Consider the following 41,920-nt stretch of genomic DNA (forward strand, 5'->3'; position numbering starts at 1 on the left):
GGCGCCAGGAACAGGCGCGCGCGCAGGCGATGGCGTGCGTCCTGGGACAGGGCCCAGGGATCCTGGCCCAGCACGTCGAGCGAGCCCTCGGCCGGCCGGTGGGCGCAGGCGAGGGTGGACAGCAGGGTGGTCTTGCCAGCCCCGGACGGTCCGATCAGCGCCACCTGCTCGCCCTGGCCGATGACCAGGTCGAGCGCGTGCAGCGCGGGCGCCTTGCTGCCCGTCAGGTGGCGCACCGTCAGTTGCCGGAGCCGGAAGCTCGTCATCGCCTGCCCGCCGTCTGCTTACTTCAGCAGGCCGGCGTTGCGCGCGGCCGCCTCGATGGCGCCGTAGTTCGCGGTCCTGGTCGGCACGAAGCGGGTGGCGCGCTGCAGGTCGAGGATTTCCTTGCCCTGCGGGGTCGAGGCGTCCAGCGCCAGGAAGGCGTCGGTGATCTTCTTCTTCAGCGCCGGGTCCATGTCGCTGCGCACGGTCCAGTTGTAGTCGAAGTAGCCCGGGGTGGTGTAGAACACGCGCACTTCCTTCGGGTCGACCTTCTTCGCTTCGACCAGCTTTTCCCAGACCGAGATGTTGAGCGCGCCGGCGTCGACCTTGCCGCCCGCCACCGCCGCCACGGTCGCGTCATGCGCGCCCGAGAAGGCCACGCGCTTGAGGTCGGTGTCCGGATCGACCTTCGCGCCCAGCAGGAAGGAACGCGGCATCAGGTGGCCCGAGGTCGACGATTCCGAGCCGAAGGCCAGGGTCTTGCCGCGCAGGTCTTCCAGCTTGTTGATGCCCGGCTGGGTGGTGATGAAGACCGAACGGAACTTCTCGTCCTCGGCGCGCTGCACCAGCGGCGTGACCTGGCCCTTGCTGCGCACGTTGGCCTGCACGAAGGTGAAGCCGCCGAACCAGACCATGTCGATCTTGCGGTTGATCAGGCCCTCGACCGAGGCCGCGTAGTCGGTGACCGGGGTGAACTCGACCTTCAGGCCGGTGGCCCTGGCCAGGTACTCACCCAGCGGCTTGAACTTGCGCTGCAGTTCGGTCGGCGCTTCGTCGGGGATCGCCGAGACGCGCAGCACGCCGGCGCTGCCCTGGGCGGCGACGGCGCCGGCCAGCAGCAGGCTGCCGGAGGCGGCGAGGATCAGGTTGGTCAGGAAGCGACGGCGGATGAACGAGGTCATGGTGGCTGTTTTTATTCAGGTTGAGGATGGGAAACCCGGGGTGCACGCTTGGACGCCAAGCGGATGCGGCGCGATCGAGGAATCCGCTATGATAGCAAGAACTGCAATGCTTACAGGCCATCTCGCATGGTGCGGTATGGCGGCACGAATGATAAACCTTATGCTGACATCCTGCACGACCGACGATCTTTCCCATCGAGCCGGCATGCCGGTGGCAAATGCCCACGAAGCCGAGGAATTGCACGCCGGATTGCTGGCGCGCCACGCCTGGATCTCGCCCAAGTTCCTGTACGACGCGCTCGGGTCCCGGCTGTTCGAGGCCATCTGCGAGCTGCCCGAGTATTACCCGACCCGCACCGAGGCGTCCATCTTCGAGCACCACGGCGCCGAGATCGCGCGCGCGGCCGGCTCGGACGCCACGCTGGTCGACCTGGGCGCGGGCAACTGCGCCAAGGCCGCCTCGCTGTTCCCGCTCCTGCAGCCGGCCCAGTACGTGGCGGTCGACATCTCGGCCGAGTTCCTGTGCGTGGCGCTGGCCAGCCTGCGCCAGCGCTTTCCCGACATCGCGATGGAAGGGCTGGGCATGGATTTCTCCACCCGCTTCGAGCTGCCGCCGCTGGTGCGGGCCGAGCGCCGCCTGTTCTTCTACCCCGGCTCGTCGATCGGCAACTTCACGCCCGACGAGGCGCACGGCTTCCTGCGCCGCCTGCGCGCGCAGTGCGGACGCGACGGCGGGCTCCTGATCGGCATCGACCTGGCCAAGGACAAGGCGGTGCTGGACGCGGCCTACGACGACGCGCTCGGGGTCACCGCCGCCTTCGACCTGAACATCCTGCGCCACGTGAACGAGCTGCTCGACGCCGACTTCGACATCCGCCAGTGGCGCCACCACGGCTTCTACAATCCGGAGCTGGGCCGGGTCGAGATGCACCTGGAGGCGCGCAGCGCCCAGCACGTGCGCTGGCGCGGCGGCGAGCGCCGCTTCGAGGCGGGCGAGCATATCCACACCGAGAACAGCTACAAGTACCAGCAGGCCGACGCCATCGACCTGCTGGAGCGCTCGGGCTTCGAGGCGACCCACCTGTGGACCGATCCGCAGCGCTGGTTCGCCGTCATCCACGCACAGGCGGTCTAGCCATGAGCGAAGCGCAACCCGATACCCTGGTCCAGGCCTTCCAGTCGGTGCGCCAGCGCTCCCTGCACCTCGCCGAGCCGTTGAGCGCCGAGGACTGCTGCGCCCAGTCGATGCCCGACGCCAGTCCCGTCAAGTGGCACCTGGCGCACACCACCTGGTTCTTCGAGACCTTCATCCTGAAGCCGCGCGAGGAAGGGTTCACGCCTTTCCATCCGGCCTTCCGGGTGCTGTTCAATTCCTACTACAACGGCGTCGGCGCCAAGCATCCGCGCCCGCAGCGCGGCCTGCTGACCCGGCCCTCGCTGGACGAGGTGCGCGCCTACCGCGCCCAGGTCGACGGCCGCATCCGGCGCCTGCTCGAGTGCGGGGCCGACCCGGCGCTGGCGGCGCTGGTCGAACTCGGCCTGCAGCACGAGCAGCAGCACCAGGAGCTGATGCTCACCGACGTCAAGCACCTGCTGGCGCAGAATCCGCTGTATCCCGCGTATGAGGCCGACCCGCTCGGACATGCCGCCCCGGCGCCGGCGTCCGACTGGATCCCGTTCGAGGGCGGGCTGGCCGAAATCGGCTTTGGCGGACGCGGCTTCTGTTTCGACAATGAGCTGCCGCGCCACCGCACCTATGTGGCGCCGTTCGCGCTGGCATCGCGCCTGGTGACCAACGCCGAATACCTGGCCTTCATCGAGGCCGGCGGCTACCGCGACCCGGCGCTCTGGCTGTCCGAGGGCTGGGACCGGGTCTGCGCCGGCGAATTGCAGCATCCGCTGTACTGGCTCGGGCAGGAGGGCGGATGGGGCGAATTCACCCTGCACGGGGTGCAGGCGCTCGACCCGCAGCGCCCGGTCACCCACGTCTCGCTGTACGAAGCCGACGCCTATGCGCGCTGGCGCGGCGCGCGCCTGCCGACCGAGGCCGAATGGGAATTCGCCGCGCGCCAGGCCTGCCTGGCCGGCGGCGCCCTGCATCCGGCGGGCGCCAGCGGCGAAGGCTTGATCCAGATGTTCGGCGCCTGCTGGCAGTGGACGTCCAGCAGCTACGCGCCTTACCCCGGCTATGCGCCGGCGCCGGGCGCGATCGGCGAATACAACGGCAAGTTCATGGTCAACCAGTACGTCCTGCGCGGCTCGTCCTGCGCCACCCCGGACGGCCATGCCCGTCCCAGCTACCGCAACTTCTTCCCGGCCGGAGCGCGCTGGCAGTTCACCGGGATCAGGCTGGCGCGATGACCCGCTTGCGGGACTGGCGCGCGCGCCTGATGGATTACCGCGCCAACGCCTACATCGTTTCGCACCCGCTGGCCTTCGGCCTGCAGGTCCTGAAGGCTTTCCGCGCCAACCAGGGCCTGCTGCTGGCCGGCGCGGTCGCCTATTACGCGCTGCTCTCGATCATCCCCTTCCTGATGCTGGTGGTGGTGGTGCTGTCGCACTTCATCGACCAGGTCGAGCTGCTCGACACCCTGCGCCGCTACCTCGAGCTGCTGGTGCCGGGCCAGTCGGGCTCGATCGTCGCCGAGGTCGACAACTTCCTCGACAACCGCCCGGCCATCACCTGGGTGCTGGCGGTGACGATGCTGTTCTTCAGTTCCTTCGCCTTCACGGTGCTGGAGAACGCGATGAGCGTGATCTTCGTGCACCGCTTCGCGATCCGCAAGCGCCGCTTCTGGGTCTCGGCGGTGCTGCCCTACTGTTATATGCTGGCGCTGGGCATCGGCATCATGATCGTCAGCCTGGTCGCCGGCACCCTGCAGGTGATGGGCGAGGAGAGCGTCTGGCTGTTCGGCTACCAGTGGTCGCTGAACGGGGTGTCCGGGGTGCTGCTCTACCTGCTCGGCCTGGCGGGCGAGATCCTGGTGCTGAGCTCGATCTACCTGGTGATGCCGGTCGGGCGGCTGTCGGTCTGGCACGCCCTGATCGGCGGCTTCACCGCCGCGCTGCTGTGGGAGGCGGCGCGCCATGTGCTGGTCTGGTATTTCTCCACCCTGTCGCAGGTGAACATCGTGTACGGCTCGATGGCCACCGCCATCGTGGTCATGTTCAGTATCGAAATCGCCGCCACCCTGCTGCTGCTCGGCGCCCAGGTCATCGCCGAGTACGAGCGCGTGGGTCAGGCCGGCGGCAAGGCAGCGCCGGTGGCGATCGATCCGGTGTTGCCCGGCCACTCTTGAATATTGCGCTTAATCAATTCCTTTCAGGCAGATAAGGGCACAGTAGGGCTTGCGCCGGGACCGACCGTGCGCGGGCCACCTGAAGGGAGATGCCATGAGCCAAGCTGCCGCTGTCCATTTCCCCTTGCCGGCCGCGCTGGCCCTGGCGGCCGTCGTGCTGGTCCTGCTGGCGCTGGGCGCGCTCGTGCTCAGGCTGCGCCGGCCGGCGCCGGTGCGCGTGCCGGCATGGGTGCATGGGCGCGAAGGCCTGCGGCCCGGGGAGTGCGAGGAGCTGCCGTCGGAACGGCGCCAGCATCGCTAGCACGCACCGCCGGCTAGCGCGCCGGCGTGCACGGCGCGGGCCTGTGCGCCGAGGCGCCTCAGGCGCCGACGCTGACCTTCGGCGCGCCCGCTTCCATGCGGCCGATCACGGCGGCGTGCCCGAAGCCTTCGCGCGCGAACAGCGCCAGCACCTCGTCCACCGACGCCGGATCGCAGGACACCAGCAGCCCGCCCGACGTCTGCGGATCGGTCAGCAGCGCGCGCTGGGCCGGCGTGATCGCCGCATCCAGCTCGACATCCTTGCCGTAGGCATCCCAGTTGCGGCCTGACGCGCCGGTGAAGAAACCGTCCTGCGCCAGTTGCAGCACGCCCGGCAGCAGCGGCACCGCGTCCATGTCGAGGCGGGCCGACAACTGGGCGCCGCGCGCCAGTTCGAGCAGGTGGCCGAGCAGGCCGAAGCCGGTGACGTCGGTCAGCGCGTGCACGCCCGCCATCTCGGCCAGCGCCTTGCCCGGCTTGTTCAGCTTGGTGGTGTTGGCGATCATGGCGGCGTAGCCTGCCGCGTCCAGCGCATCCTTCTTCAGCGCGGCCGACAGCACGCCCACGCCGAGCGGCTTGCCGAGGACGAGCAGGTCGCCGGCGCGGGCGTCGGCATTGCGCTTGACCTTGGACGGATGCACCAGGCCCAGCACCACCAGGCCGTAGATCGGCTCGACCGAGTCGATCGTGTGGCCGCCGGCGATCGGGATGCCCGCTTCCGCGCAGATCGATTCGCCGCCGCGGATGATCTGGCCGATGGTATCGAGCGGCAGCTTGTTGACCGGCATGCCGACCAGGGCCAGGGCCATGATCGGGGTGCCGCCCATCGCGTACACGTCCGAGATCGCGTTGGTGGCGGCGATGCGGCCGAAGTCGAAGGGATCGTCGACGATCGGCATGAAGAAGTCGGTGGTGGCGATCAGGGCCTGCTCGTCGTTCAGCTTGTAGACCGCGGCGTCGTCGGCGGTCTCGATGCCGACCATCAGCTCCTTCGGCACCGGGAAGCCGCCCGACTTCTTCAGGATCTCGGCCAGCACGCCCGGGGCGATCTTGCAGCCGCAGCCGCCGCCGTGGGAGAAGGAAGTGAGTTTGATGGCTTGTTCGGTCGTGTTGCTCATGTCGGTTCCGGAAGATAGGGATGATTGGTGACCTCGAAACCTACTGCGCGTTGCACTGTCGGCTTGCGATGCTCGCTGTACTCCCGTACAGCTGCGTTTCTCAGCCAACATTGCTGCCGCTCGCTACGGTTTCTTAAGGTCTCCGTTGGTGTGCAGCAGATTATCCACCAAGTCACGCACCGCCGCTTGCTCCGCCTTTGGCGCGAACAGCGGCGCGCGCGCCGCGCACTGGCGGCGCAGCAGTTCCAGAAAGGCGCGGTCCCCGATGCTGCGCTCGATGAGCCGCGCCAGCGCACCGGCGTCGCCGACCGGAAAATAGCCGGCATAGTCGCGGCCCAGCATGCCGCGGTTGCCGTCGATATCGGACGCCAGCACCGGCACGCCGCAGGTGACGGCTTCGATGATGACGTTGGCCCCGCCTTCCATGGTCGAGGCGATGACCATCGCGTGGCAGCGCTTCAGGCGCTGGCGCGCCTGCGCATGGGGCAGGGGACCGAGCCAGCGGTAGCGCGGATTGTCCGCCATCGCCGCCCGCGCCGCGTCGCCCAGCGCCGGGTCGAGCGCGCCGCCGATGTGCAGCAGGCGCGCGTCGGGGCGGGTGAGCAGTGCGGCGGCGCGGATGAAGGTCAGCGGATCCTTTTCCTCGCGCAGGTGGCCGATCATGCACAGGTCGTGGCGGCGCCGCTTGTCCGGCCGGTGCGGCGCCAGCGCGGGCGCGGACTGGTAGATCACGCGGGTTTTCGCGCGCAGGGCTGCGGGCAGCAGGGCGAGGCCGGCTTCCTGCAGCACCACCAGCGCATGCGCCGCCGCCAGCGAGGCCTGGGCCTCCGGCGAGGAAGCGATGTCGCGGTACAGGTCGGTGCCGGTCAGGACCAGCACCGTGGGGCGGTCCGGGCAGGCGCGGCGAAAGGCGGCCAGCGACGCCGCCGAGCGGCGCGCATGCAGCGCCACCAGCAGGTCGGGCGCCGGATCGCCCGCATGCCAGGCATCGGTGATGGCGACGTCGTGCACACCGCGCAGGAAACGCGCCCAGCGGCTGGCAGTCTGCCAGTTGCCGTTGTTCTGGCGGGCGGTGGCGGGGCTGACGATGAGGACGCGCTTGCGCACGGCGGAACTCCGGAAAACGAAACGGGCGGGCGCAGATTATATAGTGCGGACGAAAAAAACGGCTGCCGAAGCAGCCGGAACGAGCGTGGCATTCAGGGTCAGGTCTGTCATTCGGACACGGACGCACAACCCTTGCGAAATCTCAGAACGGTTTTAAGTAAGCTGAGACTTTTTCCTCTTTTCGACATTGTCCGTTGCGCGCGGGTTTCGGTGACAACGGTGAGCCGAGCATTGGCGAGTTTGGGATAAACAAACCAGCATTTTGAGATGTCGCAAAGGTGCTCGCTCGGTGTCCGAATGACAGATCTGACCCTGAATGCCGTTGACAGCGATGCATGGATAAAAAAACGGCTGCCGAAGCAGCCGTTTCTCATGCGCAGCCGAGGGCTGGCTTATTCGCCGAACGAGCGGCGGGCGCCGTCCATCGAGCGCGGGTGCGAACCCTTGTAGCCGCCTTCGCGGCGCTGGCCGTCGCGCGGAGCGCGTTCGCTCGTGGTGCGGGCAGCGTAGCCGCCTTCGCGCGGAGCACGCTCGCCCGGGGCGCGGGCGGCATGGCCGCCTTCACGCGGGCCGCGATCGGCGAACCGGCCTTCGTACTGCGGGCGCTCGCCCGTGCCAGCCGCACGCGGAGCGCGGTCGGCGTACTGCGGACGGTCGCCGGTGCCGCGACCGGCGTAGCCACCTTCGCGCGGACCCGACGGCTTCGAGAAGCTGCGCTGGCCCGGCTTGCCGTTGCGGCCATCGCCCGGCTTCCAGCCCGGACGCGCCGCTGCCGGCGCGCGCTTCGGCTCGAAGCCCTCGATGACGCCGACCGGGACCGGCTGCTTGGTGAAGCGCTCGATGCGGCGCATGTTCATGCCTTCCGAGTGGTTCACCAGCGAGATCGCGATGCCGTTGCGGCCCGCGCGGCCGGTACGGCCGATACGGTGCACGTAGTCTTCCGGGAACTTCGGCAGGTCGTAGTTCACCACGTGGGTGATGTTCGGCACGTCGATGCCGCGCGCGGCGACGTCGGTCGCCACCAGCACCTTGACACTGCCGCGGCGCAGGCTGTCCAGGGTGCGGTTGCGCGCGCCCTGGTGCATGTCGCCGTGCAGCGCGGCGGCCGCGAAGCCGGCGATGTTCAGGCGGTCGGCGATCATGTCGGCGTCGCGCTTGGTCGCGGTGAACACCACGGCCTGGTCCAGCGCCTCGTCACGCAGCAGGTGGTCGAGCAGGCGGTTCTTGTGCGACAGGTCGTCGACAAAGTGCACGCGCTGCGAGATGTTCTCGTGGCGATTGTTGGCGCTGGCGATCTGGATCACCATCGGGTTGGTCGTGATGCGGCGCGCCATGTTGCCGACCACGCCGTCCAGGGTGGCCGAGAACAGCATGGTCTGGCGGGTCGTCGGGGTCGCCTCGACGATCTTCTCGATGTCTTCGATAAAGCCCATGTCCAGCATGCGGTCGGCTTCGTCCAGGACCAGGATTTCCAGTTGCGAGAAATCGATCTTGCCCGAATCCATGTGGTCGATCAGGCGGCCCGGGGTCGCCACCAGGATTTCAGGATTCTTCGCCAGCAGTTGCATCTGCTTCGGGTAGGGCATGCCGCCCAGGATCGAGACGCAGCGGATGCGGCGCATCTGGGTGGTGTATTGTTCGGTCGCGCTGGTCACCTGCAGTGCCAGTTCGCGGGTCGGGGTCAGGACCAGCATTTTCGGCTGGGCCGGCTTGAAACGGACACGTTCGCCACGTGCGCGCGCCGACTGCGCTTCCTGCGCAGGGGTGCGGGGCTGCGGCGCCTGCTCGGCGTTGGCCAGCTGGTGCAGGGCCGGCAGCATGAACGCCGCGGTCTTGCCCGAACCGGTTTGCGACGACACCAACAGGTCGCGACCGGCGATGGCGGCGGGGATCGCCTGCTCCTGGACCGGGGTCGGATTGGTGTAGCCGGCATCTGCCACTGCCTTGACGAGGGACGCGTGTAAGCCTAGTGCTTCAAAACTCATTGTGTTCTTAACTTTCGGAATAGATCATGCGCGCTCACGCGGTTGTTGCGAGCGCAAAATAGCAACGCGAACCAACACTACGAAATGACTCGAAAACGAAAGAAATTTCGGCACAAAAGCTTTGCGCCGGGACGGTGTCATGACTTCGACACGCAGGGCGGGAGGGCTTTATAAGAGGCGCTTGATGAAGCCGCCTGAGGTTAGCGATGCTGCTTGGTTTGTACTACAGGCATTGCTCGGGCGGCTAGGGCCGCGCGGTATTTTGCAACGCACAAACGTCACTATACAGGAGTTTCTGAAAACGTGCACGAGCACGGCCGCAGCCGTGTGCACTTATTGCCGGCCAGAAACGGCCGGCCCGGATCAGCGCTGCTTGCGCTTCGACGTGGTGTGGCGGGCGACGCGCTTCTTGGCGGTCGATACGCCGGCCTTGGCCTTGAAGCGCTGGCTGCCGGCCAGCTTGCCGCGCTTGGCGCTGCGTTCCGCCTCGAACGCCACCACCGCGTTGTCGATGATGTTCTCGGCGATGTCGGCGTGGGCCATGGTCGAGGTCTTCGGCACCAGGATGGTGGAGCCGGCCTTCAGGCGGGTCTGCGCCGGGATGTTGTTGGCCTGGCGGATCACTTCCGGCGTGGTGCCGAATTTCGACGCCAGCGAACCGATGCTCTCGCGCGCGCCGGTGATCTTGTGGGTGGTCCAGGTCGACAGGGCATGGCCCCAGGAAGCCAGGTTCAGGTGGAACTTCTCCGCGTTCTCCTTCGGCAGCAGGATCTTGGTCTGCTCGCCGCCGGTGATGACCGGCTTCTTGAACTGCGGGTTGAGCGCCTTGAATTCGTCGACCGACATCTCGGCCAGCTGGGCCGCGATGGTGAGGTCGATGTCGGACGTCTTGTCGATCGTGGTGAAGTAGGGCTGGTTGTCGATCGCCGGCAGGGTGACCGCGAACTGGCCCGGGTTGGCGACGATGTTCTTGACCGCCTGCAGCTTCGGCACGTAGTTGCGGGTCTCGGCCGGCATCAGCTCGGCCAGGCTTTCGAAGTCGGTCGGCTTGCCCAGCGCCTGGTTCTTCTTGATCGCGCGCTGGACATTGCCTTCGCCCCAGTTATATGCCGCCAGGGCCAGGTGCCAGTCGCCGAACATGGTGTACAAACGCTGCAGGTAGGTCAGGGCCGCATCGGTCGAGGCCAGCACGCCGCGGCGCTCGTCCTTGAACATGTTCTGCTTCAGGTTGTAGTCCTTGCCGGTGCCCGGCACGAACTGCCAGATGCCGGCCGCGTTCGCGCTCGACAGGGCCTGCGGGTTGAAGGCCGATTCGATCACCGGCAGCAGCGCCAGTTCGGTCGGCATGCCGCGCTTTTCGAGTTCCTGCACCACGTGGTACAGGTAGAGCGAGGCGCGTCCCGAGATGCGTGCCAGGTAGTCCGGGCGGCTGCTGTACCACTGGGCGTGGCGGCTGACCAGGTTGTTGTTCACGTCGGGCACCGCGTAGCCGCTGCGGATGCGCGCCCACAGGTCGGTTTCGCGGTAGTCGTCCACCTTCATCGGTGTCAGGGCCTGGGGCAGGGCAGGGCGTGCACCCGCGCCGGTCGCCGCCTGGACGGCGGTGGCGGACGCGGTATCCATCGCGTGGCTGAGAGGAGCGGCGGCCAACAGGGCCAGCGCGGCCAGCGCTACGGTGTGTCGAGTCGTTTCTTGCATGGCTTTCCAGGTTGCATTCAGGAATGAATGGACGGAACAAGAGGGCAGTGTACGAATCAATTGTCGAGTCAGTCAAGAAGTATGTCACCTTCGTTACAAAAAACCTGTGGCCCTTTACTCAAGTAAATTGGCATCATGAAAACAGAAGATGCCGGAAGTACTCATCATGTTGCGCGCATTGCCGGGTTGACGCGACCGTGCCGGCCGGGCCCGGGCCGGCGCTCCCGGGGGCGGAAGCTTGTTCTGCGCGCCATGCCGGGCCAGGCTTGCGCTTGCCCGGTTGTCAATCTATGAGACGAGGCAAAGAGTGCGTACAATCCGGTTCCTGCCGTTTTCCGGCAACCGTTTATCCATTTGAAAGAACCACCATGAGCACTGCCAACCTGAACGCCGACGATGACGCGATCATCGCCGCGACCCGCCGCTGGCTGGAGCGGGCCGTCATCGGCCTGAACCTGTGCCCGTTCGCCAAATCGGTCTATGTCAAGGAGCAGGTGCGCTATGTCGTCTCGAATGCGACCACCCCCGAAGCGCTGCTCGAGACCCTGATGGACGAGCTGCAGCGCCTGTCGGATACCGATGCCGAACAGGTCGACACGACCTTGCTGATCCATCCCTTCGTGCTGAACGACTTCGAGGACTACAACGAATTCCTGGCCGTGGCCGACGCCGCCGTCGAGGACATGCAGCTCGAGGGCGAGCTGCAGGTGGCCAGCTTCCATCCGCAGTACCAGTTCGCGGACACCGACGCGAACGACATCACGAACTACACCAACCGGGCCCCGTATCCGATCCTGCACCTGCTGCGCGAGGACAGCATCGCGCGCGCGGTCGAGGCCTTCCCGGACGCCGCCGAGATCTTCGAGAAGAATATCGATACCATGGAACAGCTCGGCCACGAAGGCTGGGACAAGCTCGATGTCGGCCCCGCCCGCTAAGCCGTCCGGCGCGCCGCCGGAACGTCCCGACACGCCCTGCGTGGCGGTATGCTCGACCACCTTCGACGACGTGTGCCGCGGATGCGGGCGCACGGTCGCCGAGGTGGCCCACTGGGTCTCGATGAGCGCCGACCAGAAGGAAGCGGTGTGGCAGCGGATCCTGGCCCAGGGATATCCGCGCCGTAATACCTGAGACGCCTGAGCCGGCGCCGGCCGGCGCCGGCCTTTAGAAACTGCCGATGTAGTCCTTCTTGCCGATCGGTACGCCGTTGTGGCGCAGGATCGCGTACGCGGTCGTCAGGTGGAAATAAAAATTCGGCAGCGCGAAGCGGGTCAGGTAGCGCTCGCCATTCTCGAAGTGGCGCGCGCGTTCGCCCGCGCCATGGGTGATCGGGCGCTGCTGTCCGGCGTCGATGTCGGCCGGCGCCACGCTGTCGATGAAGCCCAGGGTCTTGGTGATGCGCTGCTGCAACTGCGAGAAGCTGGTCTCGTTGTCGTCGTAGCTCGGCACCTCGACGCCAGCCAGGCGCGCGGTCGCACCCTTGGCGAAGTCGGTCGCGATCTGGACCTGGCGCACCAGCGGGAACATGTCGGGGTACAGGCGCGCCTGCAGCAGGGCGTCGGGCTCGATGCGGTGCTCCTGGGCATGCGCCTCGGCCTTTTCGAGAACGGCCGCCAGGCTGCCGAGCATCTGGCGGAAGACCGGAACGGTCGCCGTGGTCATGGAAATGCTCATGTATTTCTCCTTTGAAAGAAATTCAATCATAGCAAGTCTTGTCGCGCGTTGCAGACATCCTGACTTGCAGCCTGCATGAGTTGCCGGTTGTTAGTGACGCACGGCAATCTTGTGTGCATAATCTGGCAATTCTTTGTTTCAGATATCCGGTCTTGCTCACGAGGCGTTGCCGGATGAGCGCCTGCCAGTCTCATGTCCAAGCCCAGCATCGAGTTCCGCGCCTTGCCCTCCCGCCTGAAGAAACTCTACGGGCGCTCGATCTATGCCGTCCTGCTGCTGGTGGTGTTCGGCGCCCTGGCGCTGCCGGCCATCGTCGGCAGCTACCTGCTGGCCGGGGTGCAGGAGCGCGACGCGGCCGCGCAGGCGCTCGACGAGTCGCTCCAGCGCAAGGCCGACATCCTGGCGCTCGGCATGCAGGACTCGCTGTGGGACATGAACCAGGAGGCGGCGCGCTCGCTGGTCGACTCCTTCATGCGCGATCCGGCCGTGGTCCACATCGAGGTGCGCGGGCTGTCCGACGCCGACTTCATGGACGTGCGCGCGCCCACCCGTCCGCTCGGGCGCCTGTACCGCGCCGAGCGCGATATCGTGGCGCGCGGCCAGCACATCGGCCGCGTGACGCTCGAGATGGACGACTACCGCAGCGAGCAGGAACTGCGCGCCAAGCAGCGCAATTATGCGCTCGTGCTGGCGCTGCAGGTCGGCATGTCGCTGCTGCTGATCGCGCTGCTGCTCAGGAGCCGCCTGCTCTCGCCCCTGCGCACCCTGACCGGCTTTTCCGACCGCCTGGCGCAGGGCGATTTCGATACCCCGCTGGCGCTGGGGGCGGACGACGAACTGGGACGCCTGGGCCGCCAGATGGAGCGCATGCGGATCGCGATCCGCGACCTGTTCGCCGACATCGGCCGGCGCGAGGAGCAGTTCCGCACCATCGTCACCCAGGTGCCGGGCGCCGTGTTCCGCGCCCGTCCGGGCGGCGCGATCGACTTCGTCAGCGATGCGATCGAAGGGATTTCGGGCTACCCGGCCGCGCGCTTCATGCTCGCCACCACCGACAACTGGTCCGACATCATCCATCCGGAAGACCGCCGCATGCACCGCCACCTGGTCAAGGAAGCGGTGCTGGCGGGGCGCCCGTACCAGATCGAATACCGGATCGTCGACGCCGAGGGCGTCGAGCGCTGGGTGCTGGAGAGCGGCCAGCCGCTCGGGGAGCCGGGCAGCGCCGCGTTCCGGGTCGACGGCATCATCTCCGACATCAGCGAGCGCAAGCACAACGAGATGCGCATCGAAGCCCTGCTGACCGAGCAGGGCGCGATCCTCGACAACGTCATGTTCGGGGTGCTGTTCGTGCGCCAGCGGCGCGTGGTGTCGGCCAACCGCCGCTGCGAGGAACTGTTCGGCTATGGCGAGGGCGAGCTGGTGGGCGGTTCGACCGAAGTCCTGTATCCGAGCCGGCTCGATTACGAACGCGCCTGGACCGAGGGCGCCATGCGCTCCGGGAAGGGCGTCCAGACCGGCGAGGAACGCCAGTTCAGGCGCCGCGACGGCAGCCTGTTCTGGTGCCTGGTGAGCGGCTGCGCGCTCGATCCGGCGCGCCCCAACGACGGCAGCATCTGGGTGTTCGCCGACATCACCGAACGCAAGCGGTCCGAGGAAAAGCTGCGCCTGGCCGCCACCGTGCTGGAACACATCGCCGACGGCGTGATGGTGCTCGACGTGCACGGCAAGATCGTCGCCACCAACCCGGCCTTCACCCAGATCACCGGCTATACCGAGGCCGAGGCCCTGGGCCGGCACTCGAGCCTGACCAGCAGCACGCGCCACGACGAGCAGTTCTACCAGGCGCTGTGGCGCGACCTGGCCGAGACCGGATTCTGGCGCGGCGAGATCTGGGACACGCGCCGGAACGGCGAGGTCTACCTCGAATGGCTTACCGTGTCCGCGGTGCGCGACGACGCCGACGTGATCACGCACTACGTGTGCGTGTTCAGCGACATCACCAAGGTCAAGGAATCGCAGGAGAAGCTCGACCACCTGGCCCACCACGACCCGCTGACCGCGCTGCCCAACCGGCTGCTGTACCACGACCGCCTGCAGCACGCGATGGCGCGCGCCGACCGCGACGGCGAACAGCTGGCGGTGCTGTTCATCGACCTCGACCGCTTCAAGAACGTCAACGACACCCTCGGCCACCACGTCGGCGACGAGCTGCTCAAGCAGGTCGCGGCGGCGCTCTCGGGCTGCCTGCGCGAGGGCGACACCCTGGCGCGCCTGGGCGGCGACGAATTCATCGTGCTGCTGGAAGACGTCGACGGCGCGCCGGGCGCGGCCACCGTGGCCGGCAAGCTGATGGCGATGTTCGAGCAGCCCTTCACCGTCTCCGGCTACGAGCTGTTCGTCACCGGCAGCGTGGGCATCAGCCTGTTCCCGCAGGATGCGCGCGACCTGAACATGCTGGTCCGGAATGCCGACGTCGCGATGTACCAGGCCAAGGCGCGCGGGCGCAACGGCTACCAGTTCTACGCGCCGTCGATGAGCGGCGAAGGCGTCGAGCGCCTGCGCCTGGAAACGATGCTGCGCCGCGCGATCGAGAAGAACGAGATCTTCCTGGCCTACCAGCCGCAGGTCGAGATCGACAGCGGGCGCCTGGTCGGGGTCGAGGCCCTGGTGCGCTGGCAGAATCCGGAGCTCGGCCTGGTGATGCCGGGCCGCTTCATCCCGCTGGCCGAGGACACCGGCTTCATCGGCCAGCTGGGGCAGTGGGTGCTGGCCGAGGCCTGCCGCCAGATGGTGCGCTGGGACCGCGCGGGCCTGTATGTGCCGAAAGTGGCGGTCAACCTGTCGGTGCGCCAGTTCGAGCATGGCGGCATCGCCCCGACCGTGGCCGCGGTGCTGCGCGAGGCGGGCCTGGACGCCTCGCGGCTACAGCTGGAAGTGACCGAGTCGGTGATCATGGATACCGGCGAAACCGGGAACGCCCTGCAGTTCGTCAACGACCTGCACGCCATCGGCGTCGGGCTGGCGATCGACGACTTCGGGACCGGCTATTCGTCGCTGGCCTACCTGAAGCAGCTGCCGGTCCAGACCCTGAAGATCGACCGCAGCTTCATCAAGGACATCGCGACCGATGCCGACGACGAGGCGATCGCGATCGCGATCATCCAGCTCGGCAAGAGCATGAACTTGTCCGTGATCGCGGAAGGGGTCGAGCGCGAGGAACAGGCCGCCTTCCTGCAGCGCTACGGCTGCAACCGCGCGCAGGGCTACCTGTACGGCAAGCCGGTATCCGCCGCCGACGTACTGGCGCGGTGGGGGAAAGGGCAGGATGAGCACGCTGAAGCTGGTGCAGCCGCCGACGCGGCGATCTGATCCGCCAGTCGCGCCGAAGGCCGGCCGGCGCCGCTTCCTGCTCGGCGGCCTGATGGCCGGCAGCGCCCTGCTGGTCGGCTGGGGCTGCCAGCCGCCGCGCCAGCGCCTGCATGCATCCAGCCCGCTGCCGGTCGCGGACGGCGCCGTGGCCCTGAACGGCTGGGTCGCGATCGGGCCCGACGGCACGGTCTCGGTGGTGGTGCCGCGCAGCGAGATGGGGCAGGGCGTGCACACCGCGCTGCCGATGCTGGTGGCCGAGGAGCTCGACGTCGACCTGGCGGCGGTGCGCATCGCCGCCGCCCCGATCGACAAGATCTACGCCAACGTCAGCGTCATGCGCGAGAACCACCCCTTCCATCCGGACGATCCGGGCGCCCTGCGCCAGGGCGCGCAATGGATGCTGGCCAAGGTCGGGCGCGAGCTGGGCATCATGTTCACCGGCGGCTCCACCAGTGTCAAGGATGCCTGGCAGCCGATGCGCGAAGCGGGTGCGGTGGCGCGCGCCATGCTGGTCGACGCCGCCGCGCGGCAGTGGCGGGCGGACGCCGCCGGCCTGCGCACGGAAGGCGGCTTCGTGCTCCATCCCGACGGCAGGCGGCTCGGCTATGGCGCGCTGGCGGCGCCGGCCGCGCGCCTCGGCGCCGCGATCGAGGCGGGCACGGTGCGCCTGAAGGAGCCGCGCGAATTCCGCCTGATCGGGCGGCCCTTGGCGCGCCTGGACAGCCGCGCCAAGGTCGATGGCAGCGCGCGCTTCGGCATCGACGCGCGTCCCGCCGGCATGCTGTATGCGGCGCTCAGGATGTCGCCCGTGGTGGGCGGCAAGGTGGCCGGCTTCGACGCGGCGCCGGCCAGGGCCATGCCGGGCGTGCTGGCGGTGGTCGACATCTCGCCCGCGCTGGGCGAGCGCCTGGGGGCCGGCGCCGGCGTGGCGGTGCTGGCCGCGAGCTGGTGGCAGGCGCGCCAGGCCGCAGCAAAGCTGGCGGTCACCTGGGACGAGGGCGAGCATGCGCGCCTGTCGAGCGAGAGCCTGTTCGACGACCTGGCGCTGGCGCTCGAAAGCGAGGACGGCCATGTCTACCACGAGACCGGGAGCCAGGACGTGCCCGGCGCGGCCCTGACGGTGCGCGCCGAATACCGCGCGCCTTTCCTGGCCCATGCGGCCCTGGAGCCGGTCAACTGCACCGCCCAGGTAGCAGGCGGCAAGGTGCGCCTGTGGGCCTCGACCCAGGTTCCCAGCATCGCGGTCGACGTGGCCGCGCGCGTGGCCGGCGTGGCGCGCGAACAGGTGGCGATCGAGGTCATGCTGCTGGGCGGCGGCTTCGGGCGCCGGCTGGAAGCCGACATGGTGGCGCAGGCGGTCGCGGTGGCGGCGGCGGCGCAGGGACGGCCGGTGCAGCTGATCTGGACGCGCGAGGACGACACCACCCACGACATGTACCGCCCGGCCGCGCTGGCGCGCTTCCGCGCCCACCTCGACGCCCAGGGTAATATCCTGGCCTGGGATAACAAATCGGCCAGCGGCGCGATCGGCCACCAGTACTTCCCGCGCAACCTCGGCCTGCCGGGCGTGGGGCCCGACAAGACCACGGCCGAGGGCGAGTACGACCACCAGTATGCGATCGCCAACCAGCGCGTCGCCCACGTGACCGTGGACAGCCCGGTGCCGATCGGCTACTGGCGCTCGGTGGGGCATTCGCACAATGCCTTCTTCAAGGAGAGCTTCATCGAGGAGCTGGCCCATGCGGCGCGCCAGGACAGCGTCGCTTTCCGGCGCGCCTTGCTGGAACAGCATCCGCGCGCGCTGGCGGTGCTGGACGCGGCGGTCGCGCGCGCCGGCCAGCCGGCGCAGGGCCGGGCGCACGGCGTGGCGCTGCACCGCTCGTTCGGCAGCACGGTGGCGCAGGTGGCGGAAGTCTCGGTGGAAGGCAGGGAGATCCGCGTGCACCGCGTGGTGTGCGCGATCGACTGCGGGATCGTTGTCAATCCGAACATCGTGGCTCAGCAGGTGGAGTCGGGGGTGCTGTTCGGCCTGTCGGCGGCGCTGGCCGGCGAGATCACCCTGCGCGACGGACGGGTGCAGCAATCGAACTTCGGCGACTATCCGGTGCTGCGCATGGACCGCGCGCCCGAGGTGGAGACCATCGTGATGCCGAGCGCGGAGCACCCGGAAGGGGTGGGCGAACCGGCCACGCCGCCGATCGCGCCGGCGGTGGCGGCGGCGGTGTTCAAGCTGACCGGGCAGCGGTTGCGCAGCTTGCCGCTGCGGCTGGCATAAGGTGGGCAGCTTTGCTGCCCACCTTACGTATCTGACCCCAGCAGCGTGCGCAGGTTGCAGTCGCGCTGCCATCCGCGCCGCTCGTCGCTCGACTGCGCCAGGCGCGCCAGTTCCTCCGGACTCAGTTCGGCCTGCGCCTGCACCAGCCGGTCGGCCACGCCGCCATCCGGCACCATGGTGCCGAAAAACGCCACCGTGTCGCCGCGCTGCAGCAGCAGGGTAGGGAAGTTGTCGACATCGATGTCGCCGACCAGGTCGGCCTGGTCTTCGATGTCGATCCAGACGAAGTGCTTGTCCGGATGGCGCACGGCCAGCTGTTCGAAGGTGGCGCGGTAGGATGAGCAGGTGCCGCACCAGGCGGCGCACAGGCAGGCGACGGTCCAGGCGTCGCCGTTGACGGCGGCGACGACGGCATCGCGGGTGGTGGAATCGAGAGTCAGGCTACGCATGAGCGGAATTCTACCGCGTGTTGCACAATCGGGCTGGCATGGTTGCCGTCCGGCCGAGCGGGTAAAATATGGACATGCCTAACATCCTTGCTATTGAAACCTCGTCCGAACTGGCGTCGTGCGCGCTGCTGGCCGGCGACGACGTCCTTGTGCGCTCCTCCTCGGGCGTGCGCACCCATTCGCAATCGATCCTGCCGATGGTGCAGGAACTGCTGCGCGAGGCCGGCATCGCGCTGGCGCAATGCGACGCGATCGCCTTCGGCGCCGGTCCCGGCTCCTTCACCGGCGTGCGTACCGCCTGCGGCGTGGCCCAGGGCATGGCCTATGGCGCCAGCCTGCCGGTGCTGCCGCTGGTGACCCTCGAAGCGATGGCCGAGGCCTGCCGCGCCCGCACCAATGCCACCGAGGTCCTGGCCGTGCTCGACGCGCGCATGGGCGAGGTGTATTGGGCCCAGTATCGTTATGACAATGGCTGGTGCGAAGTCGCCCCACCCGCGCTGTGCGCCCCGGGCGACGTGGCGCCGCTCCCCGCCGAGGGGCTGCAGGCCTGCGGCAATGGCTTCTCGGCCTATCCGGAAGCCTTCGCCGCCCAGCCCTTCGCCGCCGCGGCCCTGGCCGACATCGTGCCGCATGCGCGCGAGCTGGCGCTGCTGGGCATCAAAGCGCTGGCGGCCGGGCAGGGCGTGCCGGCCGCGCAGGCCCAGCCGCTCTATTTGCGCAACAAGGTGGCCTATACCAGCGCCGAGCGCCAGGCGATCAACGCCGCCAAGGCCGAGGCATGACGGGCATGCCGCACGACGCACTGCTGCGCTACGCGCCGATGACCGCGGCCGACGTGGACGAGGTGCTGGCGCTCGAGCAGAGCGTCTTTCCCTATCCCTGGAGCCGCGCCAATTTCGTGGAATCGCTGGACAGCGGCTACGACGCCTGGTCGGTGCGCGACCCGGCGGGCAGCCTGGTCGGCTACTACCTGCTGATGTACGCGGTCGACGAAGCCCACCTGCTGGACGTCGCGGTGGCGGGCGGGCGCCAGCGCCAGGGCCTGGGACGCCACCTGCTGGACCGGATCGCGGCGCGCGCCCGGAGCCACGGCATGGCCTCGATCCTGCTCGAGGTGCGGCCGTCGAACGAACGCGCGCTCGAGGTCTACCGCCGTTATGGCTATGCCGAGATCGGCCGGCGCAAGGCTTATTACCCGGCCGGTCCCGGCCGGCGCGAGGATGCCATCGTGATGAGGCTGGACCTATGAAGAAAACGAGCGAACGCGACGCCGTGTTCCTGGCCGAGATGGGCATCGGCCCGCTCTGGCAGCTGCGCGACGTCCCCACGGCGCTGGAAGCGGAAGAAGTGAGCGCCGAGCTGCAGGCGGCCGAGGCGCCGGCGGTGGCCGCACCGGCGCCCGCCGCGCCTGCACCGGCAGCGCCTGCGCCATCCGCCCCGGCCGCGCAGGTTCCGCCCACGCCCGCGCCGCCGGCCGCGGCGCCGCCGCGCGCACCCGCGCCCGCCGCCGCCGGGGACGCGGCCTGGGACGACACCACGCTGCCCGACGAGGCGCAGTCCGACATCGGGCGCCTGGACTGGGCCGGCCTGCGGCTGGCGATCGCCAACTGCCGCGACTGCGGCTGCGGCGAAGGACGCAAGCCGGTCTACGGCGCCGGTCCGCGCCAGGCGCGCTGGCTGGTCGTGGCGGGCACCGCCAGCGCCGCCGACGAAAAGGCCGGGCAGCCGCTGACCGGCGACGCCGGCAAGCTGCTCGACAACATGCTGCACGCGGTCGGCCTGAGCCGCGAGCGCGACGCCTACGTGACGCCGCTGGTAAAGTGCCGTCCGGTCAACGCCAAGGGCGGCGAACGCGCGCCCACCGACGACGAGGTCGCGGCCTGCCGCCCCTTCCTGGAGCGCGAACTGGCCCTGTGCGGCGCATCGGCCGTGCTGACCGTGGGCCAGGTGGCCGCCAACGGCCTGCTGGGCCGTCCGCTGCAGGAACCGCTGGCCGGCAGCCGCGGCGCGGTGCACCAGCTGGGCGAGACGCCGCTGGTGGCGACCCTGCATCCGGGCGAACTGCTGCGGCGCGGCGCCGACAAGGCGCTCGCATGGCAGGACCTGTGCCGGGCGAGGGCGGCCGATGGCCGGTCCCGCTGAGAGCTACCAGGAATCCTTCCACCGCCGCTGGGGCCACCTGCGGCGCGCCCGGGTCCGCGCCCTGGCCTGGCTGCTGGACGCCCCCGACCTGCTCGACATCCACGATCCGCAGTGGGCCGGGCGGGTGGCCGCGCTCGGTCCCGTCACGCCCGAGGTAGCCGACTGGCTGGCGCGCACCGACCACGATCCCGCGGCCCTCGACGCCGCCCTCGGCCCGCGCGTCTACACCCGGCTCGGGCTGTACGCCGAAAAGCTGATGGCCTTCTATTTCGAGCAGCAGGGCCGGCTGGTGGCGCATGGCCTGCAGGTGCGGGCCAGCCGCAACGACACCGTCGGCGAATTCGACTTCCTGCTCGACGCCGGCCCGGATGCGCTCGAGCACATCGAGTTCGCGACCAAGTTCTACCTGCTCGACGGCGAGGGCGGCCAGCGCTTCGACGCCCTGGTCGGTCCCAACCTGGCCGACAGCCTGGGGCTCAAGATGCGCAAGGTGTTCGAGCGCCAGCTCAGCCTGGGCCAGCATCCGGCGGCCCGGGACGTGCTGCCGCGCCCGGTGGTCCGGGCGCGCGCGCTGGTGAAGGGCTGGCTGTTCTATCCGTCCGGCAGCTGGCCGGCGATGCAGGGCATCACGGCCGGCCATTGCCGCGGCTTCTGGTGCGCGCTCGACGAGGTCGACTCCCTGGGGGGCGAGGAATTCCTGATCCTGCCGCGCCTGCAATGGCTGGCGCCGTTCCGCGCCGCCTCGGCCACCTGGATGCTGAGCCGCGCCGAGCTGGCCGCCGAGCTCGGTTTCCACTTCGAGAACTCGGCCACGCCGGTGCTGGTGTCGATGGTGCGCCGGCAGGGCGGCTGGATCGAGGAGGTCGAGCGCGGCTTCATCGTGCCCAACGACTGGCGCGAGCGCGCCGCCGCAGTGCGGATGGTGAAGTCCGTCTGAAGCTACCCGGCTCTCCTGTTTGGGAGAGGCCGGCTGACCCCGGTGTGATATGCCGCCGGCGGGATGATATAAGAGTGGCTACGATCGTCATCCTGCCCTGACAGGAACCGCTACCGCCCGGCCGCGCTTTGGGAATGGAGGAGCAGCATGAACAAGCTCAACGTGAAGGGAGAGCGCCTCATCGCTTTATTCCTTCTTGGTAACGTGCTTTTCAACTATCCGGTGCTCGCACTGTTCAACCGCACCGGCACGGTGTTCGGGATCCCGGTCCTGTACGCCTATGTGTTCGGCGCCTGGGCGCTGTTCATCGTGCTGCTGGCGCGCGTGGTGGACAAGCGCTAGCGCCGGCGCGCGGGAAACGCCGCACTGGGTGACCCATGATCTCCGGCACGCTGCTCTCGCTGGTCGCGTTCGGCTACCTCCTGCTGCTGTTCGGGCTCGCCTACTATGGCGACAAGGCCGGGGCCAGCGGGCGCAGCATCATCGCCAATCCCTATGTCTATTCGCTGTCGCTGACGGTGTACCTGAGCGCCGGCTCCTTCTACGGCAGCGTCGGCCGGGCCGCCGACAGCGGCATCGGCTTCCTGCCGGTCTACCTGGGGCCGAGCATCATGGCGGCGCTGTGGTGGCTGGTGCTGCGCAAGATCATCCGCATCGCCAAGGACAACCACATCACCTCGCTGGCCGACTTCATTTCTTCGCGCTACGGCAAGAGCGGCCTGCTGGCCGGCCTGGTGGCCGCCATCGCGGTGATCGGCATGATGGGCTTCATCTCGCTCCAGCTCAAGGCGATGTCGACCAGCTACAACATCCTGCTCAGCTATCCGGATATCCAGGCGGTCCTGCGGGCGGGGCCGGCGCCGGTCTGGTCCGACAGCGCCTTCTACATGGCGCTGATCCTGGCCGCCTTCACCATCGTGTACGGCACCCGCCAGCTCGACGCCTCGGAGCGCCACGAAGGCATGGTCGCGGCGGTCGCGTTCGAAGCGCTGGTCAAGCTGGCCGCCTTCCTGGCCGTCGGCATGTTCGTCACCTTCGGGATGTACGACGGCTTCGGCGACATCTTCGCCAGGGCCGAGGCCTTGCCGAAGGCCAAGGCGGCATTCACGATCGGCGGCGACGGCACCAGCCTGGTCCGGGCCTGGTCCGGGCTGTTTTCCCTGGCCTTCATCGTGGCGGTGGGCAGTTTCTTTCTGCCGAGGCTGTTCCAGGTGGCGGTGGTGGAAAACGTCGACGAGTCCCACCTGAACAAGGCGGTCTGGCTGTTTCCGCTCTACCTGCTGCTGTTCACGATCTTCATGCTGCCGATCGCGCTCGGCGGCCTGCTGCACTTCGCCGGGCAGCCGGTCAATCCGGACACCTTCGTGCTCACCCTGCCGCTGGCGCAGGGACAGACGGCGCTGGCGCTGCTGGTCTTCCTCGGCGGGGTCTCGGCCGGGACCGGCATGGTGGTGGTCGAGAGCATCGCGCTCTCGACCATGGTGTGCAACGACATCGTGATGCCGGTCCTGCTGCGCATCCAGCGCCTGAAGCTGGCCGAGCGCGCCGACCTGTCGCGGCTGCTGCTGGGGATCCGGCGCGTGCTCATCGTGGCCGGCCTCCTGATGGCCTACGCATTCTTCCGGCTGGCCTGGTCGTCCTATGCGCTGCTGTCGATCGGACTGATTTCGCTGGTGGCCGTGAGCCAGTTCGCGCCGGCCGTGCTGGGCGGCATCTACTGGAAGGGCGCGACCCGCACCGGCGCCCTGGCCGGGATCAGCGCCGGTTTCCTGGTCTGGGTCTACACCCAGATGCTGCCGGCCTTCGCGCGCTCGGGCTGGCTGCCCATGGGCCTGCTGGAACAGGGACCGTTCGGCATCGAACTGTTGCGGCCCCTGCAACTGTTCGGCCTGAGCGGGCTGGACGAGCTCTCGCACGGCATGCTGTGGAGCATGCTGGTGAATGCCGGCGCCTTCATCGGGGTCTCGGTGCTGACTGGCCAGACCGCGATCGAGAAAGTCCAGGCTGCGCTGTTCGTCGACGTCTTCAGGCAGCACAACCTCGATGCGCCGGAACAGGGTTGGCGCGCCAAGGGCTCGCTGTCCGACCTGGAGGCCATGCTGTCGCGTTTCCTCGGCCAGCACCGCGCGGCGGCGATGCTCACCGACTACGCCCGGCAGCGCGGAGGGGAGTGGCCGGAGAAGGTCGATGCCGGGCTGGTCACCGTTGCCGAGTCGCAGCTGGCCGGCGTCCTCGGGGCCGCCTCGGCGCGCGCGATGATCGCCTCCGTGATCGAGAAGGAACCCCTGCGCGACAGCCTGACCGGCATGCCGAACCGGGCCTGGATGTGCGATTACCTGGACGAAGTGCTGCAGGAGATGGAAGTGAAGGATGGCTGTGGCGGCTTTGCGCTGCTGTTGCTGTCGCTGGACCGGTTCCGCGTCATCACCGACAGCCTGGGCGGCGCGGTGGGCGACCGCCTGCTCGTGAACGTGGCGAAGCGCCTCAACGACAGCCTGCGGCCGGGGGATGCGGCGGCGCGGATAGGCGGCGAGGAATTCGCGATCCTGCTCAAGGGGCCGGGCGATGCGGGCGAGGCGCAGCGCTTTGCCGAGCGCCTGCAGGCCGACATGGACAGCGGCTTCAGGCTCGAGGACCACGAGGTGTACACCACGGCCAGCATCGGGATCGTGCCGTGCACCGCGCCCTACGGGGACGCGCAGGACATGCTGCGCGACGCGGAAACGGCCAACCACCGCGCGGTCGCACGCGGCGGGGCCTCGATCGAGGTCTTCGATCCGCGCCTGCGCGACCGCGCGCTCGCCCTGTTCGACATGGAAACCATGCTGCGCCAGGCCGTGATCAAGGGCGACAGCTTCGAAGTGTTCTACCAGCCGATCGTGACCCTGGCGACCGGCCAGCTGGCCGGCTTCGAGGCGCTGGTACGCCTGCGGCGCACCGACGGTACCCTGGTGCCGCCGGCCGAATTCATTCCCTTGACCGAGGAGACCGGGTTGATCGTGCCCATCGGCCACCTGGTGCTGGCCGAAGCCTGCCGCCAGATGCACGTCTGGAAATGCATGTTCCCGCAACATCCGTTCCTGCAGGTCAGCGTCAACCTGGCGGGCCGCCAGTTCATGCAACCCCGGCTGGTGCAGGAAATCGAGCAGGTGCTGTCGGAGACCGGCCTGGACGCCGCAAGCCTGAAGCTCGAAGTCACGGAAACCTTGATCATGGAACACGCCGAGGAAGCCGCCGCGGCGCTGTTCAAGCTGCGCGACAAGGGCATCAAGATCCTGATCGACGATTTCGGCACCGGCTATTCCTCGCTGGCCTACCTGCGCCGCTTCCCGCTCGACACCCTCAAGATCGATGCCTCCTTCGTCAGGAAGATGGACACTAGCCGCGAAGACATGGGCATCGTCCAGACCATCGTGACCCTGGCCCACACGCTCGCCCTGGACACCATCGCGGAAGGCGTCGAGACCGAGCGCCAGATGGCGCAGCTGCGCGAGCTGAAGGTCGCGTACGGGCAGGGGTATTATTTCGCCAGGCCGCTCGACAGCAGGGCGGCGGAGGCCTTGATTGCCGAGTGGCCGCAATGGCCGCGCGCAATGGCCCCGGCCGATGAAACAAGTTGAGACCGGCCTGGAACAGCGCCGGGTTCCGCCGCATCCAATGGGTACGACCAACAGGGAACGACATGCCGACTCCAGCTTCCGACCAGACCCTTCCCCTGTCCGGCGACATGCAGCTGGTCGCCCGCATCCTGCGCGCCGAACCCGGCGCCTTCGAAGCGCTGATGCGGCGCTTCAACCGCGTGCTGTTCCGCACCGCGCGCAGCGTGCTCAAGGATGACGCCGAAGCCGAGGATGCCGTACAGGATGCCTACCTGCTCGCCTATCGGGCCTTGCCCGCATTCCGGGCCGACGCCAGCCTGTCGACCTGGCTGACGCGCATCGTGCTGAATGTCTGTTTCGGGCGGCGGCGCAAGAGCGCGCGCAGGGCCGAGATCGTGGAGCTCCAGTTCGACTGGGAGTCCGGACGGCCGGACGATCGCGCCCTGGCCGGCCCGCCCGAGGAGGAACCCGACGTGGCAGCGATACGCAGCGAAACCAGGCGTCTCCTGGAAAGGAAGATCGACGAGCTTCCCGAAGCCTTCCGCACGGTCTTCGTCCTCCGCGAGCTCGAGGAAATGGGCATCGAGGAGGTCGCCGGCGTGCTCGGCATCCCGGAGGCCACGGTCCGCACCCGCCATTTCCGCGGCCGCGCCATGTTGCGCGAAGCCCTGTCGCGGGAAATCGATGTGGCGATGGCGGATGCGTTTTCCTTCGACGGCGAACGTTGCGACCGCATCGTTGCCAGCGTCCTCGGGGCCCTGTCCGGCGACGGCGCGGCGGGGTCCTAGTCCTGCGCATCGCCCCGGCTCCCGGCCTGGCCTTGCCGGGACCAGCTCGTCAACAATTCGTCATGAATTCATGGTTGAATAGCGCTTCGTGATCCGTGACGAGGCTGGTCGAATGAAAAAAGTCCTGCTGGCCGTGACCGCCGCACTTTCGCTGGGGGTTGGCGCCATGTACGTCGCCGAAGACGGCGTGACCTTCGTCGCCCGCAATGTCGGCACCGAACCGATGCGCTCGGTGGTCGTCCATGTGACGGGACGATCGTATCCGATCGGGGACCTCGCTCCCGGCGCCAGCAAGTCGGTCCGGGTCAGTCCGACCTCGGAATCGAATATCGAACTGAGCCAGTCGGGCCACGCCCGGCTCACGGTCGGCGGCTATTTCGAGAAAGGCTACCGGGGCACCATTAGCGCCGATGTCACGACCGAAAGCGTCGTCATGGTCAGGGATGAAGTGATGCTCTGAAGCCCGCGCCGGGACGATGGCCTTTCAGGTCCGGCGGTCTCCGCCCAGGAGCAGGCTCGCCGTGGGAGGCGCTCGCCTGCCTGCCCGCAGGTGCAGCTGGCCGTCCTGCAGTTTCAGGCGCAGCGTGCCGGGAAGCGCGATCAGGTCGCGGTCGTGGCAGGCCATGATCACGCTGGTCCCGGCCTCGACCAGTTCCGGGATCAGGGCGATGACCTGCTCCCGCGACGCGCCATCCAGGTTGGCCGTCGGCTCGTCGAGCAGCAGCAGTGTCGGTTCGAGCACCTTGGCGCGCGCCAGGGCGACCCGCTGCTTTTCGCCGCCGGACAGGTTCTGGGGCCTGGCGTCCGTCAGGTGGGTGACGCCGGCCCATTCCAGCGCCGCGCCGACCCGCCCGGCGATCTCCTGCTTCGGGAGCCCGCGCGCCTCCAGGCCGTATGCAATGTTCTTCTCGACGGAGGTGGAGAACATGACCGGATGCTGGTGCACGTAGACGACGGCCTGGCGCAGCTCGGGCGGGTAGGGATGCAGCCGGGCAGGGCGTCCGAGGAACGTGATGTCGCTGACGTCGGCGGACTCGAGCCCGGCCAGGATCCGCAGCAGCGTGGTCTTGCCGACGCCGTTGGCGCCGGTCAGCACATAGGCGCGGCCGGCCTCGATGCACCAGTCCTCGATATCGAACATGAGCCGCTGGCCGAAGGCTTTCCGCAGCCGGTTCACGACGAGCAATGCCTCTTCTTGCGCCATGGGGTCCTTGAAGGCAGGCTGACTCATTGGGGAATCGTGAGGACTTCGAGATGCTGGAGCCACTTCACGTGCCGGGGGCCCGACTTCGTATCCGATAGCGAGCGCAGCGCGTACGGTCCTTCGGAGGCGGGGAGGAGCTTGCCGTTCACCGAGGTCACGACCAGGACATTCTCGCCCAGCCGCGCATTGAACAGTTCGCCCCAGGAGAATAGCACCATATAGCCATCCTTCGCCCTTGCCACGACCGCGGAACGCCGCAGCGCGCGGCGGTCCAGTTCCTGCATCCCGGCGGCGCCCAGGATGTCGCGCAGCAGGACGCCGCGCCAGCGGACCTCGGCGGTCTCGGCCGCACCCGCGGCGCCGACCGTGCGCGCCTCGACGATCTCGGTCTGCGGGAGTGCGGCGAGCTCGGCCGCCCCAAACCGTTTGGCGGCGGCCGCACCCAGCTTGACGTCCAGGGTCGCGGTTTCCTGGGCGGCGACGCCGGCCGCCAGGGGCAGCGGCAGCCAGGCCGGATGCCGCCAGATGCGCCGAACGCGCCAGGAACCGGTGGTTGGGGCCGGCATGACTACTTGCCTGCCTTCGCCGACGGGAAGAAGACCTGCTGGCCCTCGACCTTGAACGCGGCGATCAGCTTCTGGCCTTCATCCGAGGTCATCCATTCGGTCAGCTGCATCGCGCCCTTGTAGTTGGCCTCCTTGTGCTTCTGCGGGTTGACCGCGATGATGCCGTACGGGTTGAACATCTTCGGGTCGCCCTCGACCGCGACCTGCAGGCCGGTCCTGGCCTTGTAGGCGATGTAGGTGGCGCGGTCGGTCAGGGTATAGGCCTTCATTTCGGCCGCCATGTTCAGCACTTCGCCCATGCCCAGGCCCGCCGACACATAGGCGGTCCCCTGCGGCTGGGTGCCGGCCTGCTTCCAGTAGGCTTTCTCCATCTGGTCGGTCCCGGAGTTGTCGCCGCGCGAAATGAAACGCGCCTTGCTGTCGGCGATTTTCTTCATCGCGGCGAGCACATCCTTGCTGCCCTTGATGCCGGCCGGATCGCTGTCGGGGCCGACGATGATGAAGTCGTTGTACATGACATCGCGGCGGTTGACGCCATGGCCCTCGGCGACGAACTTGTCTTCCGACGGGCGCGCATGGACCAGGGTGACATCGACGTCGCCATTCCTGGCCAGTTCCAGCGCCTTGCCGGTGCCGACCGAAATCACGTTGACTTTGGAATTGGTTTTGGCTTCGAACTTCGGCAGCAGGTATTGCAGCAGGCCCGAGTTTTCGGTGCTCGTGGTGGTCGAGAGCTTGATGACTTGCTGGGCGAGCGCGGGAGCGGTGGCGGCCAGGAGGAAGCCCAGCAGGGCGAGGTTCTTCTTCAGGTTCAGCATGTGAGGTATTCCTTTCGATGACATCCGGACTTCTGCAATATTTCCTGGACCGATGAGCTCTTGTCGATGTGTTATGGTAGGCCGTTCCGAAAAACTTTCAATATGAACACAATTGCATATGTTGCATGTCAATCTCTCCTATACCTTCACCCGTTCGGCGGGCCTCAGGACGCAGCTCGACAACCCGCTGTTTGACATCCTTGCCGCCATCCATGCATGCGGATCGGTGGCCCAGGCGGCGGCCCAGCTGAAGCTGTCCTACCGCCATGTGTGGGGAGAATTGAAGAAGTGGGAAGCGACACTGGAGTCGGAACTGATCCTCTGGGAGAGGGGCAAGCGTGCGCGCCTGTCGCCGTTCGGGGAGAAGCTGCTGTTCGCGGAACGGCGGGCGAAGATGCGCGTGCTGCCGCAGATGGACAATCTCATCGCCGAGATGGAGCGCGAGTTCGCGCTGGCCTTCGATCCGCATGCGCATGTCATTCCGATGTGCGCCAGCCACGACATGGCCCTGCCGCGCCTGAAGGAATTCATGGCCAGGGACGCCAGGCTGTACCTCGACCTGCAGTTCCGGGGCAGCCTGGAGTGCATCGAGGCCCTGTCCCGGGGCCAATGCCTACTGGCAGGATTTCATGTGAGCGAGGACCGTGCGCCGGGCAGCCTGACCCAGAAGGCCTTCAAGGCGATGCTCAAGCCCGGCCGGCACAAGCTGATCAATTTCGTGGGCAGGCAGCAGGGCCTGATGCTCGCCCCCGGCAACCCCAGGCGGATCGAGAGCGTGCAGGACCTGAAGCGCGCCGATGTCCGCTTCGTCAACCGCCAGGTCAATTCGGGAACCCGGCTCGAGATCGAGCAGCTGCTCGCGGAAGCATCGATCGCGCCTTCCAGCGTCAACGGCTTCGAGACCGCGGAACCGACCCACCTCGCGGTGGCGGCCGCCGTCGCCTCGGGACTGGCCGACGTCGGATTCGGGATTCGCGCGGCGGCCGCCGAATTCGGGCTCGAGTTCATCCCGATCATGCGCGAGCAGTATTACTTCGTCTGCCTGAAAGAGGCGGTCGACCAGCCGCCGATCAGCAAGCTGCGCGAGCTGCTCAGGCGCAGCGAGTGGCAGGGCCTGATCAGGGACCTGCCGGGGTATGACATCGCCGGCGCCGGGAATGTGATTCCGCTGAGGCAGGCGTTTCCGTGGTATTCGTTCCGGACGCCGAAGTGAAGGGCTGGCGCATGCCTGGCCGCCGCTCAGGCCAGCGCCAGGGCTCTCAGCGATGGAAGGATGTCGTGCAGGCTGCCGACTTCGCAGGTGGGAATCGCCTGTGATTCATTGGCCAGGCGCTCGGGATTGAACCAGCAGCTTTCGATGCCGAACCGGTTCGCGCCGAGGATGTCCGCATCCAGCCGGTCTCCGACGATGATGGTCTCGCCCTTGGCGAAGGAGCGCGCCATCCTGGCGGTGTAGTCGAAGAACCGGCTGTCCGGCTTGGCGAAGCCGCAGGCCTCCGAGGTCGATACGAAGGAAAGGTGGTCGCGCAGCCCCGAGCTGGCGATGCGCCGGTTCTGGATATGCTCGACGCCGTTCGTGATGATGCCGACCTCGCCGATTTCAGCCAGGGTCTCGCAGAGGCGCTCGGCGCCATCGATAAGGACGACGGTCTCCGCCAGGGACTCGAGATACAGGTCGCTGGCGGCCTGCGGATCGAGGTCGATGCCGTTTTCCACGAAGGTCTTGCGGAACCGCTCCACCTTCAGGAAGTCCTTGGAAACGGCTCCCGTCTCGAAGCGCCTCCAGAGTTCCAGGTTGATCGCCTGGTACTGCACGAACAGCCCGTCCATGCCGTCGCGAAGACCCAGTTCCTGCATCGTCCTTGCGAAAGAGCGCCTTTCGGAAGCCTTGAAGTCGAGCAGGGTGTCGTCCAGGTCGAAGAGGAATAATCGATGCTTCACTGTTTCTCATCCGGGAGTGCATGATCCAACTTGCATCATAGCACTGGCGGACAATGCGCGCCCCAGCCCGGGCGAGGCGGCCGGCGCGCCGCTCAGTGCTTGTGCTCGCCGATCAGCCCCAGCGAATCGTGCTCGCGCTGGTTGGCCGCGTGCTGGCGCTGGATCAGGAACATGATGCCGGCCACGGACAGGCCGAAGATGACGATGATGATGTCGAGGTCGAGGTTCATCGTGATCATGATCGCGTACACGGCGAGCATGGTCAGGATCGACAGGTTCTCGTTGAAGTTCTGGACCGCGATCGAGTGGCCCGCGCTCATCAGGACGTGGCCGCGGTGCTGCAGCAGCGCGTTCATCGGCACCACGAAGAAGCCCGACAGGAAGCCGATCAGGGCCAGCAGCGGGTAGGCCAGGTTCACCGACTTCACGAACACCATGCCGGTGACGACCAGGCCCATGATGATGCCGAGCGGGATCACGGTCAGCGACTTGCGCAGCGGGATCATGCGCGCCGCCATGACCGCGCCCAGCGCCACGCCGATGGCGACCACGCCGATCAGGTTGGTGGCTTTGTCGAGCGGCATGTGCAGCGAGCGCTCGGCCCACTTCAGGACGATGAACTGCAGGGTCGCGCCGGCGCCCCAGAACAGGGTGGTCACGGCCAGCGAGATCTGGCCCAGCTTGTCGCGCCACAGGGTGGCCGAGCAATTGGCGAAATCGGCGATCAGCTTGGCCGGATTGCGCTCCTGGTGCTCGTAGCGCGCCCCGGTATCCGGAATACGCAGGTTGAACAGGGCTGCCAGGATATACACGGCGACCACGGCGGCCATCGCGGCTTCGCTGCTGGTGTCGATGCCGGTGTCGATGCCCGGCAGCAGGTCGAAGCCGAGCAGGAAGGTGCTGCCGCGCTCGCTGACCAGGGTGCCGCCGGCAACCGTGCCGAGGATGATCGACATCACGGTCAGGCCTTCGATCCAGCCGTTGGCCGGCACCAGCTTCTCGGGCGGCAGCAGTTCGGTCAGGATGCCGTACTTGGCAGGGGAATACACGGCGGCGCCGAAGCCGACCACCGCATAGGAGAGCAGGGGATGCACGGTGAAGAACATCAGCGCGCAGCCGAATACCTTGATCATGTTCGCGATGAACATGACGCGGCCCTTGGGCAGCGAATCGGCGAAGGCGCCCACGAAGGCGGCCAGCAGGACATAGAACAGCACGAATGACAGCTTCAGCAGCGGGGTGAGCGAAGCCGGGGCGTTCATCGACGTCAGCAGATCGATCGCGACAAACAAAAGCGCATTATCTGCCAGCGACGAGAAGAACTGCGCCGCCATGATGGTATAAAAACCACGGTTCATTCGAAAAGAGTAAGAGCTGGTCCGAGTTGCTTTATACCATGAAAGCCCTCTGCGCCAAAGAAACAAAAAGCGCCCGAGCCTGCTCTCCGGTAAAATGGACCCTTTCGCAGAAAGCCGATTTTTCGACCATGCCACGCCCGCTTTGCGCCACCATCCACATCGATTCGATGCAGCACAACCTGGACCGCGCGCGCACCTGCGCCCCGCACTCGAAGATCTGGGCGGTGGTCAAGGCCAATGCCTACGGGCACGGCCTGGAACACGCGCTGCGCGGCTTCGCCACGGCCGATGGCCTGGCCCTGATCGAGACCGACAACGCGCTGCGCCTGCGCCAGATGGGCTGGATCAAGCCGATTCTGTTGCTGGAAGGCATTTTCGACGTTTCCGACGTGCCGCTGCTGGCCGAGCATAATATCAATAGCACGGTGCACTGCATCGAGCAGATCAGGATGCTCGAATATACCCAGCTGTACCGCCCGATCGACGTGCACCTGAAGATGAACACCGGGATGAACCGGCTCGGCTTCCAGCCGGACGAGTATGCGGCCGCCTACAAGCGCCTGCGCGCCATCCCGGGCATCCGCAACATCACCCACATGACCCACTTCGCCAACGCGGACGAGCTGGAGCACCCGCGCCTGGCGATCGCGGAGCAGGTGCGGCGCTTCCGCCAGGGAGCGGACGGGCTGGCGGGCGAGCGCAGCCTGTCGAATTCCGGCGGCGTGCTGCACCAGGCCGAACTCGTCGGCGAGCTGTCGAACGACTGGGTACGCCCCGGCATCATGCTGTACGGCGGCACCCCGGGCGGACGCACCGCGTTGGAGTACGGCCTGCGCCCGACCATGACCCTGCGTTCCGAGGTCATCGGCATCCAGGAGATCCTGGAGGGCGACACGGTCGGCTACGGCAGCCGCTTCGAGGCCTCGGCGCCGATGAAGGTCGGGGTGGTGGCCTGCGGCTATGCCGACGGCTATCCGCGCCATGCGCCGCACGGCACCCCGGTGATCGTCGACGGCGTGCGCACCGCCCTGGTCGGCCGGGTCTCGATGGACATGATGACGGTCGACCTCACGGCCATTCCGAACGCCCGCGTGGGCAGCAAGGTCACCCTGTGGGGCGATGGCCTGCCGATCGACGAGGTGGCGCAGGCCGCCGGCACCATCGGCTATGAACTGATGTGCGCACTGGCGCAGCGGGTGCGCGTGTGCGAAGGAAGGCTGGGAACGAATGGCTAAGTCGAAGACGAATTTCACCTGCAGCGAGTGCGGCGCGATCGCCACCCGCTGGACCGGCCAGTGCGCCGATTGCAAGGCCTGGAACACGATGGTCGAGACGGTGGTTGAGGCGCCCGGCGTGAACCGGATGTCCCAGACCCAGCACAGGAGCCTGGCGCAGACCGCGCCGGTGCTCTCGCTCGCGGATATCGAGGCGATCGACGTGCCGCGCTTCGGCACCGGGATCGAGGAATTCGACCGCGTGCTGGGCGGCGGCCTGGTGGCGGGCGGCGTGGTGCTGATCGGCGGCGATCCGGGCATCGGCAAGTCGACCCTGCTGCTGCAGGCGCTGGCCAACCTGGCGGCGACCCGCAACACTTTATATGTGAGCGGCGAGGAATCCGGCGCCCAGATCGCGCTGCGCGCGCGCCGCCTGGCGGTCGAGGCGAAGGAGCTGAAGCTGCAGGCCGAGATCCAGCTTGAGAAGATCCTCGGCACCCTGGCCGACCTGAAGCCCGAGGTCGCCGTGATCGACTCGATCCAGACCCTGTATTCCGACGCACTGACCTCGGCGCCCGGTTCGGTGGCCCAGGTGCGCGAGTGCGCGGCCCAGCTGACCCGGGTGGCCAAGCAGACCGGCATCACCATCATCCTGGTCGGCCACGTCACGAAAGAGGGCGCCCTGGCCGGCCCGCGCGTGCTCGAGCACATCGTCGACACCGTGCTGTACTTCGAGGGCGACACCCAGTCCAGCTTCCGCCTGGTGCGGGCGATCAAGAACCGCTTCGGCGCCGTCAACGAGCTGGGCGTGTTCGCGATGACCGAAAAGGGCCTGAAGGGGGTGTCGAACCCGTCGGCGCTGTTCCTGTCCCAGCACGACAGCCAGGTGCCGGGGTCCTGCGTGATGGTGACCCAGGAGGGCACGCGCCCGCTGCTGGTCGAGATCCAGGCGCTGGTCGACGCCAGCCACCTGCCGAACGCGCGCCGCCTCTCGGTCGGCCTGGAGCAGAACCGCCTGGCGATGCTGCTGGCGGTGCTGCACCGGCACGCCGGCATCGCCGCCTTCGACCAGGACGTGTTCATCAATGCGGTGGGCGGGGTCAAGATCACCGAACCGGCCGCCGACCTGGCCGTGCTGCTGGCGATTAACTCATCGATGCGCAACAAGCCGCTGCCGCGCGGTCTGGTGGTGTTCGGCGAAGTCGGCCTGGCCGGCGAGATCCGCCCGGCGCCGCGCGGCCAGGAGCGCCTGCGCGAGGCGGCCAAGCTGGGCTTCTCGATCGCCGTGATCCCGAAGGCCAATGTTCCCAAGCAAAAGATCGAAGGCATGACCATCGTCGCGGTCGAGCGCATCGACGAAGCCTTCACGAAGTTGCGGGAACTTGACTGACAGCATGGTGAGGGCCAACATCCTATAATAGGGCCTGGTCCATTTTCATGTTGGTATAGCGTGTTGGCAGAACAAAGGAAGTCGGTCCGCAAGGTGTTGCGGACCAGGGCAATGCTGGCCATGGAGGGTGAAGCGCCCATCCTTGGCAAGACGACGGATGTGGGCGCCAATGGCGTCAGCATCAGCGTTCCGGCGCCGCTGATTGTCGGGCAGGCGGGGCAGGTCACTTTCGACCTCATGGTCGACGGGAAGTTCACGACCATCAGTGCGCGCGCCAAGGCGCTGTATTGCATCTTCAGCAATGGCGAGTTCAAGATCGGATTCCAGTTCCTCCATCTCGAGCTGTCCGCCGTGACGGCGCTGGCGCGTTACCTGCGCTGAGCGCACACCGGCTGCGCATACGAAAAACGGCGATTCCCGCGAGGGCCGCCGTTTTGTCGTTATTACCCGGTAAAGCCGGGTTAGCACTATTCGTGATAGTGATCGTGCAAATGTTCTGAGCCTCCGCGGATCTCCTGGAAGATTTCGAAGGCCACGAGACCCGCCAAGCCGGTGAGGATCCCGAATACCATCATGTTGAACATAACCGCAAACGCCTTTCAGCATTCCCTCCATGTAAGGTTAAGGTACCCACTTTTAGGTTAGCAGAATACGCTCTATTTACAAGGTGAATTGCTGTGTAGACAACTTCTCACTTGTGTCATTTTTCTCTTGGAAAGTCTGCCCGCACCCGGGCACGTGTGCGCTTGCCACGATGTCATCTTCATGTCACATTGCCGAAATATGTCATGAACCTGTCATATTCGATCAGTAGACTGCGCAGCATCGTCACCGGGGGATAGTCCCCAGCTTTCACTCCATGAGGATCTGATATGCGCATGAAGCACCTGTTCGTTTCCATCGCCGTTGCCGCCTCCGCGCTGGCCGCCGGCGCCCACGCCGCCAACATCACCGGCGCCGGCGCGACCTTCCCATACCCGATCTACGCCAAGTGGGCTGAAATGTACAAGGGCGCCACCGGCAATGGGCTGAACTACCAGTCGGTCGGCTCGGGTGCGGGCATCAAGCAGATCAAGGCCAGGACCGTCGACTTTGGCGCCTCCGACATGCCGCTGCCGGCCAGCGAGCTGGATGCGGCCGGGCTGTTCCAGTTCCCGGCCATCATGGGCGGCGTGGTGCCGGTCGTGAACCTGGACGGCATCGCTCCGGGCCAGATGAAGCTGACCGGCGCCGTCATCGCCGACATCTACCTCGGCAAGATCACCAAGTGGAATGCGCCGCAGATCGCCGCCCTGAACCCGGGCGTGAAGCTGCCGGCCGCCGACATCACCGTCGTGCGCCGCGCCGACAGCTCGGGCACCTCCTTCCTGTGGACCGATTTCCTGTCCAAGACCAGCCCGGAATGGAAGACCAAGGTCGGCGCCGGCACCACCGTGAAGTGGGCGGTGGGCGTGGGCGGCAAGGGCAACGAGGGCGTGGCCGCCAACGTGCAGCGCATCAAGGGCGGCATCGGCTACGTCGAGTGGGCCTATGCCAAGAAGAACAGGATGGCGCACACCCAGCTGCAGAACAAGGACGGGGCCTTCCTGCAGCCGGACGACGAGGCCTTCAAGGCCGCCGCCGCCGGCGCCAACTGGTCGGGCACCCCGGGCTTCGCCGTGGTGCTGACCGACCAGCCGGGCAAGGCCAGCTGGCCGGTCACCGGCGCCTCCTACATCCTGGTGCACAAGTCCCAGGCCGACGCCGCGAAGGGCAAGGAAGTCCTGAAATTCTTCGACTGGGCGTACAAGAACGGCGATGCCGCCGCGACCGAACTGGACTACGTGCCGATGCCCGACGCGGTCACCAAGCTGGTGCAGGATGCATGGCGCGCCCACATGAAAGACGCGAGCGGCAAGGCGCTCTGGTAATCCCCATCCACCTGCCATCCGAGCGGGCCGGTCATGCCGGCCCGCTCGTTCGCCAGCGAAATTGACAAAAATATATGAGCGTTCATCCACCTGTCGCCATGCACGAGCTGCCCGAACAGGCCGCTGCCCGCGAGGCCGAAGTCTTCGAGTCGGCCGCCCTGCGCAACACCATGCGTGTCCAGCGGCTCCAGGACTTCTTCTTCCATAAAATTACGCTGCTGTTCGCGGCCTCGGTGCTGCTGGTGCTGGTCGGAATCATCATCTCGCTGGTCATCGGCGCGGCGCCGGCCTTCCAGGAATTCGGCGCCCGCTTCGTCTCGCGCGTCGAATGGGATCCGGTCGGTGACCAGTTCGGCGCCATGATCGCGATCTGGGGCACGCTCGCCACCTCGCTGATCGCGCTCGCGGTCGCGTTCCCGATCAGCTTCGGCATCGCCCTGTTCCTCACCGAGATCTGCCCGGTCTGGCTGCGCCGCCCGCTGGGCACCGCGGTCGAACTGCTGGCCGGCGTGCCGTCGATCATCTACGGCATGTGGGGCCTGTTCGTGTTCGCGCCGCTGTTCGCCGACCATGTCCAGCCGCTGCTGAAGAGCACGCTGGGCCAGCTGCCGGTGATCGGCCAGCTGTTCCAGGGCCCGACCATGGGCATCGGCATCCTGACCGCCGGCCTGATCCTGGCCGTGATGATCATCCCCTTCATCGCATCGGTGATGCGCGACGTGTTCGAGATCGTTCCGACCGTCCTCAAGGAATCGGCGTACGGCCTGGGCTGCACCAAGTGGGAAGTGGTGGGCAAGGTGGTGCTGCCGTACACCCGCAACGGCGTGGTCGGCGGCGTCATGCTGGGACTGGGCCGCGCGCTGGGCGAGACCATGGCCGTGACCTTCGTGATCGGGAATGCCCACGACCTGTCGTGGTCGCTGTTCTCGGCCGGTAACTCGATCTCCTCGACCCTGGCCAATGAATTCGCCGAGGCCGCCAGCCCGCTGCACGTGTCCTCGCTGTTCGCGCTGGCCCTGATCCTGTTCGCGATCACCTTCATCGTGCTGTCGGCCGCCAAGCTGATGCTGCTCGGTATGACCCGCAAGGAAGGCACCAAATAACATGAACACCATCGTCAAGAATCCGGTCTACCGCAAGCGCCTGCTGGCGCACCGCATCGGCATCGTCCTGTCCGTGATCGCCATGGGCATCGGCCTGGGCTTCCTGCTGTGGATCCTGGCCACCCTGCTGATCAACGGCCTGGGCGCGCTGTCGGGCGCCCTGTTCAGCGCCGACACCCCGGCGCCGGGCAGCCCGGGCGGCGGCCTGCGCAACGCCATCGTCGGCAGCCTGATGATGGTCGGCCTGTCGACCCTGGTCAGCACCCCGGTCGGCATCCTGGCCGGCATCTACCTGGCCGAATACGGCGAGAACAACCGGTTCGCCCAGGTCACCCGCTTCGTGACCGACATCATGCTGTCGGCCCCGTCGATCGTGATCGGCCTGTTCGTGTACGCCATCTATGTCGCCAACGTCCAGCACTTCTCCGGCTATGCCGGTTCGATCGCGCTGTCGCTGATCGCGGTGCCGGTCGTGGTGCGCACCACCGACAACATGCTGCGCCTGGTGCCCAACAGCCTGCTCGAAGCGGCCTTCGCCCTCGGCGCGCCGCGCTGGAAGGTGGCGACGCTGGTGCGCCTGCGCGCCGTCAAGGCGGGTGTCGTGACCGGCGTGCTGCTGGCCGTGGCCCGCGTTTCGGGCGAAACCGCGCCGCTGCTGTTCACCGCGCTGAACAACCAGTTCTTCAGCGCCGACATGAACGCGCCGCTGGCCAACCTGCCGGTCGTGATCTACCAGTTCGCGATGAGCCCGTACGACGACTGGCGTTCGCTGGCCTGGGGCGGCGCGTTGCTGGTGACCTTTACCGTGCTGCTGCTGAACATCCTCTCGCGGACCGTGTTCAGCCAAAAGACTCCGCGTTAATTTATCCTGATAAAAGCGATGACCCAACCTATGCCACACCTGGCCCCGACCGCCGCCAAGAGCAAGACGATCGAGATCTCCGGCCTGAACTTCTTTTACGGTAAAACGCAGAGCCTGAAAAACGTCAGCCTGGATATCCACGACAAGCAGGTGACGGCCTTCATCGGTCCGTCGGGCTGCGGCAAGTCGACCCTGCTGCGCACGCTGAACCGCATGTATGACCTGTACCCGGGCCAGCGCGCCGAAGGGTCGATCATGTACCGCGGCCGTAACATCCTGGAGCCTGGTGTCGACGTCAACATGCTGCGCGCCAAGGTCGGCATGGTGTTCCAGAAGCCGACCCCGTTCCCGATGTCGATCTACGACAACATCGCCTTCGGCGTGCGCCTGTACGAGAACCTGTCGAAGGGCGAGATGGACGAGCGCGTCGAATGGGCGCTGAAGAAGGCGGCGCTGTGGGAAGAAGCCAAGGACAAGCTGGCCAAGAGCGGCCTGTCGCTGTCGGGCGGCCAGCAGCAGCGCCTGTGCATCGCGCGCGGCGTCGCCGTCAAGCCGGACGTGCTGCTGCTCGACGAACCGACCTCGGCGCTGGACCCGATCTCGACCGCCAAGATCGAGGAACTGATCAGCGAGCTGAAGCAGGATTACACGATCACCATCGTGACCCACAACATGCAGCAGGCGGCGCGCTGTTCAGATTACACTGCATACATGTACCTGGGGGAACTCGTCGAGTTCGGCGAGACCGACCAGATCTTCATGAAGCCGGCGCGCAAGGAAACCCAGGATTACATCACCGGCCGTTTCGGCTGATCCCGAAACAAGAATACCTACGACTTACGGAGAGCAGTATGACAGGCGAGCATTCATCCAAACAGTACGACCAGGAACTGGAAGCGATCCGCTCCAAGGTCTTGCTGATGGGCGGCATGGTGGAAACCCAGTTCGACGAGGCGCTCGAGTGCTTCCGGGTCGGCGACGCCGACCGTGCCGACCGCGTGATCGCCGAGGACCAGGCTGTCAACCAGCTGGAAGTCTCGCTCGACGACGCGTGCAGCCACCTGATCGTGCGCCGCCAGCCGACCGCGAACGACTTGCGCACCGTGATGGCGACCATCAAGGTGATCACCGACCTCGAGCGCATCGGCGACGAGGCCGCCAAGATCGCGCGTACCTCGAAGAGCCTGCACGAGCGCGGCGCCATCGGCTTCGCCCACTACGACATGGTGCGCACCATCGCCAAGGCCACCTGCGAGCAGCTGCACGACGCGCTGGACTCGTTCGCGCGCCTCGACGGCAAGCGGGCGCTGCAGCTGATCGCGGCCGACGAAGTGGTCGACCACGAGTTCCGCACCATCATGCGCACCATGGTGACCTTCATGATGGAAGACCCGCGCACGATCTCGTCGGCGCTGGACACGCTGTGGGTCGCCAAGGCGATCGAGCGCATCGGCGACCACGCCAAGAACATCGCCGAATACGTCATCTACGTGGCCGAAGGCCGTGACATCCGCCACATGAAGGCGGTGGCGGACCAGGCGGCGACCTGAGCATGGCGGACAACATTACCGTCCTTGTCGTCGAGGACGAGCCGGCGATCGTCGAGCTGGTCACGTATTCGCTGCGCGAGGCGGGCTGGGAGATCCGCAGTGCGGAAACGGCGGGCGCGGCCTGGGACAGCATCAGCCGGGGCAAGCCCGACCTGGTGCTGCTGGACTGGATGCTGCCCGACCAGAGCGGCCTGCGCCTGCTGTCGCGCCTGCGCGCCGACCGCGATTTCCAGGATATCCCGGTCATCATGCTGACCGCCAAGAGCATGGAAGAGGACAAGATCGCCGGCCTGAACAATGGCGCCGACGACTACGTCACCAAGCCGTTCTCGCCGCGCGAACTGCTGGCCCGCTCGCGCGCGCTGCTGCGCCGCAAGAGCCCGCACCTGGCCGAGGCGCCGCTGCGCGCGGGCACGGTCACGCTCGACCCGAACAGCTGCACTGTCGCGGTGGAAGGACAGCAGATCGAGATCGGCAACGCCGAGTACAAGCTGCTCAAGTACCTGATGGCGCACCGCGAGCGCGTGTTCTCGCGCGCCCAGCTGCTCGACAAGGTCTGGGGCGACCATGCGGTGATCGAGGAGCGCACGGTGGACGTGCACGTGCTGCGGCTGCGCAAGGCGCTGAAGAGCGCCGATGGGCTGATCCGCACGGTGCGCAGCGTCGGCTACATGCTGTCCGAAAAATAACAGTTCTTTTCAAAAGACGCGATGAATCCCAAACTGTTGTTCTGGGTGCCGGCGGTGTTGCGCCTGGGCCTGGTGTTCGCGGCTGCCGGCGTGGTGTGGTGGCTGTTCGGCGTGGTGGCAGGGCTGGCGTTCGCGCTGCTCGGCACGGTGGCGGCGCTGTTCGTGCAGCTGTCCTACCTGCACCAGCTGGGCGAGTGGCTGCATCATCCGCACAGCACCCGCTTGCCGGACGGGTGGGGCGCCTGGACCGACGTGTTCGCCCGCCTGTACCGGCTGCGGCGCGAGGACGAGCGCAACCAGACCGAGCTGACCGAATGGCTGGCCCGGTTCCGCCAGGCCATGCACCTGCTGCCGGAAGGCGTGGCCATCATGGACGACGTCCTGTTCCTCGAGTGGTGCAACCCGGCGGCCGAGCGCCACCTGGGGCTGACGATGGAGCGCGACAAGGGGCTGCGCGTCACCAACCTGGTGCGCCATCCCGACTTCATCGACTACATCATCCTGGGGCGCTACGAGCAGCCGCTGACCCTGTCGTTCCGCGGCCGCAAGCTCGAATGCACCATCATCCCGTTCGAGAACCGGCGCCAGATCCTGGTGACCCACGACGCCACCGATACCGAGCGCGTCGAAGCGATGCGGCGCGACTTCATCGCCAACGCCTCGCACGAGCTGCGCACGCCGCTGACGGTGATCGTCGGCTTCCTCGAGATCGCCATGTCCGATCCGGGACTGGACGTCAGCACGCGCACGAGCCACCTGAGGCTGATGACCGAGCAGGCCCAGCGCATGCAGCGCCTGATCCAGGACATGCTGACCCTGTCGCGGCTGGAGTCGGACGAGTTCCCGCTCAAGCGCGAGCGGGTCGACGTGAAGGCGATGGTGGAGTCGGTGGCGGCCGAAGCGCGCGCGCTGTCGGGCGGCCGCCATGACATCCAGGTCGAGGTCGATGGTCCGGACGTGATGGGCAGCATGGAAGAGTTGCGCAGCGCCTTCGCCAACCTGGCCTCGAACGCGGTGCGTTACTCGCCGGAGGGCGGGACGATCCGCCTGAGCTGGACGCGTGGCGCCAACGACCTGCGGTTCCAGGTGACGGACAGCGGCATCGGCATCGAGCCGACCCACATCCCGCGCCTGACCGAGCGCTTCTACCGCGTCGACAAGAGCCGTTCGCGCGAGACGCAGGGCACGGGTCTCGGCCTGGCGATCGTCAAGCACGTCCTGCTGCGCCACGGCGGCCGCCTGTCGATCAGCTCGACGCCAGGCAAGGGCAGCACCTTCACGGCCTCGTTGCCCAACACCTCGCTGCCCGGCTAAGCCTGGGGGTCAGAGTCGAATTACTGAGCAATTACTCACCCAATAAATAGGGTCAGAGTCGAATTACCGGCAACACCGCGAGTGTTGTCAAA

Annotated in this window: 40 protein-coding genes (1 of these 40 only partly in view); 27 read left to right on the forward strand and 13 right to left on the reverse strand. The window is 67.2% G+C overall.

What is annotated here, in order from left to right:
* Window positions 1-266, reverse strand: the 5' end (the start) of a protein-coding gene (locus tag H162_RS0114875) for a phosphonate ABC transporter ATP-binding protein (protein ID WP_020654272.1). 550 nt of this gene lie to the left of the window's left edge; only the first 266 of its 816 coding nucleotides appear in the window; its start codon is at window positions 264-266; its stop codon lies off the left edge, out of view.
* Window positions 267-284: 18 nt separating this feature from the next.
* The gene (locus H162_RS0114880; protein ID WP_020654273.1) at window positions 285-1,166 is read right to left on the reverse strand and encodes a putative selenate ABC transporter substrate-binding protein; all 882 of its coding nucleotides are present in this window, start codon (window positions 1,164-1,166) and stop codon (window positions 285-287) included.
* Window positions 1,167-1,371: 205 nt separating this feature from the next.
* Between H162_RS0114880 and egtD the strand changes: the two genes are divergently transcribed.
* From egtD to H162_RS34045, 4 genes are all read left to right on the forward strand, one after another.
* Entirely contained in the window at window positions 1,372-2,301 is a 930-nt protein-coding gene (gene egtD, locus H162_RS0114885; RefSeq protein ID WP_020654274.1) for an L-histidine N(alpha)-methyltransferase, read from the forward strand.
* A gap of 2 nt (window positions 2,302-2,303) precedes the next feature.
* Window positions 2,304-3,527, forward strand: coding sequence for an ergothioneine biosynthesis protein EgtB (gene egtB, locus H162_RS0114890; protein WP_020654275.1), 1,224 nt, complete (start codon window positions 2,304-2,306; stop codon window positions 3,525-3,527).
* Window positions 3,524-4,465: a YihY/virulence factor BrkB family protein gene (locus H162_RS0114895; protein WP_020654276.1), complete on the forward strand. Its 942-nt coding sequence runs from the start codon at window positions 3,524-3,526 to the stop codon at window positions 4,463-4,465. Before egtB ends, H162_RS0114895 begins: the two co-directional genes overlap by 4 nt.
* A gap of 94 nt (window positions 4,466-4,559) precedes the next feature.
* Window positions 4,560-4,766: a hypothetical protein gene (locus H162_RS34045; protein WP_156885624.1), complete on the forward strand. Its 207-nt coding sequence runs from the start codon at window positions 4,560-4,562 to the stop codon at window positions 4,764-4,766.
* 58 nt (window positions 4,767-4,824) lie between these two features.
* Here H162_RS34045 and selD read toward each other — a convergent pair whose 3' ends face one another.
* The 4 genes from selD to H162_RS0114920 form a co-directional block, all read right to left on the reverse strand.
* Window positions 4,825-5,883 carry a selenide, water dikinase SelD gene (selD, locus tag H162_RS0114905; RefSeq protein ID WP_020654278.1) on the reverse strand — a complete coding sequence of 353 codons (1,059 nt, stop codon included), beginning with the start codon at window positions 5,881-5,883 and terminating at the stop codon, window positions 4,825-4,827.
* A gap of 123 nt (window positions 5,884-6,006) precedes the next feature.
* Complete coding sequence (gene senB / locus H162_RS0114910; protein WP_020654279.1) at window positions 6,007-6,990, reverse strand: selenoneine biosynthesis selenosugar synthase SenB; 984 nt, start codon at window positions 6,988-6,990, stop codon at window positions 6,007-6,009.
* A gap of 392 nt (window positions 6,991-7,382) precedes the next feature.
* A complete protein-coding gene (locus H162_RS0114915; RefSeq protein ID WP_026354662.1) occupies window positions 7,383-8,975 on the reverse strand; it encodes a DEAD/DEAH box helicase in 1,593 nt (530 codons plus the stop codon).
* 363 nt (window positions 8,976-9,338) lie between these two features.
* On the reverse strand, window positions 9,339-10,673 hold the full coding sequence (locus H162_RS0114920; RefSeq protein ID WP_026354663.1) for a transglycosylase SLT domain-containing protein: 1,335 nt from the start codon (window positions 10,671-10,673) through the stop codon (window positions 9,339-9,341).
* 368 nt (window positions 10,674-11,041) lie between these two features.
* On the opposite strand from H162_RS0114920, the gene H162_RS0114925 reads away from it, so the two are divergent.
* Both H162_RS0114925 and H162_RS0114930 read left to right on the forward strand, forming a co-directional pair.
* Complete coding sequence (locus tag H162_RS0114925; protein WP_020654282.1) at window positions 11,042-11,611, forward strand: DUF1415 domain-containing protein; 570 nt, start codon at window positions 11,042-11,044, stop codon at window positions 11,609-11,611.
* Complete coding sequence (locus H162_RS0114930) at window positions 11,592-11,804, forward strand: DUF1289 domain-containing protein (RefSeq protein ID WP_020654283.1); 213 nt, start codon at window positions 11,592-11,594, stop codon at window positions 11,802-11,804. The genes H162_RS0114925 and H162_RS0114930 overlap by 20 nt, the downstream gene beginning before the upstream one ends.
* A 33-nt stretch (window positions 11,805-11,837) precedes the next feature.
* Here H162_RS0114930 and H162_RS0114935 read toward each other — a convergent pair whose 3' ends face one another.
* Window positions 11,838-12,347: a DUF1993 domain-containing protein gene (locus H162_RS0114935; protein WP_020654284.1), complete on the reverse strand. Its 510-nt coding sequence runs from the start codon at window positions 12,345-12,347 to the stop codon at window positions 11,838-11,840.
* A gap of 192 nt (window positions 12,348-12,539) precedes the next feature.
* Between H162_RS0114935 and H162_RS0114940 the strand changes: the two genes are divergently transcribed.
* Window positions 12,540-15,719 carry a bifunctional diguanylate cyclase/phosphodiesterase gene (locus H162_RS0114940; RefSeq protein ID WP_020654285.1) on the forward strand — a complete coding sequence of 1,060 codons (3,180 nt, stop codon included), beginning with the start codon at window positions 12,540-12,542 and terminating at the stop codon, window positions 15,717-15,719.
* Window positions 15,676-17,994 (forward strand): xanthine dehydrogenase family protein molybdopterin-binding subunit, encoded by a 2,319-nt coding sequence (locus H162_RS0114945; protein ID WP_020654286.1) that lies wholly within the window; start codon window positions 15,676-15,678, stop codon window positions 17,992-17,994. The genes H162_RS0114940 and H162_RS0114945 overlap by 44 nt, the downstream gene beginning before the upstream one ends.
* 23 nt (window positions 17,995-18,017) lie before the next feature.
* Here H162_RS0114945 and H162_RS0114950 read toward each other — a convergent pair whose 3' ends face one another.
* Window positions 18,018-18,443, reverse strand: a complete 426-nt coding sequence (locus H162_RS0114950) for a thioredoxin family protein (RefSeq protein ID WP_020654287.1) — start codon at window positions 18,441-18,443, stop codon at window positions 18,018-18,020.
* Window positions 18,444-18,517: 74 nt separating this feature from the next.
* Here H162_RS0114950 and tsaB point away from each other — a divergent pair, with 74 nt between their 5' ends.
* The 8 genes from tsaB to H162_RS0114990 all read left to right on the forward strand — a co-directional run bounded on the left by tsaB (window position 18,518) and on the right by H162_RS0114990 (window position 26,369).
* The gene (tsaB, locus tag H162_RS0114955; RefSeq protein WP_026354665.1) at window positions 18,518-19,225 is read left to right on the forward strand and encodes a tRNA (adenosine(37)-N6)-threonylcarbamoyltransferase complex dimerization subunit type 1 TsaB; all 708 of its coding nucleotides are present in this window, start codon (window positions 18,518-18,520) and stop codon (window positions 19,223-19,225) included.
* Window positions 19,222-19,692: a ribosomal protein S18-alanine N-acetyltransferase gene (gene rimI / locus H162_RS0114960; protein WP_020654289.1), complete on the forward strand. Its 471-nt coding sequence runs from the start codon at window positions 19,222-19,224 to the stop codon at window positions 19,690-19,692. Before tsaB ends, rimI begins: the two co-directional genes overlap by 4 nt.
* Window positions 19,689-20,585, forward strand: a complete 897-nt coding sequence (locus H162_RS0114965) for a uracil-DNA glycosylase (RefSeq protein ID WP_020654290.1) — start codon at window positions 19,689-19,691, stop codon at window positions 20,583-20,585. Before rimI ends, H162_RS0114965 begins: the two co-directional genes overlap by 4 nt.
* Window positions 20,569-21,522, forward strand: coding sequence for a DUF1853 family protein (locus H162_RS0114970; protein WP_020654291.1), 954 nt, complete (start codon window positions 20,569-20,571; stop codon window positions 21,520-21,522). The genes H162_RS0114965 and H162_RS0114970 overlap by 17 nt, the downstream gene beginning before the upstream one ends.
* A 147-nt stretch (window positions 21,523-21,669) precedes the next feature.
* Entirely contained in the window at window positions 21,670-21,864 is a 195-nt protein-coding gene (locus H162_RS0114975; RefSeq protein ID WP_020654292.1) for a hypothetical protein, read from the forward strand.
* A 35-nt stretch (window positions 21,865-21,899) separates the two neighbouring features.
* Window positions 21,900-25,142: an EAL domain-containing protein gene (locus H162_RS32700; protein ID WP_051109937.1), complete on the forward strand. Its 3,243-nt coding sequence runs from the start codon at window positions 21,900-21,902 to the stop codon at window positions 25,140-25,142.
* Between the two features lie 62 nt (window positions 25,143-25,204).
* Entirely contained in the window at window positions 25,205-25,909 is a 705-nt protein-coding gene (locus tag H162_RS0114985) for an RNA polymerase sigma factor (protein WP_026354666.1), read from the forward strand.
* Window positions 25,910-26,021: 112 nt separating this feature from the next.
* A complete protein-coding gene (locus tag H162_RS0114990) occupies window positions 26,022-26,369 on the forward strand; it encodes a hypothetical protein (protein ID WP_020654294.1) in 348 nt (115 codons plus the stop codon).
* 24 nt (window positions 26,370-26,393) lie between these two features.
* On the opposite strand, the gene H162_RS0114995 is transcribed toward H162_RS0114990, so the two are convergent.
* Genes H162_RS0114995 through H162_RS0115005 form a run of 3 tightly spaced genes read right to left on the reverse strand, consistent with a single transcriptional unit; the run spans window position 26,394 to window position 28,497 of the window.
* The gene (locus H162_RS0114995; protein ID WP_229452087.1) at window positions 26,394-27,140 is read right to left on the reverse strand and encodes an energy-coupling factor ABC transporter ATP-binding protein; all 747 of its coding nucleotides are present in this window, start codon (window positions 27,138-27,140) and stop codon (window positions 26,394-26,396) included.
* The gene (locus H162_RS32705; protein ID WP_020654296.1) at window positions 27,137-27,679 is read right to left on the reverse strand and encodes a molybdopterin-dependent oxidoreductase; all 543 of its coding nucleotides are present in this window, start codon (window positions 27,677-27,679) and stop codon (window positions 27,137-27,139) included. The genes H162_RS0114995 and H162_RS32705 overlap by 4 nt, the downstream gene beginning before the upstream one ends.
* A gap of 2 nt (window positions 27,680-27,681) precedes the next feature.
* Window positions 27,682-28,497 (reverse strand): ABC transporter substrate-binding protein, encoded by an 816-nt coding sequence (locus H162_RS0115005; protein WP_020654297.1) that lies wholly within the window; start codon window positions 28,495-28,497, stop codon window positions 27,682-27,684.
* Window positions 28,498-28,615: 118 nt separating this feature from the next.
* Here H162_RS0115005 and H162_RS0115010 point away from each other — a divergent pair, with 118 nt between their 5' ends.
* Window positions 28,616-29,710: a substrate-binding domain-containing protein gene (locus H162_RS0115010; protein WP_020654298.1), complete on the forward strand. Its 1,095-nt coding sequence runs from the start codon at window positions 28,616-28,618 to the stop codon at window positions 29,708-29,710.
* Between the two features lie 26 nt (window positions 29,711-29,736).
* On the opposite strand, the gene H162_RS0115015 is transcribed toward H162_RS0115010, so the two are convergent.
* Both H162_RS0115015 and lplT read right to left on the reverse strand, forming a co-directional pair.
* A complete protein-coding gene (locus tag H162_RS0115015; RefSeq protein ID WP_020654299.1) occupies window positions 29,737-30,438 on the reverse strand; it encodes a YjjG family noncanonical pyrimidine nucleotidase in 702 nt (233 codons plus the stop codon).
* A 92-nt stretch (window positions 30,439-30,530) separates the two neighbouring features.
* Entirely contained in the window at window positions 30,531-31,796 is a 1,266-nt protein-coding gene (gene lplT / locus H162_RS0115020; RefSeq protein ID WP_026354667.1) for a lysophospholipid transporter LplT, read from the reverse strand.
* 128 nt (window positions 31,797-31,924) lie between these two features.
* Between lplT and alr the strand changes: the two genes are divergently transcribed.
* The 10 genes from alr to phoR all read left to right on the forward strand — a co-directional run bounded on the left by alr (window position 31,925) and on the right by phoR (window position 41,828).
* Entirely contained in the window at window positions 31,925-33,031 is a 1,107-nt protein-coding gene (gene alr / locus H162_RS0115025) for an alanine racemase (RefSeq protein ID WP_020654301.1), read from the forward strand.
* Window positions 33,024-34,400 carry a DNA repair protein RadA gene (gene radA / locus H162_RS0115030; protein WP_020654302.1) on the forward strand — a complete coding sequence of 459 codons (1,377 nt, stop codon included), beginning with the start codon at window positions 33,024-33,026 and terminating at the stop codon, window positions 34,398-34,400. Before alr ends, radA begins: the two co-directional genes overlap by 8 nt.
* Before the next feature lie 60 nt (window positions 34,401-34,460).
* Window positions 34,461-34,781, forward strand: a complete 321-nt coding sequence (locus H162_RS0115035) for a PilZ domain-containing protein (protein WP_156885627.1) — start codon at window positions 34,461-34,463, stop codon at window positions 34,779-34,781.
* A 491-nt stretch (window positions 34,782-35,272) separates the two neighbouring features.
* Window positions 35,273-36,310 (forward strand): phosphate ABC transporter substrate-binding protein PstS, encoded by a 1,038-nt coding sequence (gene pstS, locus H162_RS0115045; protein ID WP_020654305.1) that lies wholly within the window; start codon window positions 35,273-35,275, stop codon window positions 36,308-36,310.
* Window positions 36,311-36,408: 98 nt separating this feature from the next.
* The gene (pstC, locus tag H162_RS0115050) at window positions 36,409-37,413 is read left to right on the forward strand and encodes a phosphate ABC transporter permease subunit PstC (protein ID WP_020654306.1); all 1,005 of its coding nucleotides are present in this window, start codon (window positions 36,409-36,411) and stop codon (window positions 37,411-37,413) included.
* A 1-nt stretch (window position 37,414) separates the two neighbouring features.
* On the forward strand, window positions 37,415-38,275 hold the full coding sequence (pstA, locus tag H162_RS30980) for a phosphate ABC transporter permease PstA (RefSeq protein WP_020654307.1): 861 nt from the start codon (window positions 37,415-37,417) through the stop codon (window positions 38,273-38,275).
* A gap of 18 nt (window positions 38,276-38,293) precedes the next feature.
* Window positions 38,294-39,088 (forward strand): phosphate ABC transporter ATP-binding protein PstB, encoded by a 795-nt coding sequence (pstB, locus tag H162_RS0115060; protein WP_040787498.1) that lies wholly within the window; start codon window positions 38,294-38,296, stop codon window positions 39,086-39,088.
* Window positions 39,089-39,126: 38 nt separating this feature from the next.
* Window positions 39,127-39,825, forward strand: coding sequence for a phosphate signaling complex protein PhoU (gene phoU / locus H162_RS0115065; RefSeq protein ID WP_020654309.1), 699 nt, complete (start codon window positions 39,127-39,129; stop codon window positions 39,823-39,825).
* Between the two features lie 2 nt (window positions 39,826-39,827).
* Entirely contained in the window at window positions 39,828-40,514 is a 687-nt protein-coding gene (locus tag H162_RS0115070) for a response regulator (protein WP_020654310.1), read from the forward strand.
* A gap of 21 nt (window positions 40,515-40,535) precedes the next feature.
* A complete protein-coding gene (gene phoR, locus H162_RS0115075; RefSeq protein WP_020654311.1) occupies window positions 40,536-41,828 on the forward strand; it encodes a phosphate regulon sensor histidine kinase PhoR in 1,293 nt (430 codons plus the stop codon).
* Window positions 41,829-41,920: the final 92 nt, after the last annotated feature.

The organism is Massilia niastensis DSM 21313 (genome assembly GCF_000382345.1).
GTDB classification, from domain to species: Bacteria; Pseudomonadota; Gammaproteobacteria; order Burkholderiales; family Burkholderiaceae_D; genus Telluria; species Telluria niastensis.

Bases quoted from the DNA above. Each gene is read 5' to 3' on its own strand.
- H162_RS0114880 (WP_020654273.1), bottom strand. From the start codon at position 1,166: ATGACCTCGTTCATCCGCCGTCGCTTCCTGACCAACCTGATCCTCGCC.
- egtD (WP_020654274.1), top strand. From the start codon at position 1,372: ATGCCGGTGGCAAATGCCCACGAAGCCGAGGAATTGCACGCCGGATTG.
- egtB (WP_020654275.1), top strand. From the start codon at position 2,304: ATGAGCGAAGCGCAACCCGATACCCTGGTCCAGGCCTTCCAGTCGGTG.
- H162_RS0114895 (WP_020654276.1), top strand. From the start codon at position 3,524: ATGACCCGCTTGCGGGACTGGCGCGCGCGCCTGATGGATTACCGCGCC.
- H162_RS34045 (WP_156885624.1), top strand. From the start codon at position 4,560: ATGAGCCAAGCTGCCGCTGTCCATTTCCCCTTGCCGGCCGCGCTGGCC.
- selD (WP_020654278.1), bottom strand. From the start codon at position 5,883: ATGAGCAACACGACCGAACAAGCCATCAAACTCACTTCCTTCTCCCAC.
- H162_RS0114915 (WP_026354662.1), bottom strand. From the start codon at position 8,975: ATGAGTTTTGAAGCACTAGGCTTACACGCGTCCCTCGTCAAGGCAGTG.
- H162_RS0114920 (WP_026354663.1), bottom strand. From the start codon at position 10,673: ATGCAAGAAACGACTCGACACACCGTAGCGCTGGCCGCGCTGGCCCTG.
- H162_RS0114925 (WP_020654282.1), top strand. From the start codon at position 11,042: ATGAGCACTGCCAACCTGAACGCCGACGATGACGCGATCATCGCCGCG.
- H162_RS0114930 (WP_020654283.1), top strand. From the start codon at position 11,592: ATGTCGGCCCCGCCCGCTAAGCCGTCCGGCGCGCCGCCGGAACGTCCC.
- H162_RS0114935 (WP_020654284.1), bottom strand. From the start codon at position 12,347: ATGAGCATTTCCATGACCACGGCGACCGTTCCGGTCTTCCGCCAGATG.
- H162_RS0114940 (WP_020654285.1), top strand. From the start codon at position 12,540: ATGTCCAAGCCCAGCATCGAGTTCCGCGCCTTGCCCTCCCGCCTGAAG.
- H162_RS0114945 (WP_020654286.1), top strand. From the start codon at position 15,676: ATGAGCACGCTGAAGCTGGTGCAGCCGCCGACGCGGCGATCTGATCCG.
- H162_RS0114950 (WP_020654287.1), bottom strand. From the start codon at position 18,443: ATGCGTAGCCTGACTCTCGATTCCACCACCCGCGATGCCGTCGTCGCC.
- tsaB (WP_026354665.1), top strand. From the start codon at position 18,518: ATGCCTAACATCCTTGCTATTGAAACCTCGTCCGAACTGGCGTCGTGC.
- rimI (WP_020654289.1), top strand. From the start codon at position 19,222: ATGACGGGCATGCCGCACGACGCACTGCTGCGCTACGCGCCGATGACC.
- H162_RS0114965 (WP_020654290.1), top strand. From the start codon at position 19,689: ATGAAGAAAACGAGCGAACGCGACGCCGTGTTCCTGGCCGAGATGGGC.
- H162_RS0114970 (WP_020654291.1), top strand. From the start codon at position 20,569: ATGGCCGGTCCCGCTGAGAGCTACCAGGAATCCTTCCACCGCCGCTGG.
- H162_RS0114975 (WP_020654292.1), top strand. From the start codon at position 21,670: ATGAACAAGCTCAACGTGAAGGGAGAGCGCCTCATCGCTTTATTCCTT.
- H162_RS32700 (WP_051109937.1), top strand. From the start codon at position 21,900: ATGATCTCCGGCACGCTGCTCTCGCTGGTCGCGTTCGGCTACCTCCTG.
- H162_RS0114985 (WP_026354666.1), top strand. From the start codon at position 25,205: ATGCCGACTCCAGCTTCCGACCAGACCCTTCCCCTGTCCGGCGACATG.
- H162_RS0114990 (WP_020654294.1), top strand. From the start codon at position 26,022: ATGAAAAAAGTCCTGCTGGCCGTGACCGCCGCACTTTCGCTGGGGGTT.
- H162_RS0114995 (WP_229452087.1), bottom strand. From the start codon at position 27,140: ATGAGTCAGCCTGCCTTCAAGGACCCCATGGCGCAAGAAGAGGCATTG.
- H162_RS32705 (WP_020654296.1), bottom strand. From the start codon at position 27,679: ATGCCGGCCCCAACCACCGGTTCCTGGCGCGTTCGGCGCATCTGGCGG.
- H162_RS0115005 (WP_020654297.1), bottom strand. From the start codon at position 28,497: ATGCTGAACCTGAAGAAGAACCTCGCCCTGCTGGGCTTCCTCCTGGCC.
- H162_RS0115010 (WP_020654298.1), top strand. From the start codon at position 28,616: ATGTTGCATGTCAATCTCTCCTATACCTTCACCCGTTCGGCGGGCCTC.
- lplT (WP_026354667.1), bottom strand. From the start codon at position 31,796: ATGAACCGTGGTTTTTATACCATCATGGCGGCGCAGTTCTTCTCGTCG.
- alr (WP_020654301.1), top strand. From the start codon at position 31,925: ATGCCACGCCCGCTTTGCGCCACCATCCACATCGATTCGATGCAGCAC.
- radA (WP_020654302.1), top strand. From the start codon at position 33,024: ATGGCTAAGTCGAAGACGAATTTCACCTGCAGCGAGTGCGGCGCGATC.
- pstS (WP_020654305.1), top strand. From the start codon at position 35,273: ATGCGCATGAAGCACCTGTTCGTTTCCATCGCCGTTGCCGCCTCCGCG.
- pstC (WP_020654306.1), top strand. From the start codon at position 36,409: ATGCACGAGCTGCCCGAACAGGCCGCTGCCCGCGAGGCCGAAGTCTTC.
- pstA (WP_020654307.1), top strand. From the start codon at position 37,415: ATGAACACCATCGTCAAGAATCCGGTCTACCGCAAGCGCCTGCTGGCG.
- pstB (WP_040787498.1), top strand. From the start codon at position 38,294: ATGACCCAACCTATGCCACACCTGGCCCCGACCGCCGCCAAGAGCAAG.
- phoU (WP_020654309.1), top strand. From the start codon at position 39,127: ATGACAGGCGAGCATTCATCCAAACAGTACGACCAGGAACTGGAAGCG.
- H162_RS0115070 (WP_020654310.1), top strand. From the start codon at position 39,828: ATGGCGGACAACATTACCGTCCTTGTCGTCGAGGACGAGCCGGCGATC.
- phoR (WP_020654311.1), top strand. From the start codon at position 40,536: ATGAATCCCAAACTGTTGTTCTGGGTGCCGGCGGTGTTGCGCCTGGGC.